Annotated in this window: 54 protein-coding genes and 1 pseudogene (2 of these 55 running past the window's edge); 28 read left to right on the top strand and 27 right to left on the bottom strand. The window is 57.8% G+C overall.

Going from position 1 to position 56,643, the window contains the following annotated elements; all coding sequences use genetic code 11:
* The 6 genes from ACTG27_RS06280 to ACTG27_RS06255 form a co-directional block, all read left to right on the top strand.
* A protein-coding gene (locus ACTG27_RS06280) for a response regulator (protein ID WP_439979319.1) crosses the window boundary here: on the top strand, positions 1-2,088 show its 3' portion. It extends 1,902 nt beyond the left edge of the window; the window shows 2,088 of its 3,990 coding nt (coding positions 1,903-3,990); its start codon lies beyond the left edge, outside the window; it ends in the stop codon at positions 2,086-2,088.
* Complete coding sequence (locus tag ACTG27_RS06275; protein WP_439979318.1) at positions 2,075-3,319, top strand: response regulator; 1,245 nt, start codon at positions 2,075-2,077, stop codon at positions 3,317-3,319. The genes ACTG27_RS06280 and ACTG27_RS06275 overlap by 14 nt, the downstream gene beginning before the upstream one ends.
* A gap of 3 nt (positions 3,320-3,322) precedes the next feature.
* Positions 3,323-3,964: a GNAT family N-acetyltransferase gene (locus tag ACTG27_RS06270; RefSeq protein ID WP_439979317.1), complete on the top strand. Its 642-nt coding sequence runs from the start codon at positions 3,323-3,325 to the stop codon at positions 3,962-3,964.
* 60 nt (positions 3,965-4,024) lie between these two features.
* Positions 4,025-4,798: a Sir2 family NAD+-dependent deacetylase gene (cobB, locus tag ACTG27_RS06265; RefSeq protein ID WP_005351956.1), complete on the top strand. Its 774-nt coding sequence runs from the start codon at positions 4,025-4,027 to the stop codon at positions 4,796-4,798.
* Between the two features lie 91 nt (positions 4,799-4,889).
* Positions 4,890-5,366, top strand: a complete 477-nt coding sequence (locus ACTG27_RS06260; RefSeq protein WP_043820367.1) for a hypothetical protein — start codon at positions 4,890-4,892, stop codon at positions 5,364-5,366.
* Positions 5,366-7,015: a GGDEF domain-containing protein gene (locus tag ACTG27_RS06255; protein ID WP_421243784.1), complete on the top strand. Its 1,650-nt coding sequence runs from the start codon at positions 5,366-5,368 to the stop codon at positions 7,013-7,015. The genes ACTG27_RS06260 and ACTG27_RS06255 overlap by 1 nt, the downstream gene beginning before the upstream one ends.
* 87 nt (positions 7,016-7,102) lie before the next feature.
* Here ACTG27_RS06255 and ACTG27_RS06250 read toward each other — a convergent pair whose 3' ends face one another.
* From ACTG27_RS06250 to potA, 12 genes are all read right to left on the bottom strand, one after another.
* Entirely contained in the window at positions 7,103-8,107 is a 1,005-nt protein-coding gene (locus ACTG27_RS06250; RefSeq protein WP_216977663.1) for a substrate-binding domain-containing protein, read from the bottom strand.
* Positions 8,107-9,039, bottom strand: coding sequence for a ribokinase (rbsK, locus tag ACTG27_RS06245; RefSeq protein WP_439979316.1), 933 nt, complete (start codon positions 9,037-9,039; stop codon positions 8,107-8,109). Before rbsK ends, ACTG27_RS06250 begins: the two co-directional genes overlap by 1 nt.
* 108 nt (positions 9,040-9,147) lie before the next feature.
* Positions 9,148-10,023: a ribose ABC transporter substrate-binding protein RbsB gene (rbsB, locus tag ACTG27_RS06240; RefSeq protein WP_216951598.1), complete on the bottom strand. Its 876-nt coding sequence runs from the start codon at positions 10,021-10,023 to the stop codon at positions 9,148-9,150.
* A gap of 35 nt (positions 10,024-10,058) precedes the next feature.
* Positions 10,059-11,027: a ribose ABC transporter permease gene (gene rbsC / locus ACTG27_RS06235; RefSeq protein ID WP_439979315.1), complete on the bottom strand. Its 969-nt coding sequence runs from the start codon at positions 11,025-11,027 to the stop codon at positions 10,059-10,061.
* Positions 11,024-12,553, bottom strand: coding sequence for a ribose ABC transporter ATP-binding protein RbsA (rbsA, locus tag ACTG27_RS06230; protein WP_139730691.1), 1,530 nt, complete (start codon positions 12,551-12,553; stop codon positions 11,024-11,026). Before rbsA ends, rbsC begins: the two co-directional genes overlap by 4 nt.
* Positions 12,554-12,589: 36 nt before the next feature.
* On the bottom strand, positions 12,590-13,009 hold the full coding sequence (gene rbsD / locus ACTG27_RS06225) for a D-ribose pyranase (RefSeq protein WP_103252053.1): 420 nt from the start codon (positions 13,007-13,009) through the stop codon (positions 12,590-12,592).
* Positions 13,010-13,242: 233 nt separating this feature from the next.
* The gene (locus tag ACTG27_RS06220; RefSeq protein WP_139473318.1) at positions 13,243-13,860 is read right to left on the bottom strand and encodes a glutathione S-transferase family protein; all 618 of its coding nucleotides are present in this window, start codon (positions 13,858-13,860) and stop codon (positions 13,243-13,245) included.
* A gap of 298 nt (positions 13,861-14,158) precedes the next feature.
* The gene (locus tag ACTG27_RS06215; protein ID WP_005351942.1) at positions 14,159-14,689 is read right to left on the bottom strand and encodes a hypothetical protein; all 531 of its coding nucleotides are present in this window, start codon (positions 14,687-14,689) and stop codon (positions 14,159-14,161) included.
* Positions 14,690-15,195: 506 nt separating this feature from the next.
* Complete coding sequence (locus ACTG27_RS06210; RefSeq protein WP_005345409.1) at positions 15,196-16,263, bottom strand: extracellular solute-binding protein; 1,068 nt, start codon at positions 16,261-16,263, stop codon at positions 15,196-15,198.
* 81 nt (positions 16,264-16,344) lie between these two features.
* Positions 16,345-17,115 (bottom strand): spermidine/putrescine ABC transporter permease PotC, encoded by a 771-nt coding sequence (gene potC, locus ACTG27_RS06205; protein WP_005336644.1) that lies wholly within the window; start codon positions 17,113-17,115, stop codon positions 16,345-16,347.
* Positions 17,112-17,999 carry a spermidine/putrescine ABC transporter permease PotB gene (gene potB, locus ACTG27_RS06200; protein WP_429051763.1) on the bottom strand — a complete coding sequence of 296 codons (888 nt, stop codon included), beginning with the start codon at positions 17,997-17,999 and terminating at the stop codon, positions 17,112-17,114. The genes potC and potB overlap by 4 nt, the downstream gene beginning before the upstream one ends.
* Positions 17,986-19,089, bottom strand: coding sequence for a spermidine/putrescine ABC transporter ATP-binding protein PotA (potA, locus tag ACTG27_RS06195; protein ID WP_139408172.1), 1,104 nt, complete (start codon positions 19,087-19,089; stop codon positions 17,986-17,988). Before potA ends, potB begins: the two co-directional genes overlap by 14 nt.
* A gap of 201 nt (positions 19,090-19,290) precedes the next feature.
* Here potA and ACTG27_RS06190 point away from each other — a divergent pair, with 201 nt between their 5' ends.
* Together ACTG27_RS06190 and ACTG27_RS06185 are read left to right on the top strand one after the other, a co-directional pair.
* On the top strand, positions 19,291-20,028 hold the full coding sequence (locus tag ACTG27_RS06190) for a hypothetical protein (RefSeq protein ID WP_439979314.1): 738 nt from the start codon (positions 19,291-19,293) through the stop codon (positions 20,026-20,028).
* 16 nt (positions 20,029-20,044) lie between these two features.
* Positions 20,045-20,731, top strand: coding sequence for a DUF2987 domain-containing protein (locus ACTG27_RS06185; protein WP_058057690.1), 687 nt, complete (start codon positions 20,045-20,047; stop codon positions 20,729-20,731).
* Between the two features lie 103 nt (positions 20,732-20,834).
* Here the strand turns inward: ACTG27_RS06185 and ttcA are convergent, their stop codons facing one another.
* The 11 genes from ttcA to ccoN form a co-directional block, all read right to left on the bottom strand.
* Positions 20,835-21,743, bottom strand: coding sequence for a tRNA 2-thiocytidine(32) synthetase TtcA (gene ttcA, locus ACTG27_RS06180; RefSeq protein WP_005336634.1), 909 nt, complete (start codon positions 21,741-21,743; stop codon positions 20,835-20,837).
* Positions 21,744-21,817: 74 nt separating this feature from the next.
* Positions 21,818-22,765 carry a universal stress protein UspE gene (gene uspE, locus ACTG27_RS06175; RefSeq protein WP_005345417.1) on the bottom strand — a complete coding sequence of 316 codons (948 nt, stop codon included), beginning with the start codon at positions 22,763-22,765 and terminating at the stop codon, positions 21,818-21,820.
* 151 nt (positions 22,766-22,916) lie between these two features.
* Entirely contained in the window at positions 22,917-23,672 is a 756-nt protein-coding gene (locus ACTG27_RS06170; protein WP_005351934.1) for an FNR family transcription factor, read from the bottom strand.
* Between the two features lie 68 nt (positions 23,673-23,740).
* Complete coding sequence (locus ACTG27_RS06165) at positions 23,741-24,427, bottom strand: sulfite exporter TauE/SafE family protein (protein ID WP_439979313.1); 687 nt, start codon at positions 24,425-24,427, stop codon at positions 23,741-23,743.
* Positions 24,411-24,599 (bottom strand): cbb3-type cytochrome oxidase assembly protein CcoS, encoded by a 189-nt coding sequence (gene ccoS / locus ACTG27_RS06160; protein ID WP_005336630.1) that lies wholly within the window; start codon positions 24,597-24,599, stop codon positions 24,411-24,413. Before ccoS ends, ACTG27_RS06165 begins: the two co-directional genes overlap by 17 nt.
* Before the next feature lie 138 nt (positions 24,600-24,737).
* Positions 24,738-27,122 (bottom strand): heavy metal translocating P-type ATPase, encoded by a 2,385-nt coding sequence (locus tag ACTG27_RS06155; RefSeq protein ID WP_439979312.1) that lies wholly within the window; start codon positions 27,120-27,122, stop codon positions 24,738-24,740.
* Positions 27,123-27,208: 86 nt separating this feature from the next.
* On the bottom strand, positions 27,209-27,709 hold the full coding sequence (locus ACTG27_RS06150) for a FixH family protein (protein ID WP_439979311.1): 501 nt from the start codon (positions 27,707-27,709) through the stop codon (positions 27,209-27,211).
* A 140-nt stretch (positions 27,710-27,849) separates the two neighbouring features.
* A complete protein-coding gene (gene ccoP, locus ACTG27_RS06145; RefSeq protein ID WP_019446377.1) occupies positions 27,850-28,833 on the bottom strand; it encodes a cytochrome-c oxidase, cbb3-type subunit III in 984 nt (327 codons plus the stop codon).
* Positions 28,833-29,012 carry a CcoQ/FixQ family Cbb3-type cytochrome c oxidase assembly chaperone gene (locus tag ACTG27_RS06140; protein WP_005336620.1) on the bottom strand — a complete coding sequence of 60 codons (180 nt, stop codon included), beginning with the start codon at positions 29,010-29,012 and terminating at the stop codon, positions 28,833-28,835. Before ACTG27_RS06140 ends, ccoP begins: the two co-directional genes overlap by 1 nt.
* Before the next feature lie 10 nt (positions 29,013-29,022).
* Positions 29,023-29,637 carry a cytochrome-c oxidase, cbb3-type subunit II gene (ccoO, locus tag ACTG27_RS06135; protein ID WP_021230095.1) on the bottom strand — a complete coding sequence of 205 codons (615 nt, stop codon included), beginning with the start codon at positions 29,635-29,637 and terminating at the stop codon, positions 29,023-29,025.
* Between the two features lie 16 nt (positions 29,638-29,653).
* Positions 29,654-31,078 (bottom strand): cytochrome-c oxidase, cbb3-type subunit I, encoded by a 1,425-nt coding sequence (ccoN, locus tag ACTG27_RS06130; RefSeq protein ID WP_005336616.1) that lies wholly within the window; start codon positions 31,076-31,078, stop codon positions 29,654-29,656.
* Between the two features lie 281 nt (positions 31,079-31,359).
* Here ccoN and ACTG27_RS06125 point away from each other — a divergent pair, with 281 nt between their 5' ends.
* From ACTG27_RS06125 to ACTG27_RS06085, 9 genes and pseudogenes are all read left to right on the top strand, one after another.
* Entirely contained in the window at positions 31,360-31,821 is a 462-nt protein-coding gene (locus ACTG27_RS06125) for a hypothetical protein (protein ID WP_439979309.1), read from the top strand.
* Between the two features lie 93 nt (positions 31,822-31,914).
* Entirely contained in the window at positions 31,915-32,373 is a 459-nt protein-coding gene (locus tag ACTG27_RS06120) for a GAF domain-containing protein (protein WP_005351924.1), read from the top strand.
* A gap of 102 nt (positions 32,374-32,475) precedes the next feature.
* The gene (gene proQ / locus ACTG27_RS06115) at positions 32,476-33,114 is read left to right on the top strand and encodes an RNA chaperone ProQ (RefSeq protein ID WP_005351923.1); all 639 of its coding nucleotides are present in this window, start codon (positions 32,476-32,478) and stop codon (positions 33,112-33,114) included.
* Between the two features lie 8 nt (positions 33,115-33,122).
* The gene (gene prc, locus ACTG27_RS06110) at positions 33,123-35,138 is read left to right on the top strand and encodes a carboxy terminal-processing peptidase (RefSeq protein ID WP_005351922.1); all 2,016 of its coding nucleotides are present in this window, start codon (positions 33,123-33,125) and stop codon (positions 35,136-35,138) included.
* Positions 35,139-35,282: 144 nt separating this feature from the next.
* Entirely contained in the window at positions 35,283-37,907 is a 2,625-nt protein-coding gene (gene pepN, locus ACTG27_RS06105; RefSeq protein WP_439979307.1) for an aminopeptidase N, read from the top strand.
* A 71-nt stretch (positions 37,908-37,978) separates the two neighbouring features.
* A complete protein-coding gene (locus ACTG27_RS06100) occupies positions 37,979-38,200 on the top strand; it encodes a DUF2835 domain-containing protein (RefSeq protein ID WP_033136823.1) in 222 nt (73 codons plus the stop codon).
* A 278-nt stretch (positions 38,201-38,478) separates the two neighbouring features.
* Positions 38,479-43,316: pseudogene (locus tag ACTG27_RS06095) on the top strand (NAD-glutamate dehydrogenase).
* Between the two features lie 77 nt (positions 43,317-43,393).
* Positions 43,394-44,404 carry a quinone-dependent dihydroorotate dehydrogenase gene (gene pyrD / locus ACTG27_RS06090; protein WP_429075186.1) on the top strand — a complete coding sequence of 337 codons (1,011 nt, stop codon included), beginning with the start codon at positions 43,394-43,396 and terminating at the stop codon, positions 44,402-44,404.
* Between the two features lie 90 nt (positions 44,405-44,494).
* Complete coding sequence (locus tag ACTG27_RS06085; RefSeq protein ID WP_429075188.1) at positions 44,495-45,031, top strand: cell division protein ZapC; 537 nt, start codon at positions 44,495-44,497, stop codon at positions 45,029-45,031.
* Here ACTG27_RS06085 and ACTG27_RS06080 read toward each other — a convergent pair.
* On the bottom strand, positions 45,019-45,162 hold the full coding sequence (locus tag ACTG27_RS06080; protein ID WP_429075190.1) for a hypothetical protein: 144 nt from the start codon (positions 45,160-45,162) through the stop codon (positions 45,019-45,021). The two genes, ACTG27_RS06085 and ACTG27_RS06080, sit on opposite strands and share 13 nt — an antisense overlap.
* A gap of 249 nt (positions 45,163-45,411) precedes the next feature.
* Here ACTG27_RS06080 and ACTG27_RS06075 point away from each other — a divergent pair, with 249 nt between their 5' ends.
* The 6 genes from ACTG27_RS06075 to rmf all read left to right on the top strand — a co-directional run bounded on the left by ACTG27_RS06075 (position 45,412) and on the right by rmf (position 50,672).
* Positions 45,412-45,675, top strand: coding sequence for a type B 50S ribosomal protein L31 (locus ACTG27_RS06075; RefSeq protein ID WP_005336598.1), 264 nt, complete (start codon positions 45,412-45,414; stop codon positions 45,673-45,675).
* Positions 45,676-45,801: a type B 50S ribosomal protein L36 gene (ykgO, locus tag ACTG27_RS06070; RefSeq protein WP_005336596.1), complete on the top strand. Its 126-nt coding sequence runs from the start codon at positions 45,676-45,678 to the stop codon at positions 45,799-45,801.
* A 139-nt stretch (positions 45,802-45,940) separates the two neighbouring features.
* The gene (gene rlmKL / locus ACTG27_RS06065) at positions 45,941-48,118 is read left to right on the top strand and encodes a bifunctional 23S rRNA (guanine(2069)-N(7))-methyltransferase RlmK/23S rRNA (guanine(2445)-N(2))-methyltransferase RlmL (protein ID WP_439979305.1); all 2,178 of its coding nucleotides are present in this window, start codon (positions 45,941-45,943) and stop codon (positions 48,116-48,118) included.
* A complete protein-coding gene (locus ACTG27_RS06060; RefSeq protein WP_043820067.1) occupies positions 48,118-48,348 on the top strand; it encodes a glutaredoxin family protein in 231 nt (76 codons plus the stop codon). Before rlmKL ends, ACTG27_RS06060 begins: the two co-directional genes overlap by 1 nt.
* Positions 48,349-48,421: 73 nt before the next feature.
* Positions 48,422-50,335, top strand: coding sequence for an ATP-binding cassette ATPase Uup (uup, locus tag ACTG27_RS06055; RefSeq protein ID WP_439979304.1), 1,914 nt, complete (start codon positions 48,422-48,424; stop codon positions 50,333-50,335).
* A 157-nt stretch (positions 50,336-50,492) separates the two neighbouring features.
* Positions 50,493-50,672, top strand: coding sequence for a ribosome modulation factor (gene rmf, locus ACTG27_RS06050; protein WP_005315693.1), 180 nt, complete (start codon positions 50,493-50,495; stop codon positions 50,670-50,672).
* A gap of 84 nt (positions 50,673-50,756) precedes the next feature.
* On the opposite strand, the gene fabA is transcribed toward rmf, so the two are convergent.
* The 3 genes from fabA to ACTG27_RS06035 all read right to left on the bottom strand — a co-directional run bounded on the left by fabA (position 50,757) and on the right by ACTG27_RS06035 (position 53,813).
* The gene (gene fabA / locus ACTG27_RS06045) at positions 50,757-51,317 is read right to left on the bottom strand and encodes a 3-hydroxyacyl-[acyl-carrier-protein] dehydratase FabA (RefSeq protein WP_005336586.1); all 561 of its coding nucleotides are present in this window, start codon (positions 51,315-51,317) and stop codon (positions 50,757-50,759) included.
* A gap of 77 nt (positions 51,318-51,394) precedes the next feature.
* Positions 51,395-53,371 carry a Lon protease family protein gene (locus ACTG27_RS06040; protein WP_202004588.1) on the bottom strand — a complete coding sequence of 659 codons (1,977 nt, stop codon included), beginning with the start codon at positions 53,369-53,371 and terminating at the stop codon, positions 51,395-51,397.
* A gap of 49 nt (positions 53,372-53,420) precedes the next feature.
* Positions 53,421-53,813: a helix-turn-helix domain-containing protein gene (locus ACTG27_RS06035; protein ID WP_439979303.1), complete on the bottom strand. Its 393-nt coding sequence runs from the start codon at positions 53,811-53,813 to the stop codon at positions 53,421-53,423.
* Positions 53,814-53,936: 123 nt separating this feature from the next.
* Here ACTG27_RS06035 and ACTG27_RS06030 point away from each other — a divergent pair, with 123 nt between their 5' ends.
* The 5 genes from ACTG27_RS06030 to ACTG27_RS06010 form a co-directional block, all read left to right on the top strand.
* The gene (locus ACTG27_RS06030) at positions 53,937-54,188 is read left to right on the top strand and encodes a hypothetical protein (protein ID WP_113739537.1); all 252 of its coding nucleotides are present in this window, start codon (positions 53,937-53,939) and stop codon (positions 54,186-54,188) included.
* A complete protein-coding gene (locus ACTG27_RS06025) occupies positions 54,175-55,710 on the top strand; it encodes a replication initiation factor domain-containing protein (protein WP_439979302.1) in 1,536 nt (511 codons plus the stop codon). The genes ACTG27_RS06030 and ACTG27_RS06025 overlap by 14 nt, the downstream gene beginning before the upstream one ends.
* 34 nt (positions 55,711-55,744) lie before the next feature.
* A complete protein-coding gene (locus ACTG27_RS06020; RefSeq protein ID WP_023583768.1) occupies positions 55,745-56,065 on the top strand; it encodes a hypothetical protein in 321 nt (106 codons plus the stop codon).
* Positions 56,066-56,365: 300 nt separating this feature from the next.
* Positions 56,366-56,590, top strand: coding sequence for a hypothetical protein (locus ACTG27_RS06015; protein ID WP_042062383.1), 225 nt, complete (start codon positions 56,366-56,368; stop codon positions 56,588-56,590).
* A gap of 40 nt (positions 56,591-56,630) precedes the next feature.
* Positions 56,631-56,643: the 5' end (the start) of a hypothetical protein gene (locus ACTG27_RS06010; RefSeq protein WP_439979301.1), read on the top strand. 1,490 nt of this gene lie beyond the right edge of the window; the window shows 13 of its 1,503 coding nt (coding positions 1-13); the start codon lies at positions 56,631-56,633; the stop codon falls past the right edge of the window.

Here is a 56,643-nt window from a genome sequence, read left to right as displayed (position 1 = left end):
GCCCTGTCGGATATCAGTGTGCTGCGTGAGCAGGCCCGTTTTCTGCGTCAGGCAGAGCGCCGCCTGCGTGCCCTGACCAATACCGTTCCTGGTGTGGTGCTGCAGTTTATGTTCGAGCGGGGACGGGTAGGGGGGATCGAGTTTATCAGCCGGGGCTGTTACGAGCTGCTGGGGCTGGCGAGTCAGCAGATCCGTCGTGAGCCCAAACGGGTGCTCATTATGCTGGAGCGCGAGGATCGTCGTCGGGTAAGCCGTGAGATGTTCGCCATGTTGCAGGCTGGCAAACCCTTCGCGTTCACCATGCGCTATTACCATCCGACCAAGGGTCTGCGCTGGTTGCAGCTCTATGGCCGTGGCCGCAGTCAACCGCAGGGGTGGCGAATTTATGCGGTGATGCAGGATGCCACTGCCCGGGTCGAGCAGGATCAAGCATTGCAGCACTCCCATGAGCAGGCGCAACAGGCAGTTCTGGCCAAGGGGCGCTTTTTGGCCGCCATCAGCCACGAGATCCGCACGCCGATGAACGCCATGCTCGGCTTGCTGGAGTGGCTGGCCAGCACCCCTTTGTCCAGAAAGCAAGACTCTGCGCTGGCGCGGGTGCGTCAGGCGGGGGATGAGCTGCTCGGCCTGCTCAACGATGTGCTCGACTTTAGCCGCAACGAAAACAGCAAACTCTCCCTCTCGCCGCAACCCACCGATTTTGCCGAGTTGTGTGAGCACGTGGCGGCGGTGCACTGGACCAAGGCGCGGGCCAAGGGATTGCAACTGCGCCTTACGTTGGACCCGGCTCTGCCAGCCCTGCAGACCCTCGACCCTCACCGGGTACGGCAAGTGCTCCACAACCTGCTCTCCAATGCCATCAAGTTCAGCCTGCGTGGAGAAGTGGTGCTGTGGGCCGAGGTGGTCGCATCGACCTTGCGCTTTGGTGTGGATGATCAGGGACCGGGGATCACCGCCAAGATGCGTACCACGCTCTTTATGCCGTTCGAGCAGTTTGCCGTTGAAGGGCAGCTGCGGGCGCCGGGCACCGGTCTTGGTCTGGCGATCTGCAAGCAGCTGGTCGAGCAGATGGGGGGGCTTATCGATGTCGAGGGGCGTGTCGGTGGCGGTAGCCGCTTTTATTGCGAGTTGCCGCTGAAGCGGGTGCAGCAGGAGCCGGACTGGCAGCCCAATGTGCGGCAGCTGGCACTCTCTTTACCCCACGATGAGGCGCAAGCGCTCTCGCCCTGGCTCAGCCGCTTGGGGATCGCCACCGTCAGCAACGCCGTTGATACGCTGCAAGCGGAGGTGGACGAGAAGGGGCTCTACTATTGGGCCTGGCAAGGGGAGTCCTGGGTGCCCGGGACCATCATCACCCTGCTGCAGCCACGGCTGACCCCGGATCAACCGGTCGCTGGCACCCAGCCCGGGCTCGGCATGCGGGTGCTGCTGGTTGAAGATCACGATGTCAATCGCGAGCTGATCAGCCTGCAACTGGGGCAACTTGGTGCCAGCGTTATCACTGCCGCCAACGGGCAGCTGGCGCTGGAGATGCTGGCGCAGCAGGAGGTGGATTTTGTGCTGACCGATCTGCAGATGCCGGTGATGAACGGGGCCGAGCTGTGCAGGCAATTGCGCCAATCCGCCCGTTGGGCCTGTCTGCCGGTCTATGTGATCACCGCAGATCTCAGTGAGCAGGCGGCAAGGGAGCTGCAATCCTGCGGTTGCGATGGCCATCTGGACAAGCCGGTCGCCCTCAAGGAGCTGGCGACCTTGCTGCGCCATATTGCCAAAGAGGGGAGCAATGCTGTCGCCCCGACACCGGTTGCCTCGCTGCTGACCGATGAACTGGCCGCCCTTTATCTGAAGGCTACCCGTGATGATTTGGCCGAACTTGAGCGCTGCAGCACAGAAGAAGATGAAGTTGGCGTGAATGCTGCTTTACACAAGTTGAAGGGGGCCGCCAGAATGGTAGGGGCGACTGCGTTGGTGGCGGTCATTGAAGAGTGGCAACAGGCGCCCCATCCGATGCTGCAAGCCAGATTGAACCGGGCACTGGATGAGTTCAGCCAGCAGTTTTCAAAGAGGGCTCAAGATGATCATCACTGATGAAGAATTACTGGCGTTGCTCGATTCGGAAGAGCATGAGGCGGCAGGATTTTGCCCCATTGTGCTTTATGCCCTCGACTGCACCGCCCATGAGTTGGCCAGCACCATGACATTGCCCTCCTATGTCACGCTGCACCGTACCCGACCGGATGCCTGCTGGCAGTGGGAAGGGTTGTTTGCGGCAGGTGCGATTGCCCTTTACGACCCCGCCGCTCATCAGCAGGCGGACTACTTCCCCCAGTTGCAGCAGCATGAGGGGATCTACGCTATCGGCGAGGATTGGCTGGGGGGGCTTGCCGCCAGTTACCGTAACTGGTGCAACTGGCTGGCCGCTAACAAGGTGCTGCTGCTCGAGGATCACCCGTTTCAGGGGATGCAACTGCAACAGACCATCGCCGGGTTGGGGCTCTCCTGTCAGTGGGTACAGGATGAATCGGCCTGCCTTGCGGCATTGTCGGCGGGCGACATCAGCCTGCTGGTGTGCGATCTCAGTCTGGTGGAGCAAGATGCCATCAGTCTGCTGATGAACCAGCCCCAGTTGCAGGAGGCCGGGCTGCCCATTGTGCTGCTTTCGGCCCATGAGCAGACGCTGATCGACGGTGCACGCCGCCTGCTGCACGATGCCGGTTTCAATATTCTGGCGGCGCTGGCCAAGCCGCTTGATTGCGACGAGCTGTTCAGGTTGCTGCGTCGACTCTATCTGGGCCCGCTGCGTCAGCAGCGCTTGAGCGGCCAGCGCCGCTCCATCCGCCGGTGGCAGGGGGAGGTGCAGGGTCAGCTTGGGCTGCTCTCCAGTCCCGCGACCCCTCATCCGGTCTGGCTAGCGGTAACGGGTTTGCCCAGCCGCTGGGAGGCGCTCAAGGATTGGCTGACGGAGCAGTCGCGCACCCCAGCCGAACTGACCCTGCTGATCCACCGTCGTGACCACCTGCTCGGCAATGCCGATCGCTTCGCGCTGGTGCTGCAAGCCAGTCTGGCGGGGAGCAAGCTGGCGCTGCTGCTCGATAACAGCCAGCATCTGCCATTCGATCTGCTGGAGCGTTTGCCGCTGCAAGCCTTGCTGCTGGGGCAGGGGATCTTGCCGGAGATGGAGTCCTTGACCGGTGACTCCCTGCTGGGACGCTTTATGGCACGGGTTCGAGAGCTGGGGATCGCTGTCTATCTGGATGATCCTTACAACCTGCTCGACGTCGAGGTGTGGCGAGAGCGCGGTATGACGGGGCGCTGGTAAGCCATGCCGCGCTACCTCTGCTGGCCCATGCACCGGGAGCGCCTCGGCAAAGGGCTGGAGGGCTGGCCCCATCCGCTTTCCCGGGCCGCGCTGCCACTGGCGATGCAGGTCTCCGGGGGGCCTTGCCTGCTGCGCGAGCTGCATGGTGTGGCGCCTGCCCGCATGCTGGCCGCTTACGATGCATTGAGTGAAGAGAGCATCTATCTGCGCTTTATGCGCCCGAAACGGACGCCGCCACCGGAACAGGTGACCCAATTTCTCAATTACCATCCCGAACAACAGATCTCGCTGCTACTGACCGATCTGGCCGGTGAGCCGCTGGCTCAGGCGCAATCAATCCGCCGCCGCCTTCATCCCGATATGGCGGAGTTTTCTTGCATCGTGGCGGATCACTTTCAGCACAAGGGGGCGGGGCGACGGATTCTACTGGCGCTGGCACTGCTTGCCAGGGCGGACGGGATCCGGGAGTGGACGGCGGAAGTGCTGGCCCAGAACCGGCCCATGCTGACCCTGCTCAAGCGCCTTGGCTTGCCGCTGACCCTGGTGACCGGACGGGAGATGGTCTTTGTCAGGCTGGATCTGTCGGTACTGGATGCCTGGTTACCCGCACCGCCAGCGGCGCCGCTTAAGACCAAGGGCGAATAGTGACACTTTTTTCCCTGTGCTAAGGTCACATTTATTGTGCGGGGATAGACGGAGCAGCTTATGGCGCAGTCATATAAACATATCGTGATCCTGACCGGCGCGGGGATCTCTGCCGAATCCGGCATCAAGACTTTTCGTGCCTGCGATGGTTTGTGGGAAGAGCACAAGGTCGAGGATGTGGCGACCCCCGAGGGGTATGCCCGGGATCCCGAACTGGTGCTGCGCTTTTACAACTCCCGCCGCAAACAGCTGCAACAGCCCCAGGTCCATCCTAATCCGGCCCACTATGCGCTGGCCCGCCTCGAGCGACTGCTGCCCGGCACGGTCACCTTGGTCACCCAGAACATCGACAATCTGCACGAGAGCGCTGGCAGCAAGAACCTTATCCATATGCACGGCGAGCTGCTCAAGGCCCGCTGCCCCGAGTCCGGTCAGGTGATCGAGTGGCGCGGTGATCTCCATCAGGACGAGCTCTGCTCCTGCTGCCAGTTCCCCCAGCCGATGCGCCCCCATGTGGTCTGGTTTGGCGAAATGCCGCTCGGGCTGGATCGCATCTATAGTGCGCTGGCCCAGTGCGATCTCTTTATCTCCATCGGCACCTCGGGCGCCGTCTATCCGGCCGCCGGTTTCGTGCACGAAGCGGGATTGAACGGGGCGCACACCATCGAGCTCAATCTCGAGCCGAGCGAGGTGGGTAGCCAGTTTGACGAAAAACGCTATGGCCCAGCCTCCCTGCTGGTGCCCGCCTATGTCGATGAGTTGCTGGAGGCGTGCGGCATTCATCAACCGAGGCAAGTCGAGGGGCACAACTGGATGGAGATGCGCGGTCCCTGAGCTAGTGTGCGATCGGGCAGTTGCAATGGTTCGGTGAAATCGCCACACTGGCAACCATTTAAAAAATGGGACGCAGTTGGCGCAAATTACCATGACCGCAGTCAAGCAATGGATCGCTTTTTTTCTCCTGGTGCTGGCCAGTGCCAGTGCATCGGCCTCCATCCCCCTGATGACCCTGATACTGCCAGATGGCCAGCAGGTGAACCTCGATGAGGCGGCTCTCTCCGCCTTGCCACAGACCGAATTCACCACCACTACCCCCTGGACTCAGGGCGCCCACCACTATCGCGGGCCGACCCTGTCAGCCGTGCTGGCGGCGCAAGGGATCCCGGATGCTCGCAAGATCGCCGTCTCGGCCCTCAACGGCTATCAGCAGGTGGTGGATCTGGCCCTGTTCGACGGCGTGCCGCTGACCCTGGTGCGTCAGGAGGACGGCAAACCGCTGACCCGGCGAAACAAAGGGCCGCTCTGGCTGCTCATCCCGTTCACCACCTATCCCAAGCTGGACGTGCCTGCCATTCATAACTGCATGGTGTGGCAGGTGACCCGCATCGAGATCGTCGATTGATGGGGCTGTCCCGCCACAAACTGCTGTTGGTTGCGGTGTCGCTGCTGTTTCTGCTCTCGTCGGGCAGCAGCCTCTATCTGCAGCATCGGCAGGAGCAGCTGGTCGATACTTTCTACCGCAATGTTCACTGGAACATCAGCCAGGTGATGCTCGAATCCCAGCGTTTCCTCTACGAGCTGCAGCTCTATCGGGCTGGCAGAGTGACGATGGAGACCCTGAGCCTCGATTACGATCTGCTGTGGAACCGGCTCGACATCTTCCTCATCAGCAGTGAAACCGCCGAGATGCGCCAGCGGCACGGGCTCGGCAAGGTGCTGGCCACCCTGTTCGAGCAGATCAAGCAGCTCGAACCCCAGATGGAGGCCGGTGCGCTGCGCGAGGGGGCTGAGCTTGCCCGCTTGCAGGAGGCGATCGCCAGCCAGACCCGTCTCATCGAACAGATAGGGGATCAGATCCTCTCCGGCCAGGAGCGGGAGCATTCGGTCAGCCAAATCCGCAACAGCCTGTTCTGGCTGCAGATCTGGCAACTGATCCTGCTACTGACCGGTGGCGCTCTGGTCGCTGCCCTCATTCGCGCCAATCTGGCGAACCGCCGGCTTGCCTTGCTCGATCCCCTGACCCAGCTTGGCAACCGCCGTGCCCTGCAGGAGCAGCTCTCTCGCGATCTGCATGCTGGCGAGGTGAGCGCTTTGGTGGTGCTCGATCTCAAGCGCTTCAAGCAGGTCAATGATCTGCTGGGTTATCAGGTCGGTGATCGGTTGTTGCAGATGGTGGCCAACAAGCTGCAGCAGGCCCATGGCAGCCACGCTTACCGGCTCGGCGGAGATGAATTTGCCGTGGTGCTGACCAAGGCGAATGATGCGCTGGAAACCGCCATTCATGAGCTGGTGGATCTGCTCCATTTCGAGTTCGTGACCCGGGAGTGCAGCTTCGATCTGGCCTGTCGGCTCGGGGTCGCCAAGGCGCAGCAACAGGATGCCGCCCGGTTGCTGGATCAGGCCATCCTGGCCCTCAACCAGGCCAAGCGTAGCCAGGAGGGGGCGATCCGCTGGTTTGAGCCCGCCATGCTGCAGCAGTTGCAGTTGAGTCAGCAGCAGCTTCATCAGCTGCGAGAGTGGTTGGCGGGGCGCGAGCCAGCGCCGCTGCGAGTGGCATTGCAGGCGCTGACGGACGGACAGGGCAACGAGATGTGGCAATTGGCGCTTGAGTGGCGTGAGCAGGGAGTGCCTTGCCACATGCGCTGGCTGCAGGAGTGCGGTGTGCTTGGGCCCGTATTGGCCCGTGTGCTGCAAGCGCACGAGGCGCAGTATGCCGATGGCCGGGCACTGCTGGTCCCGCTCGACAATCAGGCCCAGCTGACCCATCTACAGGCCTATTTGCCGGAGGCTTCCCGTACGCCGCTGGTGTTGCTGGTACCGACGCTGCAGCCGGATGGTGCCTTGCTGGCGGGATTGCGCCAGCAGGGTTGCACTCTGGCGCTCAGAGAGATTGGCAGCACCACCTCGGCGCAGCTGGCAGCCGGCTGGCCTGTCCGCTACTGGCTGCCGCAGGGTGATGAAGATGGTGGGTTATTGCAACCTCTGGCCAGACGATTGGGGCTGGTGCCACTGCAAGTGCTGGCAGCCAGGGAGACCCGGTCGCTGGCCTGAGGGCAAAAAGCGGTATTGCACTGGCAAGAGACAAAATGACACAAGGCGACCTCGGGGTCGCCTTGTTTCGTTTATTGCCCCTGAACGTCAGGTGCGAGGGGCGCAGGATTGCCTGATCACCAGGTCCGGGTCGACGGTGATCAGGTGATTCTCCACCGCTTCGCCGTTGATCCGCGCCAGCAGGCGGGTGACGGCGAGGCGCCCCAGCTCCTCTTTGGGCTGATTGACGGTGGTGAGCGGCGGCGACATAAATTCGGCCAGCGCCACATTGTCATAGCCGACGATGGAGATATCCCGCGGGATCACCAGCCCCGCCTGATGGGCGGCACTGATGGCTCCCATTGCCATCATGTCGTTGCAGACAAAGAGGGCGGTGGGCCGCTCGGGCAATGCCAGCAGACGGGTCATCGCCTGATGGCCGCTGGCGCAGTCAAAATCCCCTTCCTGGATCCACTCTTGATTGATCGTGAGGCCTGCCTCCTGCAACGCCTGTTCAAAGCCAGCTTGGCGCTGGTTGGCGGGGGCGCGGCTGTGGGGGCCTGTGATGCAACCGATGGCGGTGTGGCCCAGCTCAATCAGATGGCGGGTCGCCAGATAACCGCCGTGGAAGGAGTTGTCGGCGATAAGGTCTACATCCTCGCTGACTAGACCCCAATCCATCACCACCACCGGCAGGCTCTTGAGCCAGTCGAGCTGGTTGAACACCTCTTGCTGTCCTTCGCTACACATGATCAGCAGGCCATCGACCCGCTTGCGCAGCATCATCTTGAGGTAGGAGAGGGCGGTTTCCGCCTGACCTTCTGTGTTGCCCAGCATCAGGTTGTAGCCCTGCTCGAAGCAGTAACGCTCCACCCCGCGCACTACCTCGGCAAAGAAGGGGTTGCTGGAGGTGGTGACCAGCATGCCGATACTGTTGGTCTCCTTCACCTTAAGGCTGCGGGCCACCAGACTCGGGGCATAGTTGAGATCACGCATGGCCGCAAAGACCCGTTCGCGGGTCTCCTCGGCCACGAAACGGGTCTCGTTGATGACATGGGAGACGGTGGTGGTGGAGACCTGGGCCCTCGCCGCCACCTCCTTGATATTGGCCATCAGTTCCCCTGCGCAGTCTGCTCAAGCAGGAAGGCGTCGACCTCCTGCTTGCTCGGGATGGAGCTCTGGGCGCCGAAGCGGGTGACGGAGAGTGCCGCCGCCCCGTGGGCAAAGCGCACCGCTCTGTGGAAATCGGCACCGGCCAGTTCCGCCGCCAGCAGGGCGCCGTTGAAGGTATCGCCTGCGGCTGTGGTATCCACCGCCTTGACCCGAAAGCCCGGTATCAGCTGTTGCTGCTGGGCGTTGCTGCAATAGACCCCCTGCGACCCCAGGGTGATCATCACATCCGCAATGCCCATCTGGTGGAAGCGGGCGGCCGCCTCGCGGGCACTCGCTTCGTCGGTGACTTTCACGCCGGTCAACAGCTCGGCCTCTGTCTGGTTGGGGGTGATAAGGTCCACCAGCGCCAACAGCTCAGCGGAGAGCGGACGGGCAGGGGCGGGGTTGAGCACCACCCGGGTGCCGTGGGCGCGAGCCAGCCGTGCAGCCTCATGAACGCTTTCCAGCGGCACTTCCAGCTGCAACAGTAGGGTGTGGGCGTCGGCGATCATCGCTTCGTGGTTTTTCACCACGGCAGGGGTGATGGCACCGTTGGCTTCGGCGGAGATGCCGATGCTGTTCTCCCCCTCATCGCTCACATAGATGATGGCGATACCGGTCGGGAGCTTGGGATCGAGTTCGACGGCGCTGACGTCGATGCCATCTTTGGCAAAGCCGCTCTTCATCTGGTGGCCGATGGCGTCATCACCAATGCGGGCGATAAAGGAGACGGGGGCGCCAAGGCGGGCGGCAGCGACTGCCTGATTAGCCCCCTTGCCACCCGGGACTACCTGATAGCTGTGGCCGGTCAGGGTTTCACCCGGGCGAGGAAAGTGGGGAACGCGCAGCACATGGTCTGCATTGACACTGCCCAGAACGACGAGACGATTCATGTTGACTACTCCTGATGCATCTTGGCTTGAACACTGTGATGGAGTGAGCCCAAGCCGGGAGGCACCTGAACGAGAGGGAAAAGGGGAGGCGAACCTCCCCTCGAGAACTTACTTGCTGACCACTTGCAGCGGTACCGGAATGGATTTCTCGACTGGCTGACCTTTCAGCACCTTGTCGGCAGTCTCGACGCCGATGGCACCGATCAGGGCAGGTTGCTGGGCCACGGTGGCGGCCAGTTTACCCTTGGCTACGGCGGCTTTGCCATCGTCAGTGCCGTCGAAGCCGACGATCATCACCTCTTTACCGGCAGCTTGTACCGCGCGGATGGCACCCAGCGCCATCTCGTCGTTTTGGGCGAACACTGCCTGTACGGTCGGATGGGCGGCCAGCAGGTTTTCCATGACGTTCAGACCCTTGGTGCGGTCAAAGTCGGCAGGCTGGGAAGCCAGTACCTGCAGCTTGTTGGCCGCCACGGCCAAGGCAAAACCTTCACCACGGTCGCGGGCGGCGGAGGTACCGGCAATCCCTTCTAGCTGGATCACCTTGGCACCTGTGCCCAGTTTTTCGGTGATGAAGTCACCGGCCAGCTTACCGCCCGCCACGTTGTCGGAGGCAATGTGGGCCTTGACCTCACCCTGCGCAGCGCCGCGGTCCAGGGTCAGTACCGGAATGCTGGCGCGGTTGGCCAGACGGATAGCGTTGCCGACTGCTTCGGAGTCGGTGGGGTTGATCAGGATGGCGCCGACCTTGCGCACGGTGAGATCTTCCATGTTGGAGAGCTCTTTGGCCGGGTCATTCTGGGAGTCCAGCACCACCAGCTCGTAGCCAAGCTCCTTGGCTTTGGCTTCGGCGCCCTCTTTCATGGTGACGAAGAAGGGGTTGTTGAGGGTGGAGACTACCATCGCCAGGGTATGGTCAGCAGCCTGGGCGGTGCCCAGCACGGACATGATGGCGGCAGCGAGCAGGGTATTGAGCTTTTTCATCATTTCATTCCTTGTGTGTGGCGTGTTTTACGTTGTTATCGGGTACTTTTGTTGTCGACCATCACGGCAAGCAAGATCACGCTGGCCTTGGCGATCATCTGGTAATAGGAGCTGACATCGAGCAGGTTGAGGGCGTTGTTCAGGAAGCCGATGATCAGCGCACCAATCAGGGTGCCCATGATGCGGCCCTTGCCGCCCATCAGGCTGGTACCACCCAGCACCACTGCGGCGATGGCATCCAGCTCGTAACCCATGCCCGCCGTCGGCTGGGCAGAGGAGAGGCGAGAGGTAACGATAAGCCCTGCCAGTGCCGAGAGCGCGCCGCACAGACCATACACCGCCAGCTTCACCCGATCCACATTGATACCGGAGAGGCGGGTGGCAGACTCGTTACCGCCCAGCGCGTAGATGTAGCGACCGAGACGGGTGTGGTTGAGCATGAACCAGGCGAGCAGGAAGACGATGGCCATCAGCCAGATGGGCACCGGCAGACCGAACAGGTAACCGGTACCGAGCCAGGCGAAGTGATCGGCGCCGTCACTGAAACCGGTGGAGATGGGGCGCCCCTCGGTATAGACCATGGTGATGCCGCGCAGGGCGGTCATGGTGACCAGGGTGGCGATAAATGCCTGCACCTTGCCCTTGGCAATGATGAGGCCGCTGACGCCGCCCAGCAGGGCACCGGCACCCAGAGTGAGGGGCACCACCAGCCAGATCGGCAGCTCCATGGCGACCATGGTGGCGGCCAGCGCGCCGCACAGGGCGAGCACAGAGCCGACCGACAGATCGATACCGGCGGTAAGGATAACCAGCGTCATACCGACCGCCATGATGGCGTTGACCGAGGTCTGGCGCAGGATGTTGAGCAGGTTGTCGGCGGTGAAGAAGTTGGGGCTCAGAAAGGAGACCACACCAATCAGGACCAGCAGGGCGACCAGGGATTTGTTCTCGATCCACCACGCCTTGCTCATAACGCCACGGCGGGAAAAGGTTTGGGTTGTCATTGGGATGCCTCTTGCTCTGCTTGCCACTGTTTACCGACTGCCGCCGCCATCAGCTTCTCCTGATTGGCATCGCGGGTGTTGAACTCTGCGCTGATGCGCCCTTCGTGCATCACCATGATGCGATCGCTCATGCCGAGCACTTCCGGCATTTCGGAGGAGACCAGAATGATGCTCATCCCCTCCTTCTTGAACTGGTTGATCAGCTGATAAATTTCCTTCTTCGCCCCCACGTCGACGCCGCGGGTCGGCTCGTCGAGGATCAGCACCTTGGGCCGGGTCAGCAGCCCCTTGGCGATGGCTACTTTCTGCTGGTTGCCGCCGGATAGCAGCTTTATCAGCTGATCCTGACTCGGGGTCTTGATGTTGAACAGGCGCACATAGTCGCTCACCGCCTGCCGTTCGGCCTTGCCGTCAATCTTGCCGTTGCTGATGAACTCGTCGAGGGCGCACAGGCTCATGTTTTCGCGCACCGACAGCTCCAGCACCAGCCCATCGCCCTTGCGATCTTCAGAGATATAGGCGATGCCTGCGGCCAGACCATCTGCCGGGCTTTTGGGCACCAGAGCATGACCGTCAACTTGCACTTCACCGGCACTGATGGGGCTGGCGCCGTAGATCAGCTTCATCAGCTCGGTGCGGCCGGAGCCCATCAGGCCGCTAAAGCCCAGAATTTCCCCCTGACGCAGGGAGAAGCTCACCCCGCGCACGCCGGGACCGGCCAGATCTTTCACCTGCAGGCTGACGGGGCCGAGCTCGCGCTCAAGGCGCGGGTACTGCTCTTCCAGCCGCCGACCCACCATCATCTCGATGATCTTGTCTTCATCCAGATCGCTCACCGCCTTCTCGCCGATCCACTTGCCATCGCGCAGCACAGTGACCCGATCGCAGATCTCGAAGATTTCCTTGAGACGGTGGGAGATATAGACGATGCCGCAACCTTGCTCACGCAGCTCGCGGATAACCTTGAACAGCTGCTCTGTTTCGGTATCGGTCAACGCATCGGTGGGTTCATCCATGATGATGACGCTGGCATCGAACGACAGCGCCTTGGCAATCTCCACCATCTGCTGTTCGCCGATGGAGAGATCCCCGAGTCGGGTATCCGGCCCGTGTTTGACGCCAAGTCGTGCCAGCAGGCCGCTTGCCCGCTCGCGCAGTTGTTTGTGGTCGATGCTGCCAAAACGGGTGCGCGGTTCGCGACCGAGGAAGATGTTGGCGGCAATCGACAACTCCGGCAGCAGGTTCAGCTCCTGGTGGATGATGCTGATCCCCTGATCCTGAGAGTCTCGGGGGCCCTTGAAGTGGACCGGCTGGCCGCGGTAGCTGACGCTGCCCGCATCGGCCTGATAGATGCCGGTCAGCACCTTCATCAGGGTGGATTTGCCGGCGCCATTTTCACCGAGCAGGGCCATCACCTGGCCCGGATAGACCCGCAGACCCGCTTCGTCGAGGGCGCGTACACCGGGGAAGGTCTTGACGATCCCGGTCAGCTCCAGAATGGGTGAGAGGGGGGAGGTTGTGCTCATTTGCAGCTTCCTTGAAGAGGCCTTCTTTGAAGAATGTCAGAACGCCACACCGGCGCAGAGGATCAGGTTGGCGTAGGGAGTCACCTCGCCGCTGCGTACGATCGCCTTGCTCTGGCGGGAGCGGGTTTTGAACTCCTCATGCAGGCAGTATTCGATGGCGATGGGCTTGCCCTGGGCGGCTGCGTGAGCCTCAAGCTGATCGACCAGAGCCTGATGGGCGGCCGGGCTGATCTGCTTGATCTCGCTTGCCATGATCGCTTTCTCCACCACCAGATCGGTGAGCAGGGCGGTCAGCACGGTTTCGAGGCTGGGGGTGCCCGCCATCAACGCCAGATCGATCCGCTCCGGCCCTGCCGGAATGGGCAAGCCTGCATCGCAGACGGTGATCTCGTCGGTGTGACCCATCTGTGCCACCAGAGCACTCAGGGGAGCATTGAGCAGTACGCCTCGTTTCATACAGCACCTCATCAGGCCTTGGCCCGTCAATCTGTGAACCGCTAGGCAACCGGTTACGCAACCGGTTGCGTCATGGCGCAAAGATAGGCTTTTTACCGGGGAAGGGCCACGGCAAAACCACGGAAATGTGAAAACGATCTCAAAGGCGGGAGAAGAAGTGCAGGGGAGGAGGCTGGAAGGGTGTCAGCAGAGCCCTGACACCCTTGTTATTTATCGAGCTATTGATTTTATGGTTAGTTGGCCAGTGCCTTGGCGACCGCCGGACGGCTCAGCATGCGCTGATAATGCTCGGCAACCTTGGGGAATTCACTGATCTCGACCCCATCGCTTTTCAGCCAGCCCGCGACCACGAACAGATAGATATCCGCCACGCTGAACTGCTCGCCCAGCACCCAGGGGCCTGCCAGATAGTGCTGCTCAATCTGGGCAAAGCCATCGCGCATATTGCTGGCGACTTTCTGTTGCATGGCGGCAATGGCCTGCTCGTCATCGGCCCAGCGGCTGCCACGGCGACCGTGGGCATGGGAGACATGCACGGTGGAGGCGAGGAAGCTGTTGACCTCCTGCATGCGGGCCAGCAGGAACGGGTTATCCAGCGGCGCCAGTTTGGCATCGGGGAAGCGCTGCGCCACATAGAGCAGCAGGGCCGGGGTCTCGGTCAGGGTGCCCTGCTCGGTGACAAGGGCAGGCACCCGCCCTTTGGGGTTGATGGCAAGATATGCGGGGTCACGCTGCTCCCCTGCGGCGAGGTTGACGAGACGGGGTTGGAACGGGGCATTTGCTTCCAGCAGGGCAATCTGCACGGCCATGGCACAGGTGCCGGGAGCGAAATAGAGGGTCAGATCGGACATGAATACTCCTGATTGGCTCAGGCCACCCGCAATATCGGCGAAAAATTGCTTCGCGGAGCACCACGGGCAGTCATGAAAAAAGAGAGGGGGAACGCTTGCCCCCCAACCAATCTACACCCCTGAGGAGTAATGAAAAAGCGCAGAATTAATCGGCTTTGGCCGCCTTGTTACTCGTCATACCTGAAGCCTATCGTTCAAGGCCATTAGCTTCATGGTTAAAATAAAAACTTTTGATATTAATACTCTTTTAAATACAATGTTTTTTAAATGAGTAGATCACTGTTCTGCTTGATGCATATTATGTTAGTTCTGACTTAATATCTGACCATGCTTTTTCTAAAATTTTTTGAGACTGTTCTTCAAGCGCTTTTCGGTATGCCCCGACATTTTTTGCAACGCCATCTTTCATAACAGCTTCATTATAAAGATCATGAATAAGGGATTTAATGATTTCAGTATATTCTTTATTGGCATCTAGCATTAGGTGTATTCTAGTTCTTGATGTAATTAACTGTGAGTGATACTCATAAAACGCCTCACTAGATGAAAACTGATTGTCGATATTGCGCCTCACTCTGATTGTTGAGGCTAGACTTACGAACTGAGAAATATGTTCTCTCAACTCTGTTATCCAAGCTTGTCGCAGTTCTGCCTTTTTAGCTAAATTTTGTGATTGTTGATTTTGTTTACTTATACGACCTACTGCTATAGACGTAAATATACTACCTATACCTATTAATCCCGTAATCATTATCATAGGCCAGTCGGGCGATATTGATAATAAAAATTCTTGTCCCTCACTAGATAAGACTAATCTTTCAACACTCATATTTACTCTGTAATATAATGGTGATTGGATGGGTAATGGTAATAAATAATACCATCAATTGGACTCGACTGTCTACTATACCTTGCTTTACATATCTTAAATTGGGCGAGATACACCTTAGAACCCATGAATCATAGCGATGATACAGGGTCGTATGTTCGATTAGCGAAGTGTAATCGGACGTTCGCGGTTTCGATAATACTGTACAGCCATTGCTTATAAACTCGTTTATTTTTCCCGTACTCCCACAATGGGGCAACTCTGAATCTGATCAAGATGGCCATATTTACCACAATCATCACCATACCCCCCTTCAAATCGGCTTTGAAGCTGGCTGTTTGAGAGGACGGTTGCTGTTCATATATGTTGCCTTGAATCGAGGTTCCCCGTGCCTCTCGGTGTTAAAGACTATTGCGCCGAGAAACCGTGCTGGTGGATAAAAAGAGAAGGGGGCAAATATTGCCCCCTTTATCCATTAATCCCGTCAGGGCTGATTAACCACCGACTTAACCGGCCTTGGCCACCATGGCTTTCAGCTGCAGGAAGTATTGCTCGTAGAGGCGGGAGGCGTCCCCCACATCGGACTGGAACTCGCCCTTGCGCTTGATCTCGTCGCTCGGGAAGACCATGGGGTTGTTGCGAAACGCCGGGGTGAGCAGGGGAATGGCATCCTTGACCGGGGTGGGGTAGCCAATTGCCTCGGCCACCTTGGCGGCCACATCGGGGCGCATCAGGAAGTTGATCAGAGCGTGTGCCTCCTTCACATGCTTGGCCTTGGCCGGGATGGCGAGGTTGTCCATCCAGAGCACGGCGCCTTCTTCGGGGTAGGTCATCTGGATAGAGGGGTATTCGCGCTGGGCGCCATAGGCCGAGCCGTTCCACAGCATGCCGATATTGACCTCTCCGGCGATAAAGGGGTCGGCCGGGTTGTCGGAGTTGAACGCCTTGACGTTGGGCATCAGCTTTTTCAGGTATTCGAACGCTTCGGCAATTTGCGCCTTGTCCTGGGTGTTGGGGCTGTAGCCCAGCTGCACCAGCGCGATATGGAACACCTCGCGGGCGTCGTCCATCAGCAGCAGGCTCTCTTTCCACTCCGGTGCCCAGAGCTGCTTCCAGCTGGTGACCGGCTGCTCGATGATGTCGGTGTTGGTGCCGATGCCGGTCGCACCCCAGATATAGGGGATGGAGTAGCGGTTGTCCGGGTCGTACTCGTGGTTGAGCAGGGTAGGGTCGAGGTGCTTGAAGTTGGGCAGCTGGGCGCGATCCAGCGGCTGCAGCATCCCCTCTTTGGCCATTTTCGAGATGAAATAGGTGCTGGGCACCACCACGTCATAGCCGTCGCCATGGGTTTTCAGCTTGGCGTAGAGGGTCTCGTTGGATTCGTAGGTGGAGTAGATCACCTTGATACCGGTCTCTTGCTGGAACTGCTCCAGCAGGCCGTCCGGCACATATTCCGACCAGTTGTAGAAGTAGACCACCTTGTCATCGGCCGCGTGAGCGCTCTGGCTCAGCAGCGGGGTGGTGAGGGTGAGGGCGGCTGCCAGCAGGGCGCCGGCCTTGTGTTGGATTGTCATCAACAACTCCTTGGGGTTATGGGGCCTTGCGGCCCACCGTGACAGAGTTCGCCAAAGATGGCGGGGACGAAACGGGCAGGGTCAACCCTGCCGTTTACGCAGTAACAGTTGTGCCAGCAGCACCATCCCGAGGGAGGCGACCAGCATCAGGGTGGCCAGGGCATTGACCTCGGGAGAGACCCCCACCTTGACCATGGAGTAGATCTTGAGCGGCAGGATCTCGTAGGCCGGGCCGGTCACAAAGGAGCTCACCACCACATCGTCCAGCGACAGGGTAAAGGAGAGCAGCCAGCCCGCCATCACCGCCGGCAGGGCCAGCGGCAGTATGATGCGGCGCAGGATGATCCACTCGCCAGCCCCCAGATCCCGTGCAGCCTCCAGCATCCGCACATCAAAACCGCACAGCCGCGAGTAGACGGTGATCACCACGAACGGCAGGCAGAAGGTGATGTGGGCGATCAGAAGCGACCAGAAGCCCAGCGCAATGCCGGTCACCACAAACAGGGTCAGCAGGGAGATGGCCATGACGATATCGGGGGACATCATCACCACGAACAGCATGCCGCTCACGTACTGTTTGCCGCGAAAGCGGTAGCGAAACAGCGCTACGGCGGTGAGGGTGCCGATCAGGGTGGCTGCGGTAGCGGTGAGGGCGGCGATGGTCAGGGAGTGCTGGGCCGCCTGCATCAGGCTGGCGCTGGCAAACAGCTTCTCATACCAGCCCAGGGTAAAGCCGCGCCAGTCGATGCCATATTTCGACAGGTTGAAGGAGTTGGCGATCAGCACCCCGATGGGTACATAGAGATAGCCAAACACCAGCAGCAAGAACAGAGCTTTCAGTGCGCGCATCATGCCAGCTCCCCCTTCTTGCTGAGCAGCTTGCCTGCCCGCCAGTAGCAGTAGACCAAGAGCGCCATCAGCACCGTCAGCATCACGCTGATGGCAGCACCAAAGGGCCAGTCACGGCTGTTGAGGAACTGGGTCTTGATCAGGTTGCCTATCAGCAGGTGCTTGGCGCCTCCCAGCAAGTCGGAGACGTAGAACATCCCCATGGCGGGCAGGAACACCAGCAGACAACCGGCGATGATGCCGGGCAGGGTGAGGGGCAGGATGATCCGCACCAGCCGCTGCCAGCCGTTGGCGCCAAGATCTCGCGCCGCCTCCAGCAAACGGCCATCCAGCTTCTCGATGCTGGAGTAGAGCGGCAGCACCATAAAGGGGAGCAGCACATAGACCAGCCCAATGATGACGGCCACCTCGGTGTACATCATCTGCAGCGGCCGCTCGATAAGCCCCAGATCCAGCAGCCAGCCATTGATCAGCCCCCGGGTGCCGAGCAGCACTTTCAGCGCATAGGTACGAATGAGGGAGTTGGTCCAAAACGGCACCACCACCAGAAACAGCAGCAGCGGGCGGACACGCGCTGGCAGATGGGCCAACAGCCAGGCAAAGGGGTAGCCCACCAGCAAGCAGATGCTTGTAGCGAGCAGCGCCAGCCAGAGGGAGTGGAGCAGCACCTCGAAATAGAGCGGGTCCAGCAGGCGGCCATAGTTGCTCAGGGTAAAGAGCGGCGCGATAAGCTCGGACTCGTCACGGGTCAGGAAGCTGACGCCGATGATCATCAGGTTGGGCAGGAAGACAAACAGCGTCAGCCAGCCGAGGATCAGCGCGATAGCCGTATTGCGAAAGCCGTTGTGGGCAAAGCTGTGCGCTACCCGCAGATTAGTGAGGCTCATAGGGCAGCACCACCTCCCAGCTGTCGACCCAGTGGATCGCCACCTCCTGACCCAGACGGTAGTCAAAATCGGGGTCATCCTCGTCGAAGAACTCGGATATAAGCAGCTGTTTGCCACTTTCGAGCTCGATCACCGAATCCAGCGTCGCCCCCTTGTAGTTGCGCTCGCGGATATTGCCCCGCAGCGCACTGCTCTGATCGTCATCCTGATCGAGAATGCGCAGATCTTCCGGACGCAGCAGCACCAGTACCTTCTCGTCAGGCTGGAACGGTAAGGTGGTATGGAGCAGGCATTCGCGCCCCTCTACCTCCGCCTGCCAGATACCGGGCTCGCGCTGGCTGATCAGCTTGCCATCCATCACGTTGATCTCGCCGATAAAGCGGGCCACGAACAGATTGGCTGGCGATTCGTAGATATCGCGCGGGGTGCCGCGCTGGATGATCTTGCCGCCCTCCATCACCAGGATGCGATCAGACATGGTGAGCGCCTCTTCCTGATCATGGGTGACGAAGACAAAGGTGATACCAAGGCGACGCTGCAGCGCCTTGAGCTCGCTCTGCATCTGCTTGCGCAGCTTGTAGTCGAGTGCCGAGAGGGATTCGTCGAGCAGCAGCAGGCGGGGCTTGTTGACCACGGCGCGGGCGATGGCGACCCGTTGCTGCTGACCGCCGGAGAGCTGATCCGGGCGGCGATTGGCCAACTCGGTGAGCTGTACCATGGCGAGAGTCTCCTCGACCCGCTGGCGGATCTCGCTGGCAGGCACTTTCTGCATCTCGAGGCCAAAGGCGACGTTTTCAAACACCGTCATATGAGGGAAGAGCGCATAGCTCTGGAACACGGTGTTGATGTGCCTGTGTTCGGCGGGGATATGGGTGATCTCGTCACCGGCCAGATGGATGGTGCCACCGTCGACCGATTCTAGCCCGGCCAGCAGGCGCAGCAGGGTGGTCTTGCCACAGCCGGAGGGGCCCAGCAGGGTAAGAAATTCACCGTCATAGATTTCAAGGTCAAGGTCACTCAGGATCACCTTGCCATCGTATTTTTTGCTGATCTTGTTCAGCGCGACAATTACCTGTGGATTGTTCATCATCCGCCAGTCTCACCCCAGCCAGTGGCCATCGTGTTGAAAGAGGGCCGCATTCTATGCAGCCGACACATGAAATTAAAGGCTTTTTGGCCCGAATTAGCCGTAAGTGCGCAGGAAAAACGGCTACGAATAGCAGACCAAATCGCTATAATGTGCCACCTGATTTGGTCGTTTTCGATATTGGATAGTCAATTGAGTAATAAAATGCGTATTGGCGGCTCCCTTGAGCAGTCTCTGAACCAGGGCTACCGCCTTGATCTGAAAGGGGTCATCCAGGAGGGATGGCAACAGACCCGCCGTACCGGATTTGGCCTGCTGCTGGCGATTGTCGGGGTGACGGCGATCTGGATCCTGTTCAGCAATGTGCTGCTGTTGCCCTATCTGGGGGATGACAGCCAGATGAATGTGGCCATGGTGCTGAGCCTGTTGATGACGGTGGTGATGGCCCCCATGACCAGCTCCCTCGATATGCTGGGGTTGCAGCAGTCGGTCGGGGTGCGCGCCCGTGCCAACCAGGTGTTCGACTTCTTCCGCCACTTTGTACGCCTCGGCATGTTGAGCCTGCTTGGCAGTCTGCTCACCAGCCTGTTTGGCCCGCTATTCGATCTGCTGGGATTGCCCGCCGTACTCTCATTCATTCCCTCGGCCCTGATCGGCATGGGGCTGCTCTTTACCGTACCTCTGGTGCTGGAGCGCGGCCTGACGCCGCCCCAGGCCATTCTGGTCTCTCTCAAGCTCTTTGCGCGCGGCTGGCCCAGCATTGTGTTGTTCCACGGCGTGATGACCGCGCTCTTCTTCCTGGCTCTGATCCCCATGGGGTTGGGGCTTATCTGGGTGGCACCGCTCTATTTCAACTGCAAGGGGATCCTCTATCGGGATCTCTGCGGGGTGGGGGTAGAGGTTAACGAGGTGACAGAAGGCCCCAACCATTTCAATGCATGATGCAAAAGGACGTTGAATGACCCGTCGATATGGAGTGACCAAGGCTGTGCGCCAGAGTCTGCTAGCCACGCTCTTGCTGCCTGGGCTGGCGCTGGCTGAGCCGGTGCTGGATCTGCAATACAGCACCTTCTACAGCCAGATGAAGACCTTTGCCAAAGGGGAGTTTGGTCACGCCAGACTGGGGTTTTATCTGACCGATCCGCAAAATGGTCAGCGCTGTGGCCTAACCTTTGCCCGGGTTGCAACCGACAGCAAGGAAGTGGCGGGCGAGGTAACGGTCGATAGCGAACTGCGCCTGCCTTTTGATGAGGATCTCAACCTCGACAAGGGGATCGTGACCGTCGGCCTGAAAGAAGAGCACGCCACATGCGATATGACGGTACAGGTGATGGCCGACGTACCAAATGGCCCCGAGCTGCCGCTGGCGGAGTTGGCGGCCCGTCAGCAGCAGATGCAGTCGCTGCTCGACAAGATGGCGGGCATGGTCGGCAAGCACTTCCTGCCGAAGATGGAAGGGGTACGCATTACCCTGGTGCAACAGAGCGGCACCGCCTATCTGATTGATGGCGCCCGTCAGGAGGCGCTGCCCTGGCAGGAAGGCCACCTGCTGCTGAGCAATGAGCAATTGGCCGCGTTCGCGACCGGGCAACTGCGCCTGCAGGGTGACGTGCTGCGACTGACCCCCTGGTTGCACAAGGGCTGATATAGATGGTGCTGTCACGTTGGTAACAGGCAGATCAAGAAAGCAAAAAGGAGCGATGATCGCTCCTTTTTTTATTGTGTGGCGTTTGCCTTGTGAGCGCGGCTTAGCGCACTTCAATCACATCCAGCATGTCCATCTCGTCGATGTCCAGCAGCGGCGCCTTTGGCATCTCGGGCGGATCAAACGCCTTGTCGCCGCCATCTATGATGCCGGAGTCGCGGTTGATGCTCTTGAAGTCAAACAGCTTGTGATCGAGCAGGTGGCTCGGGATCACGTCCTGAATTGCTGTGAACATGGTTTCGATACGACCGGGGAAGCGGCGATCCCAATCCTGCATCATCTGTTTGATGGCCTGACGCTGCAGGTTCTCCTGCGAGCCGCACAGGTTGCACGGAATGATGGGGAAGGCTTTGACGTCGGCGTAGCGGATCAGATCCTTCTCTTTGCAGTAGGCCAGCGGGCGGATCACCACGTTCTTGCCATCGTCGCTCACCAGCTTGGGCGGCATGGACTTGAGCTTGCCACCGTAGAACATGTTGAGGAACAGGGTCTCGAGGATGTCGTCGCGGTGGTGGCCAAGGGCAATCTTGGTGCAACCCAGCTCCTGGGCGGTGCGGTAGAGAATACCGCGGCGCAGCCGTGAGCAGAGGGAGCAGGTGGTTTTGCCTTCCGGTACCTTCTCCTTGACGATGGAGTAGGTATCTTCCTCGACGATCTTGTACTCGATGCCGAGGGAGTCCAAATACTCGGGCAGCACATGCTCGGGGAAGCCGGGCTGCTTCTGATCCAGGTTGACGGCAACCAGATCGAAATGGATGGGGGCGCTGGCTTTGAGGCTCATCAGTATGTCGAGCATACCGAAGCTGTCCTTGCCGCCGGAGAGGCAGACCATGACCTTGTCGCCCTCTTCAATCATGTTGAAGTCGGCAATGGCCTGACCTACGTTGCGCCGCAGGCGCTTTTGCAGTTTGTTGAAACTGTATTTTTCTTTGGCGTTCAGCTCTTCTAGCATGCTCGTAAAACCCGGGACACAAATAAGCGCGTTATTATAGCCATGTCCCGGGGGAGGGCAAGGTGCCAGGCACCTTATGATTGATTGCGACGACTGTCGACCGGGCAGCTGTAGTCGGCCGGTTTGAGGATCAGGATGTCGCAGGAGAGGCGATCGATCACATGTTCGGCAGTATTGCCGAGCAAAGCTGCAGAAAGCCCGGTACGGCCGACGCAGCCCATGATCATCAGGGTCGCCTTGAGCTCTTCGGCCATATCCGGCAACACCTCTTCCGGTAGTCCTTCAGCTACCCGGGTCCAGAGATGACCAATCCCGAACTTGTCGGCATGGCTGAGCAGCAGGCTTTCATGGTGTTTGCGGATCGCTTCGTTGTAGGCGTTGGGATCAAACTCCGGCAGCTCGATGGCCACGTTGACCGGGGTGCCCGGGTAGGTATTGACCAGATAGAGATTGGAGCCCAGCAGCTCGGCGATGTCACTCCCCTCCTGGGTGATCCGTTCGTTGAGCAGTTTCTGATCCGGATCGTCGCTTGAGCAGTTGATGGCGGCGATGATGTTGCCGCCCCGTTGCCAGTGACCCTCTTTGACCAGCAGCACCGGACAGGGGCATTTGCGCAGCAGGTGCCAGTCGGTGGGGGTAAAGATGAAGGTTTGCAGGAAGCTGTGATGATGAGTGGCTTTGACCACCAGATCGTGGCGCTGCTCCAGCACTTCCTGAATGACGCATTCGAAGGGACGATTGTGCCAGACCACTTTCACTTCGCATTCGATCCCCTGTGCCCGATAGGGGGTCAGGATCTCGTCCAGCCACTCACGTCGCTGTGAAATGACGCCGTCGCGCATCTCTTGCCGCTCATCCACCGAGAGCATGGCGGTCATTTCATACGAGAAGTCATAGATGGTGAGCAGCAGGGTCAGATGGGCGTTTTCGTCCAGCTCGGCGACTTTGACTGCCCGTTCGAGGGCGATTTGACGCTCCTCTTCTGGATTGATAACCACCAGAATATTCTGATATTTGACCATCTTCTCCTCCTTGGAAAAGTCCAATGACAGCAGAATCTTAGCCATTACAGCTTAGCGCAGGAGGAGGGTATGGGGAACGTACCGGATCACATTCCAGAGGAAAGGATCCGGCAGGGAAAGCAGAAGAAAAGCGGTAGGGTAAGCGAAAAAATCAGCCGCAGGGTGGGCGAGTTGCACCGGCCATCATGCCAAGGGCGACCTGATCCAGCACGGTAATGTATTTGCCTTTGACGCTGATGAGACCGGACTTCTGGAAGCGGCCGAGCAGACGACTGATAGTCTCAACGGTCAATCCCAGATAGTTGCCAATGTCACCACGGGTCATGGAGAGACGGAACTCCTTGGCGGAGAAACCACGCTCGGAGAAGCGTACCGACAGATTGTGCAGGAAGGCGGCGAGGCGCTCTTCGGCATTTTTCTTGGAGAGCAGCAGGATCATCTCCTGATCACCCATGATTTCGCTGCTCATCAGACGCATGATCTGCTGGCGCAGTTTGGGCATCTTGCCGGAGAGATCGTCCAGCACTTCAAAGGGGATCTCGCACACCATGGCTGTTTCCAGCGCCTGGGCGAAGGAGGGGTGGGCCTGCTTGTTGATGGCATCAAAACCGACCAGATCGCCAGCCAAGTGGAACGCAGTGATCTGCTCATCCCCTTGCTCGGTGATGGTGTAAGACTTGATGGTCCCGGAACGGATGGCATAGAGCGATTTGAACTCATCGCCAGCCTTGAACAGCTCTTCACCCTTCTGGATCGGCTTCTTTCGCTCGATGATGCTGTCCAGCTGATCAAGCTCGTTGTCGTTCAGAGTGAAGGGAATACAGAGCTGACTGATGCTGCAATCCTGGCAATGAATTGCACAGCCACCGCTCTGGATACGTCTGCCAGGTTTCTTTTCCGGGATCATAGGCTCATACGAATAATTGATTTATATCAAACAAGTTTACCACCAACTCATCCGTTTTGGATAGGGTTTCAAAAGGCAGCTATGCCAACCCACAGGGTATGAACCCCGAACAAAATGAGTAACAGAGCGCCGCCAAGGCGCAAACTGCGCAGGGTTAACCAGTATCTGAGGCGATCGGCAAGCCCCCCCAGTGCAAACAAGGTCGGCAGGGTGCCGAGACCAAAAAAGAGCATGATGAGCGCACCGCCACTGGCCGAACCGGCCGTCGCGCTCCAGGTCAGCATGGAGTAGACCAGCCCGCAGGGGAGCCAGCCCCACACCATGCCAAAGGGCAATGCCTGCAGCGGTGAGGTGAAGGGGAGAAACTTGCCCGCCAGCGGTTTGATTCGGGGCCAAAGTCTGGCGCCGAGCCGCTCCAGCAGCAAGATCCCTTGCCACCAGCCTGCCAGATAGAGACCAAGCGCAATCATCAATAACGCCGCTACTAGACGCAAGCCGGCGATGGCGTGTTTGCCAGCGCCCAGCTCGCTGGTGGTGGCGAGCAGGCCGCCCACCAAGGCTCCTGCGATGACATAGCTCAGGATCCGGCCGAGGTTGTAGTTGAGCAGATAGGCAAGCCGCCCCCAAAAATGCTGCTTGTTGGCTGGGATCGCCATGGAGAGCGCGGCAGAGACGCCACCACACATGCCGATGCAGTGGGCAGAGCCTGCCAGTCCGACCAGCAGGGCGCCGGCCAGATCAAGGTTGTGGGTCATGGTCAGCAGGCTTTACGGGTTTGTGGGCAGGTTGCTCTTCGTCAAACAGGATGTTGGAACCCTGCCGGTCGAGATCTTCAAACTGCTCGGAGCGAATGGCCCAGAAGAAGACGACCCCGGCGATGATCACAAACAGGATGGCGATGGGGATCAGGACAAAAATTATATTCATGAGAGGTACCTTGGCGTTCATCCTTGGCAAGCGTCCCCTATGGTAACCCTGTTCGGGCAGGGGGCCAGCCGCTATCAGTGAGAAATGTGGCCTGCATCGGAGGCAGGACACATTTTCAGCTATTTTCCGCCACCAGCCTCATCGGTTGAGGCGCATGGAGTTGGTTACCACGATGAGTGAACTGAGCGACATGCCCGCCGCCGCCAGATAGGGGGGCAGCCAGCCGCAGGCCGCCAGCGGCAGCACCAGCAGGTTGTAACCGATGGACCAGGCGAAGTTCTCGATGATGATCTTGTGGGTACGCATTGCCAGCACTCTGGCCTCGAGCAGTCGGCTCAGGTCATCGGCCAGCAGGATGGCATCGGCGCTGTTTTTCGCCAGATCGGTGCCACCAGCCATGGCAAACGAGGCGTGAGCTCCGGCCAGTACCGGGGCGTCGTTGATGCCATCGCCCACCATGATACTGATATCCCCCTGGGCTTCCCGGGCCTTGAGGTAGGCCAGCTTGCCATCGGGTGAGACTCCCTTGACCAGCTCATCCACCCCCAGTTCCCGGGCAATCTCGTCTGCTTGCAGAGAGCTGTCGCCAGTCAGCACGGTAGTTTGCAGACCTGCTGCCTTGAATGCCGCGATCAGCGCCCTGGCATCGGGGCGCAGGGTATCTTCCAGATTGAAGCGGGCCAAGACCTGCTTCTCGTCGGCCAGATAGATAGCCAGACCGCGGCCGCGTTCTTGCGCCGGATCCAGCCCAAGCCAGCGGGCACTGCCGATGCGGTAGCGTACGTCATCCACCAGCGCTGTGATGCCGTGACCGATGACCGGGGTGATCTCGCGAACGGATGGCAGCACACTGATACTGTCGGTGGGTAGCCGGAAGGCGCGAGCTATGGGGTGCTCGGATTGCGCCTCCATGGCCCGGGCGATGGCGAGGCATTGCGTCTCGTCCATCTCTGCCAAGGTGGTGGTGCCGGTCAGACTGATCTCACCTGTGGTCAGGGTGCCAGTCTTGTCCATCACGATCCGGTTGGCCTTGGTCAGTACGTCCAGCACATGACCACGGCGCAGCAGAATGCCGTTGCGGGTCAGATTGGCAGTAGCCGAGGTTAGCGCCGTCGGAGTCGCCAGCGACAGGGCGCAAGGGCAAGTGGCAACCAGCACGGCGAGGGTGACCCAGAACGCCTGATCCGGTTGATGGAAGTGCCAGAAGGTCCAGACCGCAGCGGCAATGATCAGCAACACCAGAATAAAGTGGCGCGACAACTGGTCTGCCATCTGGGCGATGGCCGGTTTGTCGTCGAGGGCATGATCCTGCAGCCGCATGATCTGGGCGATCCGCGACTCTTCGATACGGTGGCTGACCCGGATCTGCAGCGGCGCATCCGTGTTGATGGTGCCGGCATAGACCTGATCACCGCGCTGTTTGAGCAGGGGCAGCTGTTCACCGGTCAGCATGGATTCGTTGATGCTGGCTTGTCCTTCGACAATGATGCCGTCCGCCGGCAAGGTGGCGCCAGCCAGCACACGTACCCGATCGCCGACCTGCAAGGTCTTGGCTGCTACCTCATGTTCCCCTTCATCATCGATGCGGGTCGCCATGATGGGCACCAGTCGCGCCAGGTTGGAGCTCGACTCCGACGCCTTGCGCCGGGCCCGCAACTCGAGAAAGCGCCCCAGCAGCAGAAAGAAGACGAACATGGTGATGGAGTCGTAATAGACCTCACCGGTATTGAACACAGTGGCCCACATGGAGGCAACAAAGGCACCAATCAGCGCCAGCGACACCGACACATCCATCGACAGGTGACCCTGTTTCAGGCTGCGCCAGGCACCCACGTAAAAGGGCTGGGCTGAATAGATCATGATGGGGGTGGAAAGCAGCAGGCTTATCCACTTGAAGTAGACCATGAACTCATCTTCAACGCTGATGAAGAGATCCATATAGAGGGCCACGGCGCACATCATCACCTGCATCGAGCCAAGCCCTGCCAGTGCCAGCCGGAACATATAGCTGCGCACCTCTTTGGCGTAGAGCGCCTCCTGTTGATGGGTCTGGAACGGGTAGGCACGATAACCGATCTGGGCAAATCCCTTGAGAATGTCACTCAGGGAGAGCTGGTCCGGATCCCACTTGATGCGGGCCCGGTGGGTGGTGGTGTTGACGTTGATGTAGCGCAGGCCGCAAAGGGTCATTAGGTGGCGTTCGATCAGCCAGGCACAGGCGGCGCAGGTCAAGCCTTCAACTGTCAGCTGGATTTCGCGAAGGGTACCGCTATCGGTGACAAACTCCTGTTGCACTTCTGCCAGATCGTAGTGGGTGAGGGCGGCCAGCTCCTCGGGTACCAGATCCCCCTTGGTACCGGGGGCAGTGCGGTGATCGTAGTAACTGGCGAGGCCGCACTCCATGATGGTCTCTGCCACCGCCTGACAACCGGGGCAGCACATGGGGCGAACAATCCCCTTTATCTCGAGGGAATAGCCACTATTAGCGGGTACCGGCTCGCCACAGTGAAAACAGGGAGTCATGCGTTATGTCCCCCTGAATGCAGAATGCAAGCAGCAGGGGCGCTGGCGAGAACCGGCTCGCCACAGTGAGAACAGCCGGTCATGGCTTAGCGTCCTTTCGGGTCGAGTTCGACAGGGGCCAGGGTGGGCAGCTGGACGGTCTCTTGCAATCGCCACTCGTGGTCAAAGGCATCGACCCGAATGTGCCACTTGCCGACCAGCGGCTTGTCGAAATGGAGGCGATAGGTGCCGCTCGCATCGGCGGTGATCATGTGTTCGCTGTCCTGACCGGCCAAGGTCGGGTGGAACAATGAGAGATAGATAGCTTGCCCGGCAGGAATATCGCCGCTGATGGGGTTGAGAGTCAGCTCGTTGCCGTCAACCTCCAGCCCAAAGCGGATATTGAGCGCTTCGGAGCGGTCAAACTTGCTCAAGTCCTGATTGATCTCTTTCCCTTGTTTGTAATAGTCCTCGGCCACCAGATTGACCCCATCCTTGCTGGCGATGATGGCGGTGGCGATGCTGCCGACAACGGCGGCAGTGGGGAGGGCGATGATAAACCAGGGCCAGAATTGGCGATACCACGGTTTGGATAGGGGTTGGGTCATGATTGCTACTGCCATGAAACGAATGATTAACGTGGAAGATGGTTTTTACGCAACACAAGATAACAAAAAGCCTCGAGGAGTCGAGGCTTTTTGCTGTGTAATCACGTGTTTATCACATGTTACAACGTTACGGGCGAACCTTATTTGGCAGACTGTTGATGAGACAGGCTGTAAACGTAGGAGGCCAGCAGGTGAACCTTGTCCTCACCCAGAATATCTTTCCAGGCTGGCATCACGCCGTGACGACCGTGGGTGATGGTTTGCACTACCACTTCGCGGGAGCCACCGTAGAGCCAGGTGTTGTTGGTCAGATCTGGCGCGCCGACGGCAACACCGCCCTTGGCATCGGCCCCGTGGCAGGCAGCGCAGATGGCGAAGCGTGCTTCACCTTTCTTCGCTTCCACCAGGTCGACCTTGCGACCGGAGAGGCTCAGCACATAGGAGGCCACTTCCTGAACGCCATCTTTGCCGAGGATTTCACCCCAGGCAGCCATGATCCCCTGACGACCGCCCATGATGGTGGTCTTGATTTGATCAGGCTGGCCGCCCCATTGCCATTCGCTGTCGGTCAGGTTCGGGAAACCGCGACCACCGCGGGCGTCAGAGCCGTGGCACTGGGAGCAGTTCTGCAGGAACAGACGCTGACCCACTTTCAGGGCTTCCGGATCCTTGGCGATCTCGGTGATGGCACGATAGGTTTTGCCATCCGCTTCATAGGTGAGTTCACGGAACTTGGCGCCGTAGATCTCGTCAGCCTTGGCGACCTCACGGTCATACTCCACCGCGCGACCTTCAGCCTTGGCCGATTCGGTTGCAGCCTTGGACTCGGCCAGCGAGCGCACGTCCTGGTTGGAACTTTGCCAGCCCAGCAGGCCTTTGAAGTTGCCAAGCCCCGGGAAGGCGATCAGATAGACCAGACCGGTGACGATGAAGAAGAGGAACATGTAAGTCCACCACTTCGGCAGCGGGTTGTTGATCTCCTCGATGCCATCGAAGGAGTGACCCATCGATTTGCCTTCTTCAACACCCATCTTGTCCTTGCGGCACCACATCAGCAGCAAGAAGCAGCCGAGGATGGTTCCCAGACTGATGACAGTCACAAAAATGCTAAACAGAGTGCTCATTATTGTTTCGCTCCTGCGTTCTTTTTATCAGCACCGGGTTGCTCATCATCGGCAAAAACCAGATTGGCAGCCTCGTCGAAAGAGGTCTTGCGGCGTTTGCTGTAGGCCCAGACGATGATGCCAATCATGATGGCCATCAACAGCAGGGTATACAGACCGCGAAATGTGCCGTAGTCCATTTTCGCCTCCTTATTTCAGGGCATGACCCAGTGATTGCAGATAGGCCACCAGCGCATCCAGCTCGGTTTTGCCCTTGACGGCTTCGCCAGCACCCTGAATATCGGCGTCGGTATAGGGCACACCGAAGTGATCGCGGAACAGCGCCAGTTTTTTGCCGGTCATCTCGCCAGTCAGCACATTGGTATCAAGCCAGGGGTAGGCGGGCATGTTGGATTCCGGTACCACATCGCGCGGGTTGATAAGGTGAACCTTGTGCCACTCGTCAGAGTAACGGCCACCGACACGGGCCAGGTCCGGACCTGTACGCTTGGAGCCCCACAGGAAGGGGTGCTCCCAGACGCTCTCGCCAGCGACCGAGTAGTGACCGTAACGCTCGGTCTCGGCACGGAACGGACGGATCATCTGGCTGTGGCAGTTGGTGCAGCCTTCGCGAATGAAGATGTCGCGTCCTTCCATCTGCAGAGCGGTGTAGGGCTTGAGGCCCTCCACCGGCTCGGTGGTTTGCTTTTGGAAGAACAGCGGAGTGATTTCAACCAGGCCCCCCAGACTGATGGCGAAGATGATGCCGACCACCAGCATGGGAACGCTTTTTTCAAATATTTCGTGACGGTTATTGTTGCTCATGGGTTGACCTCTTCAATCATGCTGGCTGGGCGACAGGTTCCAGAGAACCTTTGGGCGCAGTGATGGTGCGATAGGCGTTGTAAGCCATCAGCAACATGCCGGTGACGAAGAAGCAGCCACCCAGGAAGCGCACGAAATAGAAGGGATAGGATGCCTGCAGCGCTTCAACGAAGCTGTAGGTCAGGGTGCCGTCTTCGTTGACTGCACGCCACATCAGGCCCTGCATCACGCCGGAAATCCACATGGCAACGATGTAGAGCACGGTGCCCACGGTCGCCAGCCAGAAGTGAACGTTGATCAGTTTGACGCTGTACATCCGGCCCTGGCCGAACAGGTTCGGGATCAGGTGATAGACCGCACCGATGGAGACCATGGCAACCCAGCCCAGCGCACCGGAGTGCACGTGACCGACGGTCCAGTCGGTGTAGTGGGAGAGAGCGTTGACGGTTTTTATCGCCATCATCGGGCCTTCGAAGGTCGACATGCCGTAGAAAGAGAGGGAGACGATCAGGAAGCGCAGGATGGGGTCATAACGCAGTTTGTGCCAGGCACCGGAGAGGGTCATGATGCCATTGATCATGCCGCCCCAGGAGGGTACGAACAGGATCAGGGACATCACCATGCCCAGCGACTGAGCCCAGTCAGGCAGTGCGGTGTAGTGCAGGTGGTGCGGACCGGCCCAGATATAGAGGGAGATCAACGCCCAGAAGTGCACGATTGAGAGGCGATAGGAGTAAACCGGACGACCGGCCTGCTTGGGCACGAAGTAGTACATCATCCCCAGGAAGCCAGCAGTCAGCAGGAAGCCTACCGCGTTGTGGCCATACCACCACTGCACCATGGCGTCCATGGCGCCGGAGTACATGGAGTAGGACTTCATGCCGGAGAGGGGCACTTCCATGTTGTTGACGATGTGCAGCACCGCAACGGTGATGATGAAGGCGCCGAAGAACCAGTTCGCCACATAGATGTGGGAGGTGGTGCGCTTCATCAGGGTGCCGAAGAAGACGATGGCATAGGCGACCCATACCACAGTGATGGCGATATCAATCGGCCACTCCAGCTCGGCATACTCTTTGGCGGAGGTGTAACCCAGCGGCAGAGAGATGGCGGCAGAGAGGATGATTGCTTGCCAGCCCCAGAAGACGAAGGTTGCCAGTGGGCCACCAAACAGTCTGGTTTGACAGGTGCGCTGAACCACGTAGAAGGAGGTGGCCATCAGTGCACTGACGCCGAAGGCGAAGATCACTGCGTTGGTATGGAGGGGCCGCAGACGACTGTAAGTCAGCCACGGGGTCTCGAAGTTGAGGGCAGGCCAGATCAACTGGGCTGCGATCAGTACGCCAACCGACATGCCGACAATTCCCCAGACAATCGTCATGACGGTAAACTGGCGAACAACGGTGTAGTTGTACTCAGGATGGTTAGTTGTATGGCTCATCGTTATATTCCGCTTCCGATGCTGCTGTTGTTTGGTTTTGTATCCGGAGGACCGGACTGGCTTCATCAGCCACCGCCGACCAGTTGTTAACATCTGTTAACGAAAGGAAAAGCAAAAGATGGCTAAATGAAAACTGCATGGGAATGATACTGAACTGACAGGTAAAATAACAGTATAAACAGTGATATATTTGGCTCCGTCCGGTCTCGATATGGCAGTTTTTTACCTTGTTCGAGATCACAAAAAACTATTTTAATTGCATCTTAATCGGGCTGTTTTTGATGAAAGAGAGACTTACCGCACGTAAAGTTTTGCACCTCGTACTGGTATTGGCGCTGTTATTGGCGCTGATGGCCTATCGCACCTGGTTTTCGGCCGATAACAGCGTCTCTGCTGACCAGAAAAAAGATCAGATTTGTGATCTTTCCCACACCCCTTGCAGTGCGCTGATTGGTGACAAGCCGCTGACGTTCGCCATCAAGGAATTACCGCTGCGCGCCGAACATGACTTTGCCATCGCTATTACCGGCGGCGATCCGGCCATCAAACCGGTGAAAGCGACACTCGAAGGCAAAGATATGTTTATGGGCACCATTCCGGTGAGTTTTGAAGAAATAGACGGACAGTGGCAGGGGGTGACCCAGGTGGGGAGCTGTACATCACCCGTCATGATCTGGTTGTTAAATATCGAGTGGAGTAATGGTCAACGCCAGCAATTGGCGCTTTCCGTTGCCCGGGAATAACGGCGCAAGAGGTGGGGAGTGGAAAAAATATTTGAAATTTCCCGGCCAGGCGTTACCTTCCCCAAACCATCAGGGAGTGAAGTTCATTTAATCATGATTGAAAAACAACCGTTTTATCGCACCCTCAACCAGCAGGCCAAGGCGCTGCTGGAGGGGGAAACCGATCTGATTGCCAATCTGGCCAACCTCTCCGCGCTGCTGAATCAGGAGCTGGAGGAGATCAACTGGGTCGGTTTTTATCTGTTGCAGGGCGAGACCCTGGTATTGGGGCCATTTCAGGGCAAACCGGCCTGCGTGCGGATCCCGGTCGGCCGCGGGGTGTGTGGTACGGCAGTGGCAGAGGGGAGAACCCAGCTCATTGACGATGTCCACCAGTTCGACGGTCACATCGCTTGTGATGGCGCGAGCAACTCGGAAATCGTGATCCCGGTTCGCCGTGGTGGCGAGATCATCGGGGTGCTCGATATCGACAGTCCGATTTTTAACCGTTTCGACCAGGAAGACCGGATTGGCCTCGAAGAAACGGTGCAAATTTTGGAAAGCATGCTCTAAGTCATTGCTAGATGGTTCGCAAAAGGCCCCAAGCTCTCTATAATGGGGCCTTTGTTGTGCTCGGGACGTGCCCGTGCGTTTATATGAAAGCCAAGGTTATACATGGAAAACACTGAGAAGCTGAAGAACAGTAAAGAGATCGTTGCCTACCTGGTCGAGAAATTCCCGGCCTGCTTCGTTGCTGAAGGAGAGGCCAAGCCGCTCAAGATTGGCATCTTCCAGGATTTGGCCGAGCGTCTTGCTGACGATGCCAGAGTCTCCAAGACCATGCTGCGTTCCGCACTGCGTCAATACACCTCCAGCTGGCGCTACCTGCACGGTCTCAAAGCTGGCCAGGCTCGCGTTGATCTGGATGGCAACCCGGGCGAGCTGCTGACCGAAGAGCACATCGAGCACGCCAAGCAAGCTCTGAAAGAGAGCAAAGAGCGCGTATTCGCCAGCCGTCGTACCAATACCAAAGAGAAGGATGAGAAGGCCAAGAAGCCTCGTCGTCCTGCTGTGCGCAAAACCGAGAAAGCTGATGTAGCTGCCAAGCCGAAAGCTGCCGCCAAGGCACCGGTCGCTGACGCTCCGCTGGTTAAAGTGGATGCCGCTACGCTGAAAGTGGGCCAGGATGTGCGCGTCGTTATGGGTAAATTCCCGGTTCCGGCAACCATCAAGGAAGTAACCAAGGACGATGTTCAGGTCCAACTGCAGACCGGCATGATGGTGCGGGTCAAATCAGAGCACTTGGTTCTCTAAGGAGACAAATGTTGAAGCATGGCGTAATTCGTTTTTCCCTCGTTGCCTGTAGCCTGGCGCTTGCCGGGCTTGCACAGGCCATCGAGCCGGTGCTCAAGGAGAGTGATTTGCCTGTGTTGGCTCAAGAGAGCCAACATGCTACGGCCAGCAAGCGAATTACCAATCTGTTTACCCGCTCGCACTACAAACAGTTCAAGCTGGACGATGCCTTTTCCTCCGTGATTTTCGATAAATATCTGGAGAATCTGGACTACAGCCGCAACCTGTTTTTGGCCTCTGATATCAGCCGTTTTGAAAAGTACCGTAACGGTTTTGACACCGACCTCGAAAGAGGCCGTCTGGCTCCCGCCTACGAGATGTTCAACCTGAGTCAGCAGCGGCGTTATGAGCGGTTCGAATACGCCCTCAAACTGCTTGATACTCCTTTCGATTTTACCCAGACCGACAACTATGTGTTTGATCGGGAAGGGGCGGCTTGGCCCAAAGATGAAGCAGAGCTCAACGAGCTGTGGCGTCAGCGGGTCAAGTTCGATGCCCTGAGTCTCAAGCTCAGCGGCAAGGAGTGGCCCGAGATCAAGGAGCTGCTTGGCAAGCGTTACAACAACGCCATCAAGCGGATGTCCCAGACCGAGAGCGAGGATGTCTTCCAGCTCTTCATGAACTCCTTCGCTCGCGCCATCGAACCGCACACCAGTTACCTCTCACCGCGCAGTGCCGATCGTTTCAATACCGAGATGAACCTCTCGCTCGAGGGGATTGGTGCAGTGTTACAGGCGGAAGATGACTTTACCGTCATCCGTTCTTTGGTGCCAGGTGGCCCGGCTGCCAAATCCAACCATCTCAAACCCGATGACAAGATCACCGGGGTGGGGCAGGAAGATGGCAAGATTGTCGATGTGATCGGCTGGCGTCTTGATGACGTGGTTGAGCTCATCAAGGGGCCCAAGGGGAGCAAGGTCAAGCTGGAGATCCAGCGCGGCAAGGGCGCAACCGCCAAGACCGAGCAGATCGAGCTGACCCGCGACAAGGTGCGCCTTGAAGACCGGGCGGCCAAGTCCAAGGTGATTAACGCCGAGGGCAAGAAGATAGGCGTCATCGAGATCCCGAGTTTCTACGTCAATCTGCATGATGACGTGATCAAGGAGCTCTCCAGCCTGAACAAGAAGAAGATCGATGGCTTGATCATCGATCTGCGCGGTAACGGCGGTGGCGCCCTGACCGAAGCTTCCGCCCTGAGCGGTCTCTTCTTTGCCAGCGGGCCCGTGGTGCAAATTCGTGATCACATGGGCCGTATCACGGTCAATGGCGATGACGATGGCAACGTCTACTACGGCGGGCCCATGTCGGTGATGATCGACCGCTACAGTGCCTCGGCCTCCGAGATCTTCGCTGCGGCCATGCAGGATTATGGCCGCGCGTTGATTCTGGGTGAAAACTCGTTCGGCAAGGGGACTGTGCAGCAGCATCGCAGTCTCGCCAAGGTCTATGACTTCTACGAGCAGCCGCTCGGTCACGTGCAGTACACCATCGCCAAATTCTACCGGATCGACGGTGGCAGCACCCAGAACAAGGGCGTTGCGCCGGATATCAGCTTCCCGACACCGGTTGCTCCGGAAGAGACGGGCGAAAGCCGTGAGTTCAATGCGTTGCCGTGGGACAAGATTGCCTCCGCCAACTACGAGAAACTCGGCAACTTCGCCAGCGTACTGCCCAAGTTGCAGGCGGCGCACGATGCCCGGATCGCCAAGGATCCCGAGTTTGCCTATGTGATGCAGGACATCGCCGACTACAAGGAGGAGAAAGACAAGAAGTCGGTCTCCCTCAACGAGGCGGAGCGTGTTGCAGAGCAGGCGAAACAGGATGAGAAAGCGCTCAAACGTACCAACGAGCGTCTGGCACGTCTTGGCAAGCCGGCGGTGAAGAGTCTGGATGAACTGCCCGCTGATTTTGAAGCGCCCGATGAGTATCTCATCGAAGCGGCCAATATCACGGCGGATCTTGCCAAGGTCAGCAAACGCAGCTGACAAGGCGACCTGTAATGCACAAGGGCGACTGCGGTCGCCCTTTCTTTTTGTCTGGCGTATCTGACGTAATGCAAATTGTTTGACCCCGCCAGTTGGTTGTGACAGCCTCTTTCTCGCCTTTAACAAGCGTGGAAGCAGACAATAATGACCGATCACTCCCAGGCCATGACGGCCAAATATCGCCAGGATTATCAGGCGCCGCTCTACTGGATCGACACCATCGACCTCGATTTCCAACTGCAGGAGCCGCTGACCCAGGTCACCGCCATCACCCGCATTCGTCGCAACGGCGAGCACAATGCGCCGCTCGTCCTCGATGGTGAGCAGCTGACCCTCAAGAGCGTTGCCATCGATGGCATTCCCTGTGACCACTACGAGCAAGGCGAGAGCACTCTGACCCTGTTCAACCTGCCGGCCGAATGTGTGCTGACCATTGTCACCCTGCTAGATCCGGCCGCCAACACCGCGCTGGAAGGGCTTTACAAGTCAGGCGATGCCTACTGCACCCAGTGTGAAGCGGAAGGCTTTCGCCGCATAACCTATTATCTGGACCGCCCCGACATTCTGGCGCGCTACAGCACCCGCATTACCGCCGACAAAGCCCAGTTCCCCTTCCTGCTCTCCAATGGCAACAAGGTCGACAGCGGTGATCTGGATGGCGGCCGTCACTTCGTGCAGTGGCAGGATCCTTTCCCCAAACCGAGCTACCTGTTTGCGCTGGTGGCCGGTGATTTCGATGTCGAGCGCAGCCACTACACCACCAAGAGCGGCCGCAAAGTGGCCCTCGAGATCTTCGTCGACAAGGGCAACCTCGATCGCGCCGGTTTTGCCATGGAGAGCCTCATCAACTCCATGCGTTGGGACGAACAGCGTTTCGGTCTCGAGTATGATCTCGACATCTACATGATCGTCGCGGTGGACTTCTTCAACATGGGCGCCATGGAGAACAAGGGGCTCAATATCTTCAACTCCAAGTTCGTGCTGGCCAATCCGGCCACCGCTACCGATAGCGACTACCACGGTATCGAACGGGTGATCGGTCACGAATATTTCCACAACTGGACCGGCAACCGCGTCACCTGTCGTGACTGGTTCCAGCTCAGCCTGAAAGAGGGGCTAACGGTGTTCCGGGATCAGGAGTTCTCCTCCGATCTGGGCTCCCGTGGCGTCAACCGCATCAACAACGTGCGTACCGTCCGTGGCCCGCAGTTTGCGGAAGATGCCGGCCCCATGGCGCACCCGATCCGCCCGGATGTGGTGATCGAGATGAACAACTTCTACACCCTGACCGTTTATGAAAAAGGGTCGGAAGTGATCCGCATGATGCACACCCTGCTGGGGGAAGATGCCTTCCAGGCCGGTATGCGTCTCTACTTCGAGCGTCACGACGGCTCGGCCGCCACCTGCGATGATTTCGTGCAGGCGATGGAGGATGCTTCCGGTGTGGATCTCGGTCGTTTCCGTCGCTGGTACAGCCAGTCCGGCACCCCCGAGCTGACCGTTACCGACGAGTACGATGCCGCCAGCGGTATCTATCGCCTCCATGTGAGCCAGCACACCCCGCCGACTCAGGATCAACCGCAAAAGCTGCCGCTGCATATCCCTCTCGACATCGAGCTCTATGACGAGCAGGGTGCCGTCATTGCGCTGCAGTATCAGGACAAGGCCATCGGCAACGTGCTCGATGTGCTGGAAGCGGAGCAGACCTTCGAATTCGATCGGGTGCCGGTCAAGCCGGTTCCCTCCCTGCTGCGGGACTTCTCCGCGCCGGTCAAGCTGCACTATGACTACAGCGACGAAGCGCTCGCCTTTCTGATGCGCTTTGCCCGCAACGAGTTTGCCCGTTGGGATGCGGCCCAGATGCTGATCAACAAAGCGGTCATCGACGGGGTGGCGCGGGTCCAGCACGGGCAGGGGCTTGAGCTCTCCCAAACCCTGCTTGCTGCCTTCGTCGCCATTCTGGACGACAGCGATCTCGATTTGGCCCTCAAGGCGGAGATCCTGGCGCTGCCCGGTGAGGCGACCCTGGCCGAGCTGTTCGAGGTGGCCGATATCGATGCCATCCATCAGGTGCGCGACGCGATCCATACCCGTCTTGCCGAGGCCTTTGGTGCGCGCTTGGCGGCGACCTATCAGAGTCTGCGTCTGAGCGGCTATCAGGTGGTGCATGCCGACATGGCCAAGCGGGCCCTCAAAGGGGTAGTGCTCGGCTATCTGACGGCGTTGGATGCGGAGCATGCCGATGCGCTGGTGCGCGAGCAGTATGCAACAGCCGACAACATGACCGACACCCTGGCGGCACTGCAGGTGGCCAACGGCTATCTGTTGCCATGCCGCGCTGCGCTGCTGGCCGATTTTGAAGGCAAGTGGGCCAAGGATGGCCTGGTGCTGGACAACTGGCTGCGGCTGATTGGCAGCAAACCGGCTGCCGATGTGCTTAGCGAAGTGAAACAGGCGATGAATCACCCCACTTTCAGCATTCGCAACCCGAACCGGCTGCGGGCGCTGATCGGCAGCTTCGCCATGAGCAATCAGGTTCAGTTCCATGCGGTGGATGGCAGCGGTTACCGCTTCCTGACCGATCTGCTGATCGAGCTCAACGAGGTCAATCCGCAGGTCGCTTCCCGCCTCATCACGCCGCTTATCCAGTTCAAGCGATTGGATGAGGCGCGCAAGGCCCTGATCCGCGCCGAGCTGACCCGTCTTGCCAACCTTGAGGGGTTGGCACGGGATCTGTTCGAGAAGGTCAGCAAGGCACTGCAGCAGTAACTGTCGACGGGGGCAGGGGCGTGAATGCGCCTGCCCCCATTGTGTGATTTGTCGTGTGATCAGGAGCAAGTGTGAAGCAGTTTACTTTTCGGCTCTCATTGAGCAGTGACGAGGTGATGCTGATGTATCAGGGCCATGCCAGACGGCTGGTGGTGCGCAGCGAACAGGGATTGACCCTGGAGCTTGGCATAGAAAAAATACGCCCCTTTGTCGCCATCAATGGTGTGCATGGCTATTTTCGGCTGAAAACCCAGGACGATTACCGCTTTATCAGTCTCGAACGCATAAATTAACAAAAACCGAACAGATTACCGACTGTTTATCTGCTTTGCGTCACTATCTATCCGGTAAACTGGCACAAAGGTAGTGGGAATTTCTGTATTTTTGGTTATTTGCAAAATTTCTCACAGTTTAAGCCGTGATCTGCACCTTGTTTTTAACATCTCGTTAGCACCTTTCCTCGCCTTCCCTTATCCAAGCCATTACACTTCGCAACAACTCTGCACCAGCGGGTAACCAGGGTGGTTGCCTCTGCGTCGGTGGTTAATGTCGTCCGATAAGGAATATAAAAATGGCATTGAAAGACGCCCCTACCTCAGTTCTGCTCGAAAACGTTCTCAGCTTGATCCATCAAAAGTTGCCCAAAAACAGCGCCTCTCTGGTCGAGCGCTTCGTTGCCAAGTTCTACGGCAACATGGCGAGCTCCGACCTGCACGATCGCAATGACAGCGATCTCTACGGCGCGGCCCTGAGCCTGTGGAATGCCCTCAATCAGCGCAGCGGTACCGATCCCTACATCCGGGTCTACAATCCCGAGCTGACCCGTCACGGCTGGCAATCGCCCCATACCATCGTCGAGGTGATCCTGCAGGACTCGCCCTTCCTGGTGGACTCCATCCGGATGGCGCTCAAGCGGCTCAATATCACTGCCCACATGATGCTGCACCAACCGCTGCACCTCATTCGTGGTGCGGATGGCAAGATTGACGCCATTCTGGAGCTCGACAACACCGACGGGCAGACCTCGGTTGAAACGGCATTCCTTATCGAGATCGATCACCTCACCAGCGAGGAGCAGATGGCCGCGCTGGCTACCGAGCTCAACTCGGTGGCCGGGGAAGTGGCGCTGGCAGTCGGCGACTGGCAGCCGATGCTGGCCAAGCTCAATGAGATCATTGACGAACTGCCCAAGCGCAAGCACCCGGTCAGCAAGGAGGAGGTGGCCTCCTGCGTTGCCTTCCTCAAATGGGTGGCTGCCCACAACTTCACCCTGATGGGGTATCGCCGTTACGACGTCAAGGCAGTGGAGGGGGATCACGAGATCCTGCCGCAGGCGAGCTCCAGTCTGGGGCTGATGAAGAACTCCATCAAGGAGGTGGGCCAGCGCCTTGGCAACATGCCGGCCAGCGCCCGTCATGCCGCTCTGAGTTCTGACCTGCTGATCCTCACCAAATCCAACAGCAAGTCCCGGGTGCACCGTCCGGCTTATGTGGATTACATCGGCATCAAGCGCTTTGACGAGCATGGCAAGGTGATCGGGGAAGATCGCTTCATAGGTCTCTACGCATCTTCCATCTACAACACCAGCGCGACCCAGATCCCGCTCATCAGCCATCGTCTCGAACGCATCATGGCCGCCTCCGGTCATGAGAAGGGCTCCCACGCCTACAAGGCGCTGCTGAACGTATTGGAAACCTATCCCCGTGACGAGCTGATCCAGGCCCGTGAAGAGGAACTGCTGGCTACCGGCCTTGGGGTGCTGGAGATGCAGGAGCGGGACATGCTGCGGCTGTTCGTGCGCCGCGACGTGTACGGCCGTTTCTTCTCCTGCATGGTCTATGTCACCAAGGAGCGCTACAACACGGCGCTGCGGATCAAGACCCAGCAAATATTGCAGAAATATTTTGGCAGCAATGAAGAGGTGGAGTTCAACGTCTACTTCACCGAAGGCGTGCTGGCGCGGACCCACTACATAGTGCGGGTCAACAACAACAACGTGGATGTGGATGTGAACGAAGTACAGAACAACCTGATTGAAGCGGCCCGCAGCTGGGACGACAGACTCGACTCCGTGCTGCTTTCCCACTATGGCGAGGCCCGTGGCAACGAGCTGCGCCGCCGTTTCAGCACCGCATTCCCCCGCGCTTACAAGGAAGATGTGCTGCCGGGCTCTGCCGTGGCCGACATCATGGCGCTCGATAACCTGAGCGAAGCCGAGCCGCTGGGCATGCTGTTTTACCGCGCGCAGGAGGAGGAGAACGATCGTCGGGTACGGCTCAAGCTGTTCCACCGCACCGAACCCATTCACCTCTCCGACGTGCTGCCGATGCTGGAGAACATGGGACTGCGGGTGATCGGCGAGACCCCGTATCAGGTTCGCACTCCGGGGGGCGATCTGTTCTGGATCCTCGACTTCTCCATGCTGCTGCATGGCGAGCAGCCCTTTGATCTGGCCCAGAGCCAGCAGCGCTTCCAGCAGGCGTTTGCTGCCATCTGGAACAAGCAGCTGGAAGATGATGGCTTCAACCGGTTGGTTCTGGGGGCGGGACTTACCGGCCGCCAGGTGTCGGTGCTGCGCGCCTATGCCAAATACATGCGTCAGACAGGCGTCTCCTTCAGCCAGTCCTATATCGAAGAGACCCTGACCCGCTACCCCGACATCGCCCAGTTGCTGTTTGCTCTTTTCGAACATCGCCTGGATCCTGCCGGCAAGCAGGACGCCAAGGTACAGGCCAAGCTGCACGAGGAGCTTGCCACCAAGCTGGATCAGGTTGCCAACCTGGACGACGATCGCATTATTCGCCGCTATGTGGATATGATCGACGCTACCCTGCGTACCAACTACTACCAGCTGGACAAGGCGGGCAACATCAAGCCCTACATCTCCTTCAAACTGGCTCCCTCCACTATCACCGACATGCCGCTGTCGCTGCCAAAATTCGAGATCTTCGTCTACTCGCCGCGAGTGGAAGGGGTACATCTGCGCTGGGGCAAGGTCGCCCGTGGCGGCCTGCGCTGGTCCGATCGAAAAGAGGACTTTCGCACCGAAGTGCTGGGTCTGGTGAAAGCCCAGCAGGTCAAGAACACTGTCATCGTACCGGTGGGGGCAAAAGGCGGCTTCTACTGCAAACAGATGCCGGTGGGGGCGCCCCGCGCCGTCATTCAGGAGGAGGGTAAGGCCTGTTATCGCCTGTTTATTCGTGGCCTGCTCGATGTGACCGACAACATCATCGGCGGCGAGGTGATCCCGCCCAAATCCGTGGTGCGCCACGATGAGGATGACTACTACCTGGTGGTCGCCGCAGACAAGGGGACCGCCACCTTCTCGGATATTGCCAACGAGATCAGCCTCGAATACGGTCACTGGCTCGGTGACGCGTTCGCCTCCGGCGGCTCGGTCGGTTACGACCACAAGAAGATGGGCATCACCGCCCGCGGGGCCTGGGAGTCGGTCAAGCGCCACTTCCGCGAGATCGGCGTCAACTGCCAGACCACAGATTTTACCTGCGTCGGGATCGGCGACATGGCAGGGGACGTGTTTGGCAACGGCATGCTGCTCTCCGAGCACACCCGGCTGGTGGGTGCGTTCAACCACATGCATATCTTCGTTGACCCCACTCCGGATGCGACCAAGAGCTTTGTTGAACGCCAGCGCCTGTTCGATCTTCCGGGCTCCAGCTGGGATGACTACAACCGCGAGCTGATATCACAAGGGGGCGGCATCTTCCTGCGCTCGGCCAAGTCCATCAAGCTGAGCCCCGAGATGCAGACCCTGCTCGGCACCGACAAGGCCAGCATGGCCCCAAACGAGTTGATCAAGGCGCTGCTCTGCCTCAATGTCGATCTGCTGTGGAACGGCGGCATCGGCACCTACGTGAAGAGCGCTCGCGAGAGCGATGGGGAAGTGGGCGATCGCAGCAACGATGCACTGCGAGTCAATGGTCGCGATCTGCGGGCCCGTATTGTGGGTGAGGGGGGTAACCTCGGCTTTACCCAGCTTGGCCGGGTGGAGTACGCCAGTCAGGGCGGTCGCATCAACACCGATTTTACCGACAACGTGGGCGGGGTGGATTGCTCCGACAACGAGGTGAACATCAAGATCCTGCTGAACCAGTTGGTGGCGACAGGGGATCTGACCCTCAAGCAGCGTAACCAGATGCTGTATGAGATGACCGACGACGTGGCGCAGATCGTGATCACCAACGCCTATCGCCAGTCCCAGTCCATATCGGTCACCAGCTTCCGCGGCTCTGAACAACTGAAAGAGCAGCAGCGCTTTATTCAGGGGCTGGAGCGGGAAGGCAAGCTCGACCGTGCGTTGGAGTTCCTGCCATCCGATGAGGAGCTCTCCGAACGGATGGCGGCAGGGCAGGACTGACCCGCCCCGAACTGGCGGTGCTGGTGGCTTACGGCAAGATGGTGCTGAAAGAGCAGCTCAACTGCCCGGAAGTGACCGACGAGCCCTTCCTCGCCAACATGCTGGTCACCAGCTTCCCGGCCAAAGTACAGCAGCAGTTTGGTGCACAGCTGGCCGATCACCCGCTACGCGGCGAGATCATCGCTACCCGGGTGGCCAACATGCTGGTCAATGACATGGGGCTCAACTTCGCCAGCCGGATGAAGGACGAGACCGGTGCCTCGGTCGCCGAAGTGGCCTGCTGCTTCGCCATGGCCCGCGAAGTGTTTGGCATGAACCAGCTGTGGCGCGATATCGAAGGGTGCGACAACTTGGTGGATGCCCAGACTCAGCTCGAGCTGATGTTCTACAGCCGCCGCATCGTGCGCCGTGCCACCCGCTGGTTCCTGCGCGCCCGCAATCGCAGTTGGAGCATCAGCGAGAACATCGCCTTCTTCCGTCCGGCGTTCGAGATCTTAGGGAAGCACCTTTACGAGGTGATGGATGAGAGCGAAGTGGCCGAGCATCGTCAGGCTGTTGCCAAGTGGATGGAGAAACAGGTGCCTGAGGCCATTGCCCGTCAGGTCGCCCATATGAGTAGCCTCTTCTCCAGCCTGGATCTGGCGCAGATTGCCGCAGAGCACAAGACCGATATCCTGCGTGCCGCCAATGTTTACTATCGCCTCGGTGCCAAACTGGATCTGCACTGGTTCCTCGACCAGATCAACCATCAGCCGGTCGGCAACCACTGGCAGGCGATGGCGCGAGCCTCCTTCCGCGAAGATCTTGACTGGCAGCAACGCAGTCTCACTTCTGTGGTACTGGAAGGGTGCAAAGATCAGGGAGAATGCGCTACCATACTGGCCGACTGGATTTCGGAGCATGAGCAACTCTTGTCCCGTTGGACCCATATGTTGGCCGACTTCAAGACCACCAGTACCCACGAGTTCGCCAAGTTCTCGGTGGCCTTGCGAGAGTTGAACCTGCTCCAGTTGAATTGTCGGGCACTTTAATTGCCAGATTAAGGCATGACACCGACATTACACCCAAAGCCCCGGCCAGTTGCCGGGGCTTTCTTTAAGGAGCAAAGATGTTGTACCCCATCGCCAGGCATTTCCTGTTCAAACTCAATCCGGAACAGGCTCACGATCTCTCCATGAAATATTTGCCCCGCCTTCTCGGTACGCCACTCGATTGTTTCTTCCGCCAGAATTTGCCGAAACGCCCCGTCACTGTCATGGGGCTTTCTTTTGCCAATCCGGTGGGATTGGCGGCCGGTCTGGATAAAGATGGTGAGTGCATTGACGCGCTGGGCGCCATGGGATTTGGCTTTATCGAAGTCGGTACCGTCACCCCCAGACCCCAGAGCGGCAATGACAAGCCGCGCCTGTTCCGGGTTATTCCGGCAGAGGGGATCATCAACCGGATGGGATTCAACAACAAGGGGGTGGATCATCTGGTGGCCAAGGTAAAAGAGGCCAAATATCAGGGGGTCATCGGCATTAATATCGGCAAGAACAAAGATACTCCCATCGAACAGGGCAAGGATGATTACCTGATCTGCATGGACAAGGTTTATGATCATGCTGATTATATTGCCGTCAATATCTCTTCCCCCAACACCCCGGGGTTGCGTTCGCTGCAATATGGAGAGGCGCTGGATGAATTGCTGGCAGCCCTCAAGGTGCGTCAGCAAGAGCTGGCCGCCCAATATAAAAAGTATGTGCCGCTGGCGGTTAAAATTGCCCCGGATTTAAGCCTTGAAGAAATAGATCAGGTGGCCGCTTCGTTGGTACGGAATGGTATTGATGGGGTTATTGCCACCAATACCACCCTCGAGCGCGAGATGATTTATGACATGCCCCATGCCGGTGAAGCGGGTGGCCTGAGCGGTCGTCCTCTGCAGCACAAGAGTACCGAGGTGATCCGTCATCTGGCCAAGGCGCTCAATGGTGCTCTGCCAATTATCGGGGTGGGTGGTATTGATAGTGCCATGGCCGCCCGTGAAAAATTGGCCGCCGGTGCCAGTCTGGTACAAATTTATAGCGGCTTTATTTATAAAGGGCCGGGGCTGGTCAAAGAGATTGTGACCAATATTTAAGAAATAGATGGCGGAGCCCTTTATTTGACGTTGCTGATTTCCTGCATATGGAATAAAGTCAACTGGTAATTATCAAGTAAGGGCTCCAACATGTTTATCCAACCGACCGATAGCTGGCAATGGCACTATGATGCCCAGAGTGACCGTCTGATGTTGGACCTGTCTGATAACATGTTATTTGCGACCGAGTATAAAGGGCGGCAATTGGTGCCCAGCTCGTTTACGACCCAACCTTTTTGTGTCGATGATGCCGCCCTCTATTATCAGTTGATGGATAAAGCAGCCGAACTTGAGTGGAGTATTCCGCATCAGGTTCAGTTGGTGCTTAATGCCATCGCGGTCAGTCGCTTTTATAAACCTCTGATGCCGCAAAGCTGGTTTTTTAGTGAACAGCATCCGCAAGTGATCCCGCAAAATGGTGATCTGGTCCTGATGAATACACCCCATGGCAACGGCGAATTTATGGTCATTGAGGCAGGGGAGCAGGCTAGCGTCTGTTTGAACCTCACTGCCGATCTGGTATTGACCACCAGTAAAACCTTGCCGCGTTTCGGGGTGATCAAGGTGATGAATAACCGGATGAAACCGCGTATTATCGTGACCGAGCAATATCGTCAGGTCAGTTGATATATTTTCATCAATCGTTTTATCTCTGTGATTACACCGCTGCCTCTTTTTACTGTGGTCACCTCAATCGCGCCTCGTTTCTGATACTTCATTGATCCGCAAACATCTTGCCCATTCTCATTGATCTTCATGGTTGTGATCCAGCCTCTCTTGAGGCTTGTTACAGTCACTTGCACCTTGTGTTCTAACCCACGCAGTATCTTGGTCTTCCGTGCTGCAAGCATGGTGTCTCATTCTTGTTTCGTTCTGCTTGTGTAGTGCCTTCACCTCAGCATCAACACATCACTCACTGAAGCGATTTTCTTCATACGACATTTTATGCTTGAAACGAGAGCTATTCTCACTTACATTTTGTTATAACATAACAAAATGGAGTTGCTATGAAGCCTCATATTCATCCTGATTATCGTTTGGTGCTGTTCCATGACACGGCGGCAGATGCCTTTTTCTTGGTCGGTTCAACCATCAAGAGCGATCGCCGCTATACGTGGCAAGACGGGAAGGAGTATCCCTATGTATCGCTCGATGTTTCCAGCCAGTCGCACTCGTTCTATACCGGCAAGCAGAAGCAGGTATCGAGCGAGGGGAGTGTGGCCCGTTTCAACAAGCGCTTTGGTGCATTTTCAAGCAAGAAGGAGTCCTGAATGCAGGTCGTTTGTTCACTCAAATCCGCACGGGCGCGTCATCCCGATTGTCAGTTGGTGCGCCGTCGGGGCAAATTGTTCGTGATTTGCAAAAGCAATCCCCGTTTCAAGGCTCGTATGAAGTGATCCGCTAAATGATGTCTGGCCCCATGATCTCGCCATCGGGTAGTCATGGGGCCTTTTACCTTTTCGCCACCTATCAATCTGTTTCCATCCTGCTGTTTGCGCCGACTTTTGCATGCTCCAGCCCGCCTGATGAGGTATAATGCGGCACTATTTTTATGGGTTCCCCGTGAGCGTGATGAAAGAATTTTTTGCAACCTGCCCCAAGGGGCTGGAAAACCTGTTGGCCGACGAGCTGACCACCTTGGGCGCAGAGCAGGTCCGTGAGACCGTGGCTGGCGTCCACTTCAAAGGCGAACTGGCGATTGGCTACAAGGCCTGCCTGTGGAGCCGTTTTGCCTCCCGTATCGTGCTGGTGCTCTCCGAATTCCAGATGAACGACGATCTGGATCTCTATCTGGGCGCCCACACCATCCCCTGGGAAGAGCACTTCTCCGGTACCTCTACCATCGCGGTGGACTTTACCGGTACCAACCCTGCCATTCGCAATACCCAATATGGCGCGCTGAAAATCAAGGATGCCATCGTCGACCGCTTCACCAAGCGCGGTCACGTGCGTCCGGACGTGGACAAAAAGTCGCCGGATATTCGCATCATGGCGCACCTGGGCAAAGGCAAGGCCAATATCACGCTGGACTTGTCAGGCCCGGCGCTGCACCAGCGTTTCTATCGTCAGGGCACCGGTGAGGCGCCCCTCAAAGAGAACCTGGCCTGCGCCATGATTGCCCGTAGCGGCTGGGCCGGTGAGCCCATGATGGACCCGATGTGCGGTTCCGGTACCTTGCTGATTGAAGCGGCCTTTATCGCCGCCGACATGGCGCCGGCGCTGCGCCGCGAGCGCTTCGGTTTCGATCGCTGGCTGCAGCACGATAGTGAGCTGTGGCAGAGCCTGATGATGGAAGCGCAAGTGCGCGCCAAACGCGGTATGCAGCGTTGTGAAGTGAAGCTGTTTGGCTGTGATGCCGACCAGCGCGTGCTGCTCAAAGCTCGCGACAACGCCAAAGCGGCCGGTGTGGCCCACCTCATCACCTTCAAGCAGGCCGATGTCACCAAGCTGGAAAACCCACTGCCGATGCCGACTGTGGAAGGGGAGGCTCGCCAAGTCGGTATGCTGATCTCCAACCCGCCTTACGGCGAGCGTCTTGGCGAGTTCCCGGCGCTGCTGGAAGTGCATCAGGCCCTTGGCGATGCTCTGCGTCGCAGCTTCCAGGGTTGGAAAGTCTCCATTCTTTCCGCATCCCCCGAGCTGCTCAGCTGTCTGCGCCTGCGCGCCGACAAGCAATATCGCCTGTTCAACGGCGCCCTCGAGTGTCAGCTGCGTAACTACCAGATCGCACTGGACTCCGTGGCTTCCCAAAAAGAGGTGGCGCAGGACTTTGCCAACCGTCTGCGCAAGAATCTGAAAACCCTCGAGAAGTGGGCCAACAAAGAGGGCATCGATTGCTATCGCCTCTACGATGCCGACTTGCCGGAATACAACGCTGCCATCGACCGCTATCAGGACTATCTGGTGGTGCAGGAGTATGCCGCACCCAAAGACATCCCCGCCCAGAAGACCCGTCAGCGTCTGCTCGACATGGTTCAGGCCGCCATCAAGGTGACCGGCATGGACGGCGAGAAGGTGATCCTGAAGGTGCGTGAGCGTCAGGAGGGCAAACAGCAATATCAGAAGCTCTCCGAAGAGCAGCACCGGATGGAAGTGCAGGAGTACGGCGCCCGGCTGTGGGTCAACCTCTACGACTATCTGGATACCGGCCTGTTCCTCGACCACCGTCAGACTCGCCGCATGCTGGGTCAGATGGCCAAGGGCAAGCGCTTCCTGAACCTGTTTGCCTACACCGGTAGTGCCACCGTGCACGCAGGTCTTGGCGGTGCCAGCGAAACCACCACAGTGGACATGTCCCACACCTACCTGAACTGGGCGCAGGACAACATGCGTCTCAACTCGCTGGTGGGCCGTCAGCACAAGTTTGTGCAGGCAGATTGCCTGAAGTGGTTGTCTGAAGCCGATGAGCAGTACGACCTCATCTTCATCGATCCGCCCACCTTCTCCAACTCCAAGCGGATGGACGAGAGCTTCGACGTACAGCGCGATCACCTGCTGCTGATGCAGCACCTGAAGCGCCTGCTGGCGGCGGACGGCACCCTGGTCTTCTCCAACAACAAGCGTCACTTCAAGATGGATCTGGCCGGTCTCGAGGCCACTGGTCTCAAGGCCCAGAACATCACCCAGAAGACGCGACCGAAGGATTTCGAACGTAACCAGCACATCCACAACTGCTGGATCATCACCCATTCACCGGAGCAAGGCGAGGCGTGATGCTGACCCTGTTTCATACCGACGGTTGTCACCTGTGCGAGCAGGCCTGGGCGCTGGTGGAGGAGGCAGGCCTTGCCGCCGCCACCCGCCAGTGCGACATCATGGATGATGAGAAGTGGCTTGCCGCCTATCGGGTGCGCATACCGGTGCTGCGTGACGAGACGGGCCGCGAGCTCGGCTGGCCCTTCACGCTGGTGGAGCTCAAGGGCTGGGCCGCCCGTCAGGGGTGAGAGTGATTTGACGATAAAACGGGGGCAGACCCAGTCTGCTGCCCGTTTTTTTCATATGAAATAAGGAACACACATGGCTCTTTTAACATTGCACGGCGCATGTCTGTCGTTCAGTGATTTCCCGCTGCTCGACAATGCCGAATTGACCATCGAGCGGGGCGAGCGCCTCTGTCTGGTTGGCCGCAACGGGGCGGGCAAGTCTACCCTGATGAAGGTCATTGCCAGCGAATTGCCGCTGGACGACGGGCGTCTGGTGCTGCAACAAGATTTGAAAGTAACCCGCCTTGAGCAGGATCCACCGGCCTCCAGCGAGCTGACGGTGTTTGACTATGCCGCCGAAGGACTGGCGGGGGTAGGGGAGCTGCTCAAGCAGTACCACCACATCTCCATGGAGCTGGCGAGCGATCCGTCAGACGCCAACATTCGCAAGATGAGCGAGTTGCAAGAGCAGCTCGATTATCAGAACGGCTGGCAGTTCGAGACCCGTATCAGTCAGGTGTTGACCCTGCTGGGGCTGGATCCTGACGTGACCCTCGATAGCCTCTCCGGTGGCTGGCTGCGCAAAGTGGCGCTGGCCCGTGCGCTGGCTTGCGATCCCGACTTGTTGCTGCTCGATGAGCCGACCAACCACCTGGATATCGAAGCCATCAACTGGCTGGAAGATTTCCTCAAGGATTTTCGCGGCGCCATCGTCTTTATCTCTCACGATCGGGAGTTCATTCACAAGCTGGCCACCCGGATCATCGATCTCGATCGCGGCGCCATCACCTCCTGGCCGGGCAATTACGACGAGTATCTGCAGGGGAAAGAGGAGTGGCTGAGGGTCGAAGAGCTGAAAAATGCCGAGTTCGACCGCAAACTGGCCCAGGAAGAGGTGTGGGTGCGTCAGGGTATCAAGGCTCGCCGTACCCGTAACGAAGGTCGGGTACGCGCCCTTGAGGCGATGCGGATGGAGCGTTCCCAGCGCCGCGAGCTGCAGGGCAAGGCCAAGTTGCAACTGGACGAGGTCAATCGCTCCGGCAAGCTGGTGTTCGAGACCGAAGGGCTTGGGCTGGACTTTGGCGATCGCACCCTGTTCAAGGGGCTCGATCTGCAAGTGCTGCGTGGCGACAAGATTGCGCTGGTCGGCCCCAATGGCTGCGGCAAATCGACTCTGATCAAGCTGTTGCTGGGTCAGCTTGAGCCAACCCGTGGCACCGTCAAGGGGGGCACCAATCTGGAGGTGGCCTACTTCGATCAGTACCGCGAGCAGCTCGACCCCGAGCAGACAGTGGTGGACAACGTGGGGGAGGGTAAGCAGGAGGTGATGGTGCGTGGCCGCTCCCGTCACATTCTTGGTTACCTGCAGGACTTCCTGTTCGAGCCCAAGCGGGCCCGTACGCCGGTCAAGGCGCTCTCCGGTGGCGAGAAGAACCGGCTGCTGCTGGCCAAGCTGTTCCTCAAGCCGAGCAACCTTCTGATCCTCGATGAACCGACCAACGATCTGGATGTGGAAACCCTGGAGCTGCTGGAAGAGCTGCTTTCCGACTACCCCGGTACCCTGCTGCTGGTGAGTCACGATCGCCGCTTCATCGACAACACAGTGACCGGCTGCTGGCTGTTTGAGGGGGATGGCCGCATCAGCGATTACGTGGGTGGTTACGCCGATATGATGGCGACCCGCGAACAGCAGAATGCCCAGCAACAGGCCAAGAGTGCACCGGTCAAGGCGCCCGAGCCGGTCGTTGCCGCCGCGCCAGAAGCGCCAAAGAAGAGCAAGAAGCTCTCCTACAAGCTGCAGCTTGAACTGGAAGGGTTGCCTGCTCGTCTTGAGCAGCTGGAAGCTGAGCTGGATGCGCTGCAAAGCGAGATCAACCAGCCTGGGTTCTTCTCGCTGCCGGCAGATAAAACCCAGCCGAAACTGGATGCGCTCAATGCCGCTGAAGCAGCGCTGGAGCAGGCATTTACTCGCTGGGAAGAGCTGGAAGGACTCAAAAATCAGGAGTAAGTTCCCTGTAATTAAAACTTAATCCAGTTCAGTGCCTTGTGTCACATAGCCCGGTTAGGGTGGAAGTTTTTGTTTGACCGAGTGCGCTCGCAGGAGTAAAGATGAAAGCGACCGATGCAGAATTGGTCGCTTTTTTGTTCCACGAAGAGGGTCGTAGATGATGAAGAGACAGAAGCGGGACCGTCTGGAAAGAGCTCGTGCTCGTGGTTATCAGGCTGGCGTGGTCGGAAAACAGAAAGAAGCGTGTCCGTATCAATGCCTGGATGCCCGAGGGCATTGGCTTGGTGGTTGGCGTGACGCCATGGAAGGGCGGGGCTCAGGCCTCTTCATGAAGTAGCAGGTACTTCATCACTCATTACAAAAGGAAAGGGGCCGTTGTGGCCCCTTTGCGTTAATGCTGTTTTACCACCAATCAGAGAGATCAGAATGCGGTGGTATCTTTGAACAGGCCCACTTTCAGGTCGGTGGCGCTGTAGATCGGACGGCCGTCAACTTCGACCACACCATCAGCAATCCCCATCACCAACTTGCGGTTGATGACGCGCTTGAAGGTGATCTTGTAGGTCACTTTCTTGGCAGTCGGCAGGATCTGGCCGGTGAATTTCACTTCACCCACGCCCAGAGCACGACCCTTGCCAGGACCGCCTTTCCAGCCAAGGAAGAAGCCAACCAGCTGCCACATGGCGTCCAGACCGAGACAGCCAGGCATCACAGGATCACCCGGGAAGTGGCAATCGAAGAACCAGAGATCCGGAGTAATGTCGAGCTCAGCCAGGATCTCGCCCTTGCCGTGTTCGCCGCCGTTGTCATTGATCTTGACGATGCGGTCCATCATCAACATGTTGGGGGCAGGCAGCTGACTGTTACCCTCACCAAACAGTTCGCCACGGCTGCAAGCCAGCAGCTCTTCACGGGTAAAAGAGTTCTTGCCCTGTTCGCACAGGGAAAGGCGGGCTTCCATGGTGGTATTGTCTACGGTCACGCGGTATTTCCTTCAAATGGGTCAAAGCCGGGCCAATTTAGCTTACAGTTGTTCGCTAAACAACTCCGATCACTTCATCAGCGGCCAAACAGGCGCCCCAGCAGGGATTGCAGCAGTCCGACTTTGGCAGTGGAGCCGTTCAACTCGTCCAACCGCTCCTGAATACGGCCAAACAGGGTATCGGGCATATCAGGCTCACCGGCGACACAGCCAGTGAGCAATTCGATGGCCTCTTCCACATGATCCACCGGGTGGATGTGGAACTGGCCTGCTTCAACCGCTGCAATCACCTCGTCAGAGAGGTTCAGCTGCTGGATGTTGGTGCCCGGCAAAATGATCCCTTGCTTGCCAGTGATGCCGTGGATTTTGCACACCCGGAAGAAGCCTTCAATCTTCTCGTTCACGCCACCAACGGCCTGCACATTGCCAAACTGATCGACCGCACCGGTCACGGCGAAGTGCTGATAGATAGGCTGGCGGGCGAGGGCAGAGAGCAGGGCACACAAGCCGGTCAGTGAGGCACTGTCGCCATCAATTTCGTGGTAAGACTGCTCGAACACCAGATTCGCCGACAGGGGGGAGGGGTTCTCTGCACCAAATTTGTTGGAGAGATAGCCGTGGATAATCATCATCGCCTTGGCGTGGATATGACCGGCCAGCTCCGCTTTGCGCTCGATATCCGCCACATCGCCATCACCAAGGTGTACGGTCGCGGTGAGGCGCACCGGCTCGCCGAAGTCATAAGGGTGACCGGAGACCTGAATGACCGACAGGCCGTTGATCTGGCCAATCTCTTCGCCATCGGTTTGCAGCAGGATCTGGCCGTCGATAACCCCCTGATCGGACTGCTCAACCAGATAGTTGAGGCGGTAATCCTGCTCTTCCAGTGCGCCGCGAATATGCTCGTCGGTGACCACATCAGATTCCAGCTCCCGGGCCAGACTGTCAGCCACCCGCATGATGGCGGAGAGTTGCACTTCGGAGAGCGACAGCCACTCCTGATGGTCACAGAGGCGGCTGGCATGACGACAAAGGGCGGCGAGGGCGGCTGGCGTGAAGTCCAGCAGACTCCAACGCTGGCGCAGCCAAGCCAAGTACTGCAGAAATTCCTGCAGATCCTCTTCAATATTCACCTCTGACACCAGATCCGCGCGCAGGAAGATGCGTTCGGACATATCCCGATCCAGCATCTGGAACTCGGCCACGTCCAATCGGTCACCGACCAGGATCAGCTTGAGCTTGATAGGGGTTGCTTCAGGCGCGAAGAAGGGGGTCAGAGTTTTCCCTTCCTGATAGGCGTTCCAGTCCAGCTCGCCTTTTTGCATGGCATTTTTCAGTTTGAACCAGAGGTGCGGCTGATCCAGCAGCTCGTCCAGTTGCAAAATGAGGTAGCCGCCGTTGGCTTCGCGCAGCAAGCCGGGCTCCAAAAGGTGCTGGTTGGCATAGACAGAGCCTTGTTCTGTCTGGTAATTGATGGAGCCAAACAGGGTATCCCAGTTGAGATCACGGCCATAAATCACCGGCGCTTCCTGCGCTTCGTGATGGATCAACAGGTTGATCAGAATGGGGTGCTGGAATTCCAGACCCAATGCCACGTGAGCCGCCAGGTCGGAGAGGAAATCATCGATTTTCGGATCATTGTTCTGCTTGCGCATGATGCGGGTCACGATGCGTTCGGCATCGAGATGGTGGCTCAACAGCTTGAGCAGCTCGCCAACCATTTCGCAAAACTCAACGCCGGTGCCCGGTTGCAGGCGCAGCCAGATAGGCTTGTAGGGGTTGTTCAGATTCTCGGTGTAGCAGAGATCAAACAGGTCACCATCCTTGCCATTGGAGTCGGCAATCAACGTTTGGCAAACGCCTTCGTAATCTGCGCCGGGGAACCCGTTAAGCAGCATGACCGGACAGTCACCATCAAAACTGGCAAGACGTTTGATGCCGGAAATGGCTCTGGGTTGAAGCGCAGCAAAGGGGATAGGTTCAAGCTCGCTAAGCTTGGGGAACTGTTCAATCGCAAAAGCGGGTTTTAATTGTTCTGATGTTAATTCAGCCACTTAAGACATCCGGTCGAAGATAGGATCAATTGTTGCCATTATACACAGTTCAATAAGTGGTGACAGGAAACAAGATATATGATTTAACATAATATACATTATGCGCAGTGTTGTCAGGCCCGTGGCTGGGGGTCAGGAACATAGCAACCGCAAGGGCTACAGCCGTGCCTGTGCTTTTTGAGTACCTCGCTAAGATTTCATACCAAGCCTGTTTTAGCTCTGGATTTTCCTCTCTGACGGCGGCAAGGCTTATCATGATTTCTTTAGGGTCTAGACCGATTTCTTCGGCAATCTTTTTTGCTGTCGCATCAGTGAGTTGCGCTTTGCCTTTGGTTAATCTTGAGATGTGAGATTGCGTGAAACCCAAGTCAGCGGCGACTTCCTGAAACTGGGTGTATTTTTTGGCTCTCATGTAGGCTTCAATCAAGGTTTTTGAGTCCATCTTTCTTAACTCCTCAGTTTATCAATGGCCGTATCATAACCATTTTGGCCCTAAAAAGGCCCGTTGTAATTTGCTTGGCGAATTGATCAAATGCACTTGTCTACTAAGCCAAGTGATTAACTCATGACCTACTTTAGCCAACAAAACCTTGATTCGCCTGCTCTCATAGAGCGCAAGGTCTATTGGCAGGCAGAGCCAACCGGTGATTATTCCGCTTGTGTGGCTGGTCAGGTCGAGATGTTCCGTGATCTGCATGAGCTGCGGGTCTATCTGTCCATGACGTACCCCGATACCGTGTTCGAGCTGGTCGAAGTTACCGAGGACACTTGGCAGGGTTTTTATGATCAGGGAGTCTTTTTTGATGACTGGTCATAACCCCGTTAACGCCATGATGCCGATAAATAGCGTTATCGGCACCAAAACCCTGATTGACTATCTGTCTTTCACTTGGGCACCTGTCGAGTTGATCCAGATGAAAGAGCTTGCCAAGCAAGGTGCGCTCTTGAAGGCTATCCCGCGATTTGACACCAAGGTAAAGGCCCTGCAAGCGGCCATTTCTGAGCCTCCTGTCGAGGGTCTGCGTTACCTGTGGAAGCGTCCGGTTGGTTTCGCTCCCCTCGCCCACTTTGACAAGGTGACTGACCGTCTGTGTGACAAGGCCGAACGGCTGGGGGCCTCCCCTGCCCCGACTGTCGGTTATGACAAGACCACCGAGCGGTTGAGCCTTCAGGGTGTGCCAAAGTCCCCTGCCCCTGTCGTTACCCTATCCATGACCGAAATGATGGAGCGGGCGTTGCATTCCAATTACAAGGCCCGTGCTGACATTCGCAAAGAGCTGAAAGCGGTCTGCGCTTCCCTGCTCAAGTTCTCCCAGTTCGAAGTGGTCGAGGGTGCCAAATATTGGGAAGCCTACAACGATTTGATTGACTGCTACGGGGTGCAATTTCTCGATGCCCTGTGCTGCTCTGAGCTTGAACTGTGGCTTGAGGAGCTTAACACCAAGATCGGGGTGCCTATCCCTGAGCCTCGTTTCACGATGCGTCCTCGCCGCTCCGGTTTGCATGGGTATGCCAACTCTGCCGACCTGCTGTGTGATGGCCTCCCCTGTGGCCTGATTGGTTGGGGTGCTGCCAACCATGGGTGTATGGTGAGCTTTTCCGGTGTCGGTTGTGCTGCCCTCGATATGCAGGCATTGCACTCCGTTATCTCTAATATGCCGTCCGTGCGTATCACGCGGGTGGATTTGGCGCTCGATGACTACACAGGCGAAGTGATCAGTTATCAGGGTGCTATTGAAGCGGCTGAATCCGGTGGTTTCCATCCTGAGCGGGGCCGTGCTCCGGCGTGGATGAAAATCGAGTCTGGCGAGTTCGTTATTACAGAGATTGCTAAGGGCATTGCTAAGCGGTTCGGCATGGTGCCAACCAAGGGTTGCTCTTTTTATGTGGGTAGCCGGATTAATGGTAAATGCGCCCGTATATATGAGAAGGGCAAACAAATGCAATCGGAAGAGAACCCAAATTGGGTACGCGCCGAAGGCGAGTTACACAATAAAGACCGGATAATCCCGCTCGATGTATTGATTAATCCCGACCCTTATTTCGCTGGGATGTATCCCCAGTTTGCAAAATGGTTGGATGAAGTGAAGCAATCGGAGTCTGTTCCGGTACGTGTGACCACCTTTAAAAACAAGTTCAAGACCAGTCGGGACAATGCTGTTTTCCATATGTCTCGGATGGCGGGCCGCCTTGTTAATTGGTTAGCAAGTGTTGAAGGGCTTTCCCCTGCAACGATTGTTCACCAATTAACAGCGCATCTTAAGGAAGATGATATTCCGGCGCGGTTAAGAATGCCGCTACCACCCGAGTTTATATCGGGTGAGCATTGTTTAGTTTGACCTATAAATCAGGTTCTTCAACGAGGTAAATATTATGTCCCTGCTCACTGGTGTTTTGGTAACTCGTGTTACTCATGGTTATGGTGTGTCCCGTAAATCTGGCGCTCCTGTCCCTTATGATTTCGCGCAAGTGGAATATCTGGCTCCGGCAAATAACGTCAACAAACCCGAGTGCAATATCCACTCATGGGGTTATGAAGTTCGCCAACTGGCCCTTCGTAATGATGCGGCGACTATCAAAGAAATGGCCGACTGTCCCAAGTTGGTTGCCATTGATCTTGTGCTTGAAGCCGATCCCCAGAATCCGACCCGAAATGTGGTTGTTGGCTTCCAGCCTAACAAAAAACCGGTATAACCGCCGCGCACCGAGGAGGAGGAGCGAGAGCGCGCAGCGAGCGACGACGAGGGCGCGATAATGCTTTGTCTAGATATTACCTCCGAGGGATATGCTCGATTATCCGAGGGGGATTCCTGCGAATATGTGCTCCTGACTGTTCAGGAGCATAACAAGTTAACGGATATATCGAGCTGGTTTGAGTTCGATAAATCCACCGTAACCGTAGCCTTTGGTTTTGGATTAGCCATCTGGGTTGTCGGTTTAAAATTGGGCGCTGTTGCCCGTGTTATTGTTGGTGCAAAACGAGGATAAATAAAAATGGAAAAACTGTCAGGCTTGTTCCGTAACGGCTGTATCGCTGCTGTGGCTTCTGTCTCTGCTATGGGTGTCGCCAATGCTGCCGAAGGTGGTTCTGCTGCCGCTGCTGGCTCTGCGCTTGATACCGCGTTGGCAGACGTTAACGCCACTTCTCCCAAGGTGATGCTGGTTGTTGCTGCCGTTGTCGGGGTCGGTATCCTGATCGGCCTTATTCGCAAAGCCTAAGCCATGTCCCTGCTTATCGGGACGCTCTGGTTTTTGTTCTTTGTCGAGGGATG

Source organism: Aeromonas sp. 97A, assembly GCF_051919185.1.
Classification (GTDB): Bacteria; Pseudomonadota; Gammaproteobacteria; order Enterobacterales; family Aeromonadaceae; genus Aeromonas; species Aeromonas veronii.
This window is presented reverse-complemented; position numbering and strand designations above follow the sequence as displayed.

What these genes read in the sequence shown, in the direction of transcription:
- ykgO (WP_005336596.1), top strand. Translation starts at nt 45,676, where the DNA reads ATGCAGGTCGTTTGTTCACTCAAATCCGCACGGGCGCGTCATCCCGAT.
- uup (WP_439979304.1), top strand. Translation starts at nt 48,422, where the DNA reads ATGGCTCTTTTAACATTGCACGGCGCATGTCTGTCGTTCAGTGATTTC.
- ACTG27_RS06185 (WP_058057690.1), top strand. Translation starts at nt 20,045, where the DNA reads ATGACCCGTCGATATGGAGTGACCAAGGCTGTGCGCCAGAGTCTGCTA.
- ACTG27_RS06165 (WP_439979313.1), bottom strand. Translation starts at nt 24,427, where the DNA reads ATGACCCACAACCTTGATCTGGCCGGCGCCCTGCTGGTCGGACTGGCA.
- ccoO (WP_021230095.1), bottom strand. Translation starts at nt 29,637, where the DNA reads ATGAGCAACAATAACCGTCACGAAATATTTGAAAAAAGCGTTCCCATG.
- potC (WP_005336644.1), bottom strand. Translation starts at nt 17,115, where the DNA reads ATGATGCGCGCACTGAAAGCTCTGTTCTTGCTGCTGGTGTTTGGCTAT.
- ACTG27_RS06015 (WP_042062383.1), top strand. Translation starts at nt 56,366, where the DNA reads ATGGAAAAACTGTCAGGCTTGTTCCGTAACGGCTGTATCGCTGCTGTG.
- ACTG27_RS06030 (WP_113739537.1), top strand. Translation starts at nt 53,937, where the DNA reads ATGACCTACTTTAGCCAACAAAACCTTGATTCGCCTGCTCTCATAGAG.
- uspE (WP_005345417.1), bottom strand. Translation starts at nt 22,765, where the DNA reads ATGGTCAAATATCAGAATATTCTGGTGGTTATCAATCCAGAAGAGGAG.
- ccoS (WP_005336630.1), bottom strand. Translation starts at nt 24,599, where the DNA reads ATGAATATAATTTTTGTCCTGATCCCCATCGCCATCCTGTTTGTGATC.
- rbsB (WP_216951598.1), bottom strand. Translation starts at nt 10,023, where the DNA reads ATGAAAAAGCTCAATACCCTGCTCGCTGCCGCCATCATGTCCGTGCTG.
- ccoP (WP_019446377.1), bottom strand. Translation starts at nt 28,833, where the DNA reads ATGAGCACTCTGTTTAGCATTTTTGTGACTGTCATCAGTCTGGGAACC.
- ACTG27_RS06275 (WP_439979318.1), top strand. Translation starts at nt 2,075, where the DNA reads ATGATCATCACTGATGAAGAATTACTGGCGTTGCTCGATTCGGAAGAG.
- ACTG27_RS06140 (WP_005336620.1), bottom strand. Translation starts at nt 29,012, where the DNA reads ATGGACTACGGCACATTTCGCGGTCTGTATACCCTGCTGTTGATGGCC.
- rbsA (WP_139730691.1), bottom strand. Translation starts at nt 12,553, where the DNA reads ATGAGCACAACCTCCCCCCTCTCACCCATTCTGGAGCTGACCGGGATC.
- ACTG27_RS06255 (WP_421243784.1), top strand. Translation starts at nt 5,366, where the DNA reads ATGGGGCTGTCCCGCCACAAACTGCTGTTGGTTGCGGTGTCGCTGCTG.
- ACTG27_RS06270 (WP_439979317.1), top strand. Translation starts at nt 3,323, where the DNA reads ATGCCGCGCTACCTCTGCTGGCCCATGCACCGGGAGCGCCTCGGCAAA.
- prc (WP_005351922.1), top strand. Translation starts at nt 33,123, where the DNA reads ATGTTGAAGCATGGCGTAATTCGTTTTTCCCTCGTTGCCTGTAGCCTG.
- ACTG27_RS06120 (WP_005351924.1), top strand. Translation starts at nt 31,915, where the DNA reads ATGATTGAAAAACAACCGTTTTATCGCACCCTCAACCAGCAGGCCAAG.
- ACTG27_RS06150 (WP_439979311.1), bottom strand. Translation starts at nt 27,709, where the DNA reads ATGACCCAACCCCTATCCAAACCGTGGTATCGCCAATTCTGGCCCTGG.
- ACTG27_RS06125 (WP_439979309.1), top strand. Translation starts at nt 31,360, where the DNA reads ATGAAAGAGAGACTTACCGCACGTAAAGTTTTGCACCTCGTACTGGTA.
- ACTG27_RS06155 (WP_439979312.1), bottom strand. Translation starts at nt 27,122, where the DNA reads ATGACTCCCTGTTTTCACTGTGGCGAGCCGGTACCCGCTAATAGTGGC.
- proQ (WP_005351923.1), top strand. Translation starts at nt 32,476, where the DNA reads ATGGAAAACACTGAGAAGCTGAAGAACAGTAAAGAGATCGTTGCCTAC.
- pepN (WP_439979307.1), top strand. Translation starts at nt 35,283, where the DNA reads ATGACCGATCACTCCCAGGCCATGACGGCCAAATATCGCCAGGATTAT.
- ttcA (WP_005336634.1), bottom strand. Translation starts at nt 21,743, where the DNA reads ATGCTAGAAGAGCTGAACGCCAAAGAAAAATACAGTTTCAACAAACTG.
- ACTG27_RS06080 (WP_429075190.1), bottom strand. Translation starts at nt 45,162, where the DNA reads ATGAAGATCAATGAGAATGGGCAAGATGTTTGCGGATCAATGAAGTAT.
- ACTG27_RS06060 (WP_043820067.1), top strand. Translation starts at nt 48,118, where the DNA reads ATGCTGACCCTGTTTCATACCGACGGTTGTCACCTGTGCGAGCAGGCC.
- pyrD (WP_429075186.1), top strand. Translation starts at nt 43,394, where the DNA reads ATGTTGTACCCCATCGCCAGGCATTTCCTGTTCAAACTCAATCCGGAA.
- ACTG27_RS06215 (WP_005351942.1), bottom strand. Translation starts at nt 14,689, where the DNA reads ATGAGTGTTGAAAGATTAGTCTTATCTAGTGAGGGACAAGAATTTTTA.
- ACTG27_RS06260 (WP_043820367.1), top strand. Translation starts at nt 4,890, where the DNA reads ATGACCGCAGTCAAGCAATGGATCGCTTTTTTTCTCCTGGTGCTGGCC.
- rlmKL (WP_439979305.1), top strand. Translation starts at nt 45,941, where the DNA reads ATGCGGCACTATTTTTATGGGTTCCCCGTGAGCGTGATGAAAGAATTT.
- ACTG27_RS06020 (WP_023583768.1), top strand. Translation starts at nt 55,745, where the DNA reads ATGTCCCTGCTCACTGGTGTTTTGGTAACTCGTGTTACTCATGGTTAT.
- ACTG27_RS06250 (WP_216977663.1), bottom strand. Translation starts at nt 8,107, where the DNA reads ATGGCCAATATCAAGGAGGTGGCGGCGAGGGCCCAGGTCTCCACCACC.
- ACTG27_RS06035 (WP_439979303.1), bottom strand. Translation starts at nt 53,813, where the DNA reads ATGGACTCAAAAACCTTGATTGAAGCCTACATGAGAGCCAAAAAATAC.
- potB (WP_429051763.1), bottom strand. Translation starts at nt 17,999, where the DNA reads ATGAGCCTCACTAATCTGCGGGTAGCGCACAGCTTTGCCCACAACGGC.
- ACTG27_RS06085 (WP_429075188.1), top strand. Translation starts at nt 44,495, where the DNA reads ATGTTTATCCAACCGACCGATAGCTGGCAATGGCACTATGATGCCCAG.
- potA (WP_139408172.1), bottom strand. Translation starts at nt 19,089, where the DNA reads ATGATGAACAATCCACAGGTAATTGTCGCGCTGAACAAGATCAGCAAA.
- ACTG27_RS06025 (WP_439979302.1), top strand. Translation starts at nt 54,175, where the DNA reads ATGACTGGTCATAACCCCGTTAACGCCATGATGCCGATAAATAGCGTT.
- ACTG27_RS06190 (WP_439979314.1), top strand. Translation starts at nt 19,291, where the DNA reads ATGCGTATTGGCGGCTCCCTTGAGCAGTCTCTGAACCAGGGCTACCGC.
- ACTG27_RS06220 (WP_139473318.1), bottom strand. Translation starts at nt 13,860, where the DNA reads ATGTCCGATCTGACCCTCTATTTCGCTCCCGGCACCTGTGCCATGGCC.
- rbsK (WP_439979316.1), bottom strand. Translation starts at nt 9,039, where the DNA reads ATGAATCGTCTCGTCGTTCTGGGCAGTGTCAATGCAGACCATGTGCTG.
- rbsD (WP_103252053.1), bottom strand. Translation starts at nt 13,009, where the DNA reads ATGAAACGAGGCGTACTGCTCAATGCTCCCCTGAGTGCTCTGGTGGCA.
- cobB (WP_005351956.1), top strand. Translation starts at nt 4,025, where the DNA reads ATGGCGCAGTCATATAAACATATCGTGATCCTGACCGGCGCGGGGATC.
- rmf (WP_005315693.1), top strand. Translation starts at nt 50,493, where the DNA reads ATGATGAAGAGACAGAAGCGGGACCGTCTGGAAAGAGCTCGTGCTCGT.
- ACTG27_RS06075 (WP_005336598.1), top strand. Translation starts at nt 45,412, where the DNA reads ATGAAGCCTCATATTCATCCTGATTATCGTTTGGTGCTGTTCCATGAC.
- ACTG27_RS06210 (WP_005345409.1), bottom strand. Translation starts at nt 16,263, where the DNA reads ATGACAATCCAACACAAGGCCGGCGCCCTGCTGGCAGCCGCCCTCACC.
- ccoN (WP_005336616.1), bottom strand. Translation starts at nt 31,078, where the DNA reads ATGAGCCATACAACTAACCATCCTGAGTACAACTACACCGTTGTTCGC.
- rbsC (WP_439979315.1), bottom strand. Translation starts at nt 11,027, where the DNA reads ATGACAACCCAAACCTTTTCCCGCCGTGGCGTTATGAGCAAGGCGTGG.
- ACTG27_RS06170 (WP_005351934.1), bottom strand. Translation starts at nt 23,672, where the DNA reads ATGATCCCGGAAAAGAAACCTGGCAGACGTATCCAGAGCGGTGGCTGT.